Genomic DNA, 57,671 nt, shown 5'->3' with positions numbered 1-57,671 from the left:
GCTTATAAAGGTATTTACGATTTAATCAATGATGAACTTGAAGAACATGAAACAGAAGAATATTTAAAACAATTTGATTTAGATATAAACCCTGTTATTGATACAGAGTTTTTGGCTTAAATTATACTATTATAAAATGAAATATAATTTATTTTATTAAAATAAATTATTAAGAAAAATATAAAAAATTAGTTTGTTTTACAAACATCCACTTTGTTATCTAAGCTTTTTTCTTTTCTTCTTGTCAGTTTGTTGATCATCGAGAGAACTATAGGTAGCTTGTAAGGAATTGTACTTAAAGCCTCGAAAAAAGTGCCAACAGCCCCATTATTAGGCTGTGATTCAACAACAAATAGTTTTTGTTCTATAGTATTTTTTGAGATATCTTCTGTGCGATAAGTTATATTCTTGTTTCGCTTTTCATCATCTTCTAATAAGTTTAATAAATCTTTAGTTTTAAGTTTGATTTCTGAAGCAGAATAGGTATATTCTGTATGAATATCTTTAAATAAAAGTCCATAAATAGCATCTAAATTATCTCTGGTTTGAGTTCCTTTAGTGATTAAATGAATGCCTTTTTTCTTAAGACTTGTTGCTAAAGTACTTGTTTTTAATAGGTGATTGCTGAATTTTTAATTTCTGATTTTCATAAATCATTTTACAATTCGTAAATTTGTCAAACAAACAAGCGTAAGCTATCGTATTGGTTAACTGAAATTGCGACCTTCATTTGACAACCAATTTATGATAGACTTACGCCCGTGCCTTATACGGGCGTGGGCTAAGTCTTTCTGGTTGTCAGGCCGTCGCAAGCCTCAGTTAAGATTGATCTTTAGTTTCACGCCTTTTTTTAACTTCAAATAAGGCACAATGAAAAAGTTAACACTGCTATATTCTTGTAAAATCATTAAACCACATAAATAATGGAAATCAAAGAATTTTACAAACCAATTACATCATTAGTCAATCTAATTCTAACAGGGGAGAAAGAAATTACTGTAAATAATGATCCAATCATTGTTATTCAAGAATTTGTAGATGCCATCTCTGAGTATAATAGAGATACTTATAATTTATATTTTTTAAATAGGATTGAAAGTTTTCTAGAAACTTGTAATAATGATGATCGATTTGATTTACTCAAATTTTATCAGGAAAACGATGTATTACTAATTGGAGCATCAATCTTGAATGAACAACTTGCTGATTCGGCAAAATTAGAGGGAAAGGATTTCTCAGAGATACTAAATTCTATGTTTTCTGATTATATTGTCAATAAAGAAGCGCATCCAATACTTTGTTTTGCAATATATTTTTATGTAGAAAATTTATCCAAAATTAATATTGTTAATGGAATGCTATCAAGAAAAGAATATCAGAAAGCAATAAAATTCAATTCGATTGAAAGAGATATTAAAGATGTTTATGCTATTTAAAACCCTTACGCATCTAATTAAATTCTCAATTATAATTTTATACTTTTATAAAATGAAATATAATTTATTTTATAAAAGTATATTTTATTAAAATAAATTAGTAATAAAAATATAAAATATTAGTTTTATACAAACATCCCCTTTGTTATCTAAGCTTTTTTCTTTTCTTCTTCTTGTCGTCAGTTTGTTGATCATCGAGAGAACTATAGGTGCTTGTAAGGATTGTACTTAAAGCCTCGAAAAAAGAGCTAATAGCCCCATTGTTAGGCTGTGATTCAACAACAAATAGTTTTTGTTCTATAGTGTTTTTTGAGATATCTTCTGTGTGATAAGTTATATTCTTGTTTCGCTTTTCATCATCTTCTAATAAGTTTAATAAATCTCTAGTTTTAAGTTTGATTTCTGAAGCAGAATAGGTCTGTTTTGTATGAATATCTTTAAATAAAAGTCCATAAATAGCATCTAAATTCTCTCCGGTTTGAGTTCTTTTAGTGATCAATTCAATGCCTTTTTTCTTAAGATTTGTTGCTAAAATACTTGTTTTAATAGGTGATTGCTGGTCAAGAATTGGATTTAAAACAGAATAAATTTTTCCCATAATTCCATTTTTTAATTGCTCTTTACCTTTTTTGTTTAACATTAATTGAATTTGAATTGATTCATAGCTATAATTGGGGTCAAGAGCGATTCCTTCAATACCTTTTGATTTTTTAAAAGGGCTTGCTTCATTGAGATATTCTAATGGATATAAATCGAAATAATGCCCTTTAGCATTTTGATTTTTATCTAATGATACAAATCGTTTCACTTGATAGCTTTCTAGTAACTTATCAAATTCATTTTCGGATGTTGGTTTGGAATCCAAAACGGTATATAATACCTCATTCAATATCCCTGTTAAACTATGCTTACCATGCTCTAAATGTTCATAAATAGCTTTATGGATATTATTTTCTTCAAGTACTCCTCTTTTACAAGTAGCCTTGGTAATATTGTATTTCTCTTCAAGCTTTCTTGTTAAAGCCTGGCTTCTGTAATAAATATTTGAGTCATTGATTTTTTTTCCTTCAGAATTAATCATAGAGCTTACAATATGGATATGGGGATGCTCTCTGTCAAAATGTCGATACACAGCATAAGGCTGATCTTCAAAACCCATTTGAGCCATATAATCATTTCCTATTTCAATAATTTTTTCATTATCAAGTAAATCATCCTTATAAAAGTTTAAACTGATGTGGATATTGGGTTTTGTTACCCTTTTGTTTTTACTATTGTAATCCTGAATAGTAGAAACAATAGATTCAAAGCTTGGTGTAATTATATTTTTTGTTCCAATTAATTCAGCATCTTTTTCGCTTGTTTTAGAACTCTTAGTTTTATCATGATTATATCTTACCATTCCTACGGTGTAACTCCCCGTGCTTATCTTTGCTATCATTCTTTAATTGTTTTTTGAATTCGCTCATAAATAATCTTGATATCATTTAGAAGCTTTAGTAGTGCTAAAATTTCTTCTTTTGTAAAATGATCCAGTTTTTTTTCATTGAAATGTTTAATTAATTGATTGAAGTTGTTTCCAATTCTCCTGGTTTGTTCAATCAAAATATTTTTTTGAATTCGACTATCAGAATCCAGACTGATAACTTGGTATTTTTTATTGATTACGATATCTCTAATTAGTTCGTTATAACTTTGATATTCTCCCTCGGTTAAAAGAGTAGTTAGAATTTTATTTTCGGATTCTGTAAACCAAATTGTTTTTCCAATTTTTCTTTTATCTTCTACTTTGGGTCTTCCTCCTTTATTTTGATTTTTCATAAAATATAATTTTGTTTTTTTTTTAGAAATACGACTTCGGAGTATTTCATTCCCGGTAGGGCAAGGAGGTTTTGTGAATAATAAACTTACCAAAGTTTAAAGATTCACTAAACACACCTTGCTATGTAGCTTCCGAAAAAAAAATTTATTACCCTTTTGTTTATTTTTCTTTCTATTTTAAACAAAAGGGAATAAAAAACCAGTCATTTCTTGAATCTTCTCTTTATGATAAGTAATTATCTATAGCTCTTTAATACAAAATCACTTCCTACCCTTCCGACACTTCCTACTCTACTAATTATCAATAACATAAAAAATAAAAAAGGCTAAAAAGCGTAGGTTTGCGTAGGAAGGTGTCGGAAGCCATTTTTTCATTTCCTACACCTTCCTACTACTTCCTACTATGTTTCCTACTACTTTAAGCCATTAAACAACTGATAATTAATAATTTAAATAAGTGTAGGAGAGGTAGGAAACCAATATCGTATTAAAGGAGATGTTATTGTTCACAAATCTGCCATTCAATGGCATTGATTATTTCATCTTGAATTAGCAACTTAGAGACATCTACCTGATAACCAGAGGTGTTTCTTGCGTTTTTACCCTTTTCATATTTAATACTGCTTACTTCTTTTTGAAAGCAAGCATCTTTTTTGATGAAATCTTGTAGAACAACTTTGCTGGGAGCGGTTTCCCTATATTGCAACATCCACTGTCGTTGTATTTTGTTGTAGCAAGAAGTAAATTGAAATGAAAGTCTATTACCGTCCAAACGCAAGTCCCTAAAAACGACAATTCTATCGTCTTTATTACCACGCATTGAAGCTAGAAAACAGTCCCAGAATTTAGTTCCAATACTAGATGAATTTAATTTTCGAGTTTGGTTATCAGTGCACTTTTCAAAATGCTTAATCATTTCATTATAAGTAAATGGAAATGAAATTACATCTTTAAAAATAGCATATGTTGCTCCTAAAACAGCTAGATTACTAATTACACGAGTATGCTTAACTTCAAATTGGTTAATAAAATTTTCTTTGGTATGTCTGAATTTACTTTTAAAATTTGTTTCAATAAGTTTGCGATGGATTAATAGCGAGTCCGTAAGATAGCTGACTCCTTTTTTGGTGTAGTCTTTTAGTATATCGTACTTTTTCGTCTCTTCAAGCGTAAAAGTTTTCGATTGAAACTCTAGCCAGAGCAAACGTGAAATTAACGCCTCAGACTCGGGATATTCATTTCCAGTTAATAATGTAGAAGACAAAATAGGGACGGTATCTGTACTTACTTTGCTTTCAATAGTTCCGAATTCATAACCTCTTCGATCCCAAAACCCCTTGATGGTTCCATCCAACTTACTATCCCCTCTTTTATATTCCGAAAGATGACAAATGATATTGGTAAATTGAGCAAATTTCCTTATTTGCCCTTTTAATGTAGAAGCACCTCCTTCAAGATTTATTGCAGATTGTGGTATTCCAAAAAAACTTTGACAGCATTCTGCCAACTGATCTTTTCCACTAGATCCTGGACCGTATAAAAACAGAATTGGAAAGTTTCCTATTTCATTGACAATGATGTCCTGAAACAAACTACTTATGGTAAATAAAATAGCTGAGATTGCATAGTCCTTATGCACTTCCATCATCATCTGTAAATACATATCCATAGTCACATCAGACTTAATAGATATCATTTTCTTTTGACTCAAATAAGCAGACATATTGTTAATGTAGATTTTATTAGCTGACGGCACATAAAACGACTTGCCACCATGTGTAAATATGCCGTTTTCATCTATTGCTAAGCTACCACCATCTAAAAGGTTGACTTTATTATTCCAAAGCCAAAACTGGAACCCTATTTGATATCCTAAACTATCAATCTTGTGACCATGTCCCATTTTATCGAACAAGTAAGCCTTTAACATCTTAAAGTCTAAAGCACTACCCATAAATAAGTAGTTTCCTTGTCGAGCAATGCTATTTTCGAAACTAGATAGAGTATTAAATAAATCTGATGGAATATCAAAAATCTTTTCAAGATTAGAAACATTCTTAATCTTCAATAATTTGATAGGGAATTTTTCATCCTGAATATGCTGTAAAATCTTAATTTCAAAATTCGAAATTTGCTGAAAATAGAAAGACTCATCACCATCTTTTTCTTTCTTTCTTCGAATAAAGATTTTGTTATCAGACATGAAAATCTTGTACTTTCGAATATCACTTTCAATATCTTTAGGATGCGCTGTTATATTATTTGGTAAATTATCATAAATAGATTCATCCTCTTCTTTTTTCTGTTTTTTATTTGAAGAGTGAGCATGCAAGCTCGTAGACACGTCATTGTCGATTGCAATTTTCATTATACAATAAAGATTTTATTGTATCTTTGCGGGATACATTAGATTAGTAAATAAAAAGACAAGCTTAGAAGTTCCAGTTTCTATGCTTGTCTTTTATATTTCAGGGATTTTACTTCATCTAATGAATTAAATAATTCATGATGCTTTATTAAATAATTTCCGTTTTTACCTTTACGAGAAGCCTTGATAAAACCAGAATTAATACGATTTTTTATAGTTTGTCGAGAACAGCGTTGTATTTTAGCTGCTTCATTTATCGTATACATCTTTTGTGATAAATCATCTTTTGGTTCTAGCAATTGGGTAACCAAAACCTTAATCTCTTTTAATTCGGATTGAATTGATTCAAATGGATTTTGCATAATTTTAATTTTTAAATGTTATGCAAGATTACCACTGCTATTAGGCAATATTAGTCAATATTGACTGCAAAATATGCTATTTTATATAATCATGTATATATTCATACTTTCGGAGAATGTTTTTTGTATAGTTTGATAAAGGTGTTTTATAATTATTCTCGTTTTCAACTTCTTTCTTCATTTTTGAGAACTTTCCCTCGTCAATTTTTTCACCACAAAAGAAACTTAAAGCATCACATAATTTATTTTGATTTCTATTTATCTGTATATAATTATATTTGTACAATAGACAAAAAATTGCAATTATATCCTGTCTTAGAATTTGGGGTAATAATTTAAAATTATCATCTATGACTTCATTATCGATTAAACATTTTAAAAGCTTTTCGTAATTCTCTTTTTTCTTGAAAAAAGACTCCAATTCTGGTACTTTAATGTTTTCATTTTTTTTATCAATTTCTAGACTTAACTTTAAGGTTTCTAATTCAATTATAAAATCATGATAATCAGTAATTATTTTTTGCTTTTCATCAATATATGTTCCTTTTTCTCTTTCGCCATTTCTTTCGTCTAAGTATATATTATCTAAATAATCACTTATTTCCTTAGAGATTAAGTCCTGCTCTTTAAAACAAGGTTCATTAAAAGAAAAATAAATATTTTTTATATTAACAAAAAAACGATATTCAGTAGTAAATTTCTCTATTTGTTCAAGATTAGTAGTTAATTTACGCTCATCAAATTTAAAATCTGTATTTAAAAATTCTATTGCTTCTCTATATTTATTTTTAAATAATAACTTTTGATTTTGATGTATTTGATTTTGAAATTTTTCTACCAACTGTTTAACTTTGTTAATCATATTTTAAACGATTAAAAATTTTATATAATTTTTTTCAACGGAATACTTAGATTAAATACTTCATCCATTGCTTCTCTTTTCTCCGGCTCACTAATCTGATAATACTGATTAAGAGTTTTCATATCATTATGACCAGTTATGGATGCAATTAATTTGTCACTTTTACCTTGACGTTTCATCATTGTAATAAAAGTTCTACGTGCTGTATGAGTGCTTATTCTATCATAAAAGAACATTTCTTCTTTAATATTTTCTTTCCCTTTTGTAGTAACTTTTTGAACTTTATTATTGTATTCCATTTCTTGAAATACTTCTTTTATATATTTATTCTGTTTTTGATTAGCAATTAATGGCAGCCTATAATCATATTTTAATAAAATGTATCTAGAAATATTAGTCAAAGGAATTTCTCTAGTTTCTTTGGTTTCATCCTTTTCTTCTTTAAGTAATATAAATTCATTATTTACATTACTTCTTCTTATTAAAGATAATTCTCCAAATCTCATTCCAGTAACACATGCAAAAACAAAAACATCACGTACTCTTTCGTGTTTCACATTTTTAAACTCATGTTGCATCAACTTATTCAAATCTTCTATTGTTAATGCAATTTGATTGGTTATTACTCTCTCAACTTTTTTAAACTGAACAAATGTATCATTATATGTAAACTTATTTTTTCTAGCCCAAAACATAAAAGTTTTGAAAAGTCCTAAATTTCTAGCATAAGTATTATTTATATGCTTTAAATCATCCATGCAATAGGAAGTAAATTCACGATGGAATACTTCATCAATCTTACTGAATGTTAATTTGAATTTCTTAGTTGTTTCAAAATTTTCTAGAATATTCCTGATATTTTTATACCTCTTAATTGTTGACACTGACCATTCTTTACCCTTTTGCTTTTCGGAAGTAAATTCATCGTATGCGTCAAAAAAGATATTCTTTCCAGACGGAGCTTTTTTAAACTCTTCATCGAAAACCTTTTTTAGATTCTTTGAAGTAAAAGGCTCATTTATTCTTTTGTACAAACTTTCCGTTTCTAAGAATAAATCGGAATAACGATTCAACTGAAGTTTTATACTTTGAACAAATTTTGATTTCTTTTTGCCATTTAGATATGGAAATCTGTTTTCGAAATCCCAATTTTCAGGAAGAATTTTTTCTCCCGTTGAAAAGACAAATTTTTTATTTTCATTCTTAAAATAGCATGAAAATAAAATCAAGGTTTCTTTATCACTCTTTGGCTCTTTAAGATTAAAAGTATATTTCATTCAGTTGACAATTTAGTTGACAATAATGTTATATATCACTATATATTTGAAAAACAAAAATATATAAAATAGCCTATAAATCAAAACAAAAATGGTATAAATACACAAAACAAAAACAGCAACAAACAAAAGATTCAATAACCGGCGACTCCACAGAAAAGCCTGTAAACTCAAGATTTACAGGCTTTCTTTTATCTAGAAAATTAAGTAATATTAAGTCCAAAACAGGTATCGTTGTACTCATAAAACAAAAGCCTGCAGTGGTTGCAGACTTTTGGACTATAATTTACACTTTAGTTTTTAACATTAAATTCTCGATAGTGTATTATGAAATCCCTTGTGATTGATTTTCTGAATATAAGCTTTTATCCAGGACTGTAATCGAATTGAGGACGATAATTTTTTTTGACGAATACTTTACTAAAACTTTTATTTACTTTTAGGTTCTTTAAGCATCATGAATTTTCTGATTTCAACATCTGAAATCTTAGGGTTTGCACCTTCCTGCCCTGCAACTAAAGCACCTACTGCACATGCATAGTTTAATGCTTTTTGAGGTGATTTCCCTTTGAGTAATTTCATGGTTAATGACGCTAAAAAAGAATCTCCGGCACCTACTGTATCTACAACTTTTATAAAGTAACCACTGTTATAATAGAACTTTTCATCATAATACAATACCGCTCCAAATTCTCCTTTGGTCACACAAATGTGTTTAGCCTTTGTTTTCTTGGCAAGGAATTTAATATTTTGCTCAAAAGAATTGTATGGAGAATCTAATTCACGACTTATTTCTCGTAATTCTTCATCATTCAATTTGATAAAATCAGATTTTGACATTAATTCAACAAGCACTTCGGTGGTATAATATGGAGCTCTTAGATTGGCATCCAGAATTTTATATTTTGCAATATCCAAAAGAGCGTACAAGGTTGTTCTTGACACTTCGTCTCTACAAATCAAACTCCCAAAAACAAATGCATCTGCTTTTGAAACTAATTCCTTCATTTCATCAGTCAGTTGAATTTTATCCCAAGCTGAAGGATACATAATGTCATAAGAGGCATTACCTTTTTCGTTAATCATGACATTAACCACGCCGGTTTTATAATTGTCTCCTTCCTGAATAAAATCAATATCATTATTTTGTTCTGCAATAAATTCTTTGATATCCGAACCGTTTTCATCAAGTCCTACCTTGCTTATGATGGTGGTTTGAATTCCAAAAGAATTTAATCGAAGCGCCACATTTAATGGCGCTCCTCCTATCTTCTTATGAGTTGGAAAAACATCCCATAATACTTCACCAAAACAAACTGCCTTAAGTTTTTTTCCGTTTTCCATTGTAATCTTTTCTTGTAATGTTATTCGGGTTGAGTTACTTGAAGATTAGTTACTGTACTATTTTGTCCTTCTGAAATAAGTCCCCATTTATACTTATCTCTTCCGTAAACACGATTAGTCAAAGCTACTTTTCCATTAATATAAAGCGCCACCACACTGCCTTCGACAATTATTTCAACATCGTATTTTGTGTTTGCCTGCAATCCAAATGGCATTCTCGTTGTTTCCTGTGAAGCTGAATTATATCCAATAATAGCATTTTTTGTAGCATCTAAAACAACTTTATAATAACTTCCAGTATTATTTGTATGAAAAACAAATCCAGTACTACCACTTGTATTCGTTAAAGTAAGCTCAGCATTTATTTTTACTCTTTTACCAACAGGCTTAAAATTTACCATAGCTTTATCGGTAGTGCTACTCAAATTATAACTACCATTATTTACAGTAACAGCTCCTAAAGTAGCATCGACCTCAACATTAGTGTTTTTAGAAAAGAAGCTTTTTACTGCTTGGGGTGACTGAGTTCCTAAAGTTCCATCTGAATTTTGTGTTAATTCATGAATTACCATATTTCCAGCCCAATCTTTATTGCCTAAATCCGTTTCAGGTGTTTTTCTTGCATTCCAACCAAAAACATATCTTTTGTTTCCATCTGAAGCTGTCTTTCCAGCATAAAAATATTCTCCATCAATTCTGTCATTTTGTGGCGTTGTCCAAGGTCCATTTATAGAGGTTGCCATTTTGTAATGTGTTCCTTTTGTAGCACTCCAATTTTCAGAAAACATTAAATACCAATAATTACCCATTTTAAAAACATCAGCACATTCCATCATTAAATAATTCTCCTGAGGAGTTGTTGTATAGATTGGCGTTTGAACATCCCATTTTCCTGAAGCCGGATCAGCACTTGTAAAATGTAATAAAACTGCTTTTCTTCCAGGATCTGTCTGCGTACTAACCAGCATTGAATATTTTTTCAATTCATCATTATAAAACACATGCGGATCTCTAAAATCAAAATCGTAATAACCTGCCGGCGCTGTAATTTTAAAAGAAGGTATTTTTGTCCAGGTTTTTAAATCTGGACTTGTGGCACATAATACACTTTCTCTAGGGTTTGATTGTAAAAAAGCAGCAATTCCATTATGACCTGTATAATAAAAGTAGTAAAGATTACCAACTTTAACAACAGAACCTGTACCTACTCCAAAATCTGCTTCAGTAGTTGTTCCATAAGGAATCACTTGTCCTTCGTAGCTGAAATGAGCTAAATCAGTACTTTGAAATTCATGAATATCATGAAATCCTTTTCCTGCTGGTTTATTTATGGCATCATGGAGAAAGTAAATATGAAATTTTCCATTATCGAAAAACGGCATAATATCACCGGTATAACCCGCACTGTAATACGGCTCAGTTCCTCCTCCAATCCATAGTGATGGCGGTACTGGAAAAATATTGGCTATTTCCGATTCTCCACCCGAAATAGAACCTCCAACGTAATTATCATCTTGACTACAAGACAATAACGAAAAGAAAATGGAAGCTATTGTAATTATATTTCTATAGTTCATTTTGTTGATTTTAAAAGAGTTAATTTCCAGCTAAATAATTGATGCTGTTTTGAGTCAAAAGCTTAATATTACCTAGGAATTCATTGGCTTGACTTGGTACTCCACTGCTATTGGCTTCATTATACCAATCATAAGCTCCCATCGAGATTACTATTACGTTTTTATTGGTTCCTGTGTTTGGAAATTCAGCAATTGTTACTCTTCCGTCAAGGTTATTATCCCAAGATTCACTAGCTAAATTGGTTCCACCAGTTTGGTTTCTCCAACCTTCTCCGTTACCGTAGCCTCCCCATTCTGGTAAAAACCACCATGCAGTATGATTTAATCTAAAAGTACCGCCTTGTAATAAATTAGCTTTTCCAGTTTCATAAGTAACCAAGCCTTGAAAAACAGGATGATTTTCGTGTCCCACAAATGACATTCCCCATGAATTTCCATCTACCCAGCCGTTTGGCAAGAAATCTCCAAAAACATTATTAGGTCCTTTTCCTGAAGGTACAATTCCTAAAGCATCTACATATTGTGAGGCAAAAGAAGTCAGTAATAAGTTCCCTCCATTAGTTCTAAAGTTTTTAAGAGCTGTAGTCACTGCTGGATTGTAAGCCACAGTAGGTAAATTTGCAGCAGAATCAAAATGCCACCAAATTACATCCACATTACTTAAATCAGCACCATTTAAAATACTGTCGAAAGAAATATATTTAGCTCCATTGAAATTAGCAAAAAGCCAGTTTACAGTTGCAATTTCATCCATATTGGTAATTTCTGCTCTTGTTGCGGCAGTTCCTAAAAAGGCTACTGTTAAACCACTAACAGGAACCCCAACATTAGCAGTATAGTTTACCGTTTTACCATTGGCAGTAATTACAAAAGTTACAGCATTAGTAAAATTAATAGTATTTCCTGATGTTGGCGAAATAGAAACCCCTTCAGTCAATTCTATAACAGGTTGCAATGCCGTTAAATTAGTATTCTCAGGCAATACCATAGTTATGGTTTTACTAACATCATTGATTGTTGCTGCAACATTATTAATTTTAAAACTCTTTATTGGACTCAAAACCTTAACATTTACAGTATAATCTTTGTATAAATTGCCATTTACAACTCTAAATTTTAATGGAGTTGTAAAATTAATAGCCGAGTTTAAATTCAAATTAGATGTTGCTCCTTCTTCTAAAATAATTTCAGGATTTACCGCTGTAATATCGGTACCATAAGGCAATGTTACTGCAATTGTTGCTGTTTTTTGATCGATAGTTCCAGTAACTCCCTTTATTTCAAAGGAAGTTACATTAGATGGTGAATCGACAGCAAGACCATTATTATCGAAACTATCTTCGCAGGCAGAAACCATAAAAATCAATGCCAGTATCAAAGACCATTTTGTCCAGTTCTTATATATAAAATTTTTCATATTCGTTTTTGTAATAGATTAATAATCCAGATTTTGTTTGTATAATCCTTGACTGAAATTAATTTGCTTCAACGGAATTGGGCAATATTCTTCCTTATTGGCGTCAAAAAAAGCATCTTGATAATAGCTACGTTTTGTTTTTTCTTCTGTGTAAAATGCATTCATTACCTCATCAGTAACACCCCAACGAACTAAGTCAAAAAAGCGACTTCCTTCCATTGCTAGTTCTAAACGACGTTCCCAACGCAATGCTTTTCGAGCAAAAGTTTGTGTCCAATTACAATTCACACCATCTACATAAGTATTGATTTTAAAGTTATTCACATACGGAAGTCTTCCTGTACTTTGTGCTGCTCTTTCTCTAATTTCGTTGATTAATGGCAAAGCTTCTGCCTGTCTTCCTAACTCAATTAAGGCCTCAGCACGCATCAAAATCACATCGGCATAACGAATTTGGATTCTGTTTTTCGAATTTCCATAAAAAGGATCAATATTGACTACACAGCTACAATTTGGCGCTACATTTTCTTTTAACGAAGCATAGTAACCGTAAGTTCCAGGAGAACGTACCCAAGCCTCAACATATAAAAACTCAGGATCATATTTATATGGTAATCCTGGCATTGCTACTGTATGATACAATCTAGGATCAACCGTAGTAGCATTTATATCTTTATAATTAAAATCGGCATCATTATAAGTATCAAACTCAGGCAAACCATTAGCTCCGGTTTTAAAAGCATTTACTAAGTTTTGACTTGGTTTGTGAAAATCACAACAACCTAAACCTTGAGGAGTCGATAATACATCAGAGAAATTTAATCGTCCGTATAAGGTACCGTCATTATCTGAAAACTGAATAGAAAAAATAGATTCTGCTCCGTTTTCAAAAGTTCCAGGCAAAAAGTTATTCGCAAAATCAGGCTCTAAACTTGCTTTACCAATTACTTTATCTGTAGCTGCAATTACTTCTTCTAAATGTTGGGTATTTGTTCCTGTAACAGTATAGGTTTCATCTTGTGTATAGGCTTGATACAAACGTGTTTTTGCTAAATAAGCATAAGCAGCTTTTTGTGTAGCACGTCCTAATTGTGTTTGCGTTTCAGGTAAATCATTGGCTGCAGCCTCAAAATCTTCAGCTATTTTATTCCAAAGTTCCTCATTTGAAAATTCTTTGTTCGAAATAGTTTTGTAATCTTCAACAGGAATATCTTCTGTTATGTAAGGCACACTTCGGAACATAATTTTTAACATAAAATAAAAATGTCCTCTTAAAAAACGCATTTCAGCCATACGTGTTTTTTTCAATGGATAATCTGCTTCCGAAATTTGCTCCAATGCTTTCAAAGCTTTATTAGCTCTTGAAACCCCAACATAACTGATGTACCAGAAATTGTCTAATTCGCCAAAATCAGGTCGGATATTATTAGATACTTCAAAAAAGTGAAAAGTTTGAATATCGTTAGTTCCGCTACCTCCTTTATAAGCATCGTCAGAACGAACATTCCCAAAAGGCCACAAACTATAAGGCGAATCATAGTGATCATTACCTAATTGTGCATAAGCCGCATTCATAAAACCTTCTACAGATTCTGGTGTTACAATATCAGCTTCTGACAATACACCACGAGGGTCATTTTCAAGAAAATCCGAGCAGGAAGCAAATACTCCCAACACTAAAAATCCTATTATATATACTATCTTTTTCATGTTTTTCGATTCTTTTGTATTAAAATGTAAAATTAAGACCCGCTGTAAAAGTGGTAGGTTGTGGATATCCAAATCCGGCATTCTCAGGGTCTACACCTGTGAAATTTTTAGCATCAAGGATTAATAAATTTTGTCCACTGATATAAAATCTAAAAGTTTCTAAACTTAATTTTTCCAGTAAATCTTTTGGAAAACTATATCCAACCTGTAAAACACGAAGTTTAACGTAACTTCCGTTCTCTACAAAATAAGTAGAGAATCTCGATTCGGCATTTCTATCTACAGTTGTTAATGCCGGAATAGTAGAATTTGGATTATCTAAAGACCAGGCATTCAATAAACGGGTTCCTTTGTTTGAACCAACATCATCTACACTCCAAAAATCAGTTTGATATTTGGTGTTATTAATCACATCAACATTCGCTGTTCCTTCCCAAAAAGTAGAAAAATCGAAATTTTTATAACCCAATCCTAAATTAAATCCATAAATCAAACCTGGATTTGGATTTCCTATCCAAGTACGATCCTTATCTGTAATCACTCCGTCTCCGTTTAAATCTGCGTAACGAATACGCCCAAGACCTTTACCTTCCTGATCAGCCCAAATATCAACTTCATCCTGACTTTTAAATAAACCATCAGCAACATAACCGTACATAGAATTTATTGGACGACCTAAAATATTGTCTTCTAATCCGTCTCCTCCGTAATTATTTTTTACTTCAGTTGGTAATTGTGTGATTTTATTTTTATTACCTGAAATATTAGCAGAAATGTCATATTTCAATCCAAATGAGGTTTCATCATTATATCCTAAAGAAACTTCCCATCCTTTATTTTCCATCGATGCTCCGTTTACCCAACGATTTCCTCCTTCGCCAATTACTCCTAAATAAGGTGGCAGAACCAAAATATCTTCTGTTTTTTTGATGTAATAATCAACTGAACCACTTAATTTTTGATTAAATAATCCAAAATCTAAACCAATGTTAGTTTGCGTAGTCGTTTCCCATTTTAAATCGTCATTTCCAGATTGAGTTGCAATAAAACCCGAAGGAAGCAATCCATTTCCGTTTCCGGCAATATCATAAGCTGTACCAAAAGAAGTATTCCATGTAGGACTTCCACCAGCATAACTAGCCAAATAAAGAGAGTAAACAGCGGTATTACTAATTTCCTGATTTCCTGTTTGTCCCCATCCTGCTCTTAATTTTAAATCAGAGATAAAGGAAGCATTGTCTTTTATGAAATTCTCATTACTTATTCTCCAACCTGCGGAAACAGCTGGAAACACTCCAAATTGATTGTTTTTTCCAAAACGAGAAGAACCATCACGACGAATTGTAGCAGAAAGTAAATAACGATTATCGAACTCATAATCTGCTTTTCCGAAATAAGACAATAGTGAATAAGCTGTTGAAGTTCCACTGGTAAAAGATTCTCCTGTTCCGGCATCAGGGTACATATAATCAGGAGTTTCAATTAAAAAATCGTTTTTACGCAAACCTATATTGTCAAAAGTTTCTTTGTACATCTCAGTTCCTGCCATCAAATTCAAATTGCTTTTTCCAAAATTCAAACTATAAATAGCGGTATTTGTCCAAGTCCATTTATCACTAACAGATTGATCTATACTCACCGAAGTTTGATCGTTTTGCAAATAACCCGATTGATAACTTCTTTGTAAACTACGCTTTTTGAAAAAACCATAATCAATACCAAAACTAGTCTTGATATGTAGGTTTCTGATTAATTCTAAATCAGCATACGCATTTCCAAAAAGACGTAAATAATCATATTTATTGTCTTTATTATATTCTAAAAGCCGAACCGGATTCTGTCTGTCATTCATTCCTCCTACTGGTCCACCCCAGCCTTTTCCATCAACAGTACGCACTGGAATTATAGGCAAAGCACGAAGAGCAGGATCTAGAACACCCGGATCAGTTACTTCATTAGTCCGATTAAAACTGAAGTTTTCTCCAATAACCAATTTCCCGTCAAAATATTTATAAGAACCGTTCATTCTTGCAGTAATTCTTTCAAAATCGGTAGTTTTAACAACACCCTGGTTGCCATAATATCCTAAAGAAAAAACATAACTCCCTTTGTCTGATGCGTTTGAAACCGATAAATCATAAGAATTGGCTATACCAGTTTGTGAAACTTCATCATACCAATTTGTATTAGATGCTTTTATTGTTTGATTTGCATCTAAATATTCTGGAACCAAAACATTATTCAACTGTGGTTTATTATCTACTACAGACCAATCAAACTGATAACGCAAATTGTTATTGTTTGGGTTTAATCCATCATTAATATTGGCTTGCCATAAGGCTTGTCCAAATTGATTCGAATTCAAAACATTCAGCTTTCTGGAATAATCAGAAAAAGAAGCATAAGCGTTAAAATTAATTCTCATTTTACCCGCTTTTCCTTTTTTGGTAGTAATGATAATTACTCCATTTGAAGCTCGAGACCCATAAATACTCGCTGATGAAGCATCTTTTAAAACCTGAATATTTTCAATATCATTCGGATTCAATTCGTGCATTCCTGATTTTGTGGGCACTCCATCAATTACATAAAGAGGATCGGTATTATTCAGGGTTCCTACTCCACGAATAACCACTCTGGTATTTCCTCCGCTTGGAGAACCGTCCGATGAAACTTTAACCCCGGCAATTCTTCCTTGTAAAGCTTTAATCGGGTTAGGTTCCGGTTGTTTCATAACCTCTTTCATATCTACAACAGCTACTGCTCCTGTAATATCGGCCTTCCTTTGTTTTGAGTATCCGGTAACCACAACTTCATTAAGTTTATTGTCATCTGTTTTTAAACTTACATTGATTACTTTTTGACCTTTTACCGCCATAGATTGTGGAGCAAATCCGATAAAAGAAATTACAATAGTAGCATCCGGATTTATTTTTTGGAAAGAAAAATTCCCGTCTAAGTCAGTAACTGTACTGCTGGTAGTCCCTGAAATAAGGACAGTTGCTCCTGGTAATGGCATTCCGTCATCAGACGAAATTACCGTTCCTTTGATCCCGCCTTCCTGAGCCGATAATAACAGCACTGGAAAGAAGAAAAACAGAAAATAAATAATTTTACTTTTCATAAGTTAATAGTTTTGGTTTTTAGTTTATATTTAATTGGTTAATTACAAGATTATTCAATTCTGTTTCCTGATTTAAAGAAACAGAAAGTTCTGTGAACGGTTGATTCGAGAAAAAGATTTCGGTTATTACTTTTTCGCCATTGTTATAAAAAATTTCAATGGATGTTTTATCCAAAATAATTTTAAAAGCCGCTTCTTTTTGGTTTCCTTCTAATGGTGCTTTGGTAATTTTGGGTGCAAATTTTTCAGAGAAATCAGTTTTTCCCGATTTTGTTCTATCTAAAAACAAATAATGATCTGAATTATTAATTCCGAAATCCAAAGATTCACCAGCAGCATTAGAAAGCGTAAAAGTGTAGGTTTCTTGTTTTAAATTCTTTAAATTGAAATTGATAATTGCTTGGGTTAAATCAATTTTTCCTGCTTCGGGAATCGAAAGTTTTCCTTTTCCTTTAATATTTTTTACTTTGATGGTTTTAGAAACGTATTTGTTGATTTCTTTTACCGGATTATTAACCAAAGTATAATCATTTCCTTTTTTTACTAACTGAATTTCACGCGGAATAGTAGCACTTCCTCTCCAGGCGGATGTAGGAACTTTGTCTGCGTAATCCCAATTAGACATCCATCCGATAATGACTCTTTTATTATCCGGAACATTGTCAAAAGAAACACTTGCATAATTATCTCGCCCCCAATCCAGCCATGCAACCTTTTCTTTTTGGAGCTGTTTTGTAAAAACATCATCCATTTTGAAAGTTTTTCCATCAAAATCACCCACAAAATATTGTGCCGCAGAACCGCCATTGGGACCACCCGGATTGATGTTCACAATAAGTACCCATTTTTCTTCATTAGTTCCCTCTACTTTTATTGGAAAAAGATCCGGACATTCCCAAACTCCACCGTGTCCTCCAACATCTTTACCAAATTCTGAAAGAAACGTCCAGTCTTTGAGGTTTTTAGAGCCATAAAAATGTTGTCTGTCCTGTGCTGCCAATCCCATTACCCATTGTTTTCTTTTAGCATCCCAAAAGACTTTAGGATCTCGAAAATCTTTTATTCCCGGATTTTTCAATACAGGGTTGTTGCTATACTTGGTCCAGGTTTTTCCGTTATCCAATGAATAAGCTATTGCCTGAGACTGTGCATCAATTTCTCCAGCTTTCTCCTTCTTCATATCGTTATAGGTAAAAATGGCTACCACCGGCACATTCTTTCCATCGCCAAAACCTGATGTATTATCGGTATCCACAACAGCACTCCCTGAGAATATTGCACCTTTCTCATCATAAGCAATTGCCGGAGTTAGTTCTTCCCATTTTACAAGATCTTTACTTATGGCGTGACCCCAATGCATTTTACCAAAATCCGGCACACTTTGAAATGGCGTATGCTGGAAAAATAAGTGATAAGTTCCATTGAGATAAAACAAGCCATTAGGATCATTCATCCAGCCTTTTTGAGGTGAAAAATGAAAATTAGGGCGGTACATTTGTTCCTCTGAAGATGGATTTGCACTAGTAGTTTGTACATTGACTGAAGTGGGCTTACATCCCACTATTAGAAAAAACAGGACACTACTAAATAGTAACGGGAGGTGTTTCTTTAATTTCATTTTGATATTTTTATTTGTTAATTTTTTACTTAATTCTTCTAAAGAAACACCCTTGGTTTCTGGCATCATAAATAGCACAAACAGCAATTGAAATACCATCATAATTGCAAAAAACAAAAACACGACAGCTGCACCTATAGTTGAAAACAAAATTGGTACTAAAGAAGGCACTACAGCTGCTAACACCCAATGCACAGAACTACCAAATGATTGTCCTGAACCTCGTAAGTGGTTGGGGAAAATTTCTGAAATAAATACCCATATTACAGTACCTTGTCCAATAGCATGGGCAGCAATAAACATAAAGAGAAAAACAGGCATAAAACTTCCTTCCCAACTAAAAAAGAAGGCAGCGGAAACCAAACTCAAAGAGATTATGTAACCATAAGAACAGATTAACATTAATTGTTTTCTGCCTAATCGATCTATTAAAATTACACCTAATAATGTAAAGAGCATATTAGTTACCCCTATTCCAATACTGCTTAACAAAGCAGTACTCTCTCCAAGACCTGCTTCTTCAAAAATTCTAGGGGCATAATATAATAATGCATTAATACCTGATAGTTGATTAAAAAAAGCAATACAAAATGCTAGAATTAGTGGGAACCTATATTTCTTAAGAAAAATATTTTCGTTAGGTACTGTGTTTTCCATTTCATCCTTTATCTCTAACATGAGTTTTTCAGGATCTTGATCTGGACTGATTTTCTGAAGTACCTTTATTGCTTCATCTTTTCTAAATTTTGTCAGTAACCAACGGGGACTTTTAGGGATGGTAAATGCAAATAAAGTATAAATTGCTGCAGGTAAGGCCTCTATTCCAATCATCCAACGCCAAGCATTCTCTCCTATATTATTTAATAGGTAGTTTGACAAAAAAGCTATTAAAATTCCAAAAACAATATTAAATTGATAAAGACCTACTAGCTTTCCTCTATCCTTAGCAGGAGCGATTTCAGAAATATAAGCAGGTGCTGCTATTGTAGATGCTCCTACACCTAGCCCCCCTATAAATCTAAAAATTGCAAAAGTCCAAGGGTCGTTCGCTAATCCTGAACCCATTGCTGATATAGTGTATAAAACACCAATCCATATTAAGGTATTTTTTCGTCCTATCTTATTAGTAGGAATACCTCCAAAAAAAGCACCAATTACAGTACCCCAAAGTGCCATACCTATAACAACAATACCATGGAAGATATCCGAAGTACCCCATAATAATTGTAACTTTCTTTCAGCCCCTGATATTACAACAGTATCGAAACCAAACAAGAAACCCGCTAAAGCTGCAGTAATAGACCAAATTAATATTTTATTCATTGTATCTGTATTAAAAACTTTTGACAAGTTATTCGTAAAAAAAACAACTTATTTTTAATGATGTTACAATTTAATTTGGTTATTATTATTTTTTTGACATATAAAGGCTAAGCCCTTTATTAGTAAGGACTTTAAAAAATAGATTTTTAATTACGAATACCTTGTAGATTCGAAATTGTTACTTGAAGTTCGAAATTGTTACTTAAAAAGCTTTGTTTAAAAAGCGTAACTACATAGATAATTGGAATTTCTTAGGTGAAACGCCAAATTTATTCTTAAAAGCTGTAGAAAAATAGTTTGGAGAAGAGAACCCAAGGGAATAGGCAATCTCCGAAATATTCATTTCGTTGCTCTTTAAAAGCTCTGCTGCTTTCTCTAATTTTACATTATTAATATGATCGCTAATATTAATTCCTATAATTCCTTTTACTTTTCGATACAATTGAACCCTAGAAACATTCATTTTTTTAGCCAAATCTTCAACCGAAAATTTAGGATTTTCTACATTCATTTTGATGATATCATTCATTTTTGTAATGAAAGATTGTTCTTGATTTCCAAATGCAGATTCGGGTTCAATACGATAAATATTATTAGTATAGTAATAACGGAGTTTTTCTCTGTTGAAAAGTAAGCTTGAAATGGATTGTTTTAAAATAGAAAGACTAAATGGCTTTGTAATATATTGATCGACGCCAATCTGTAAGCCTTTCAAAACGGATTCTTTATTGCTTTGTGCTGTTAAAATAATAATTGGAATATGAGAGGAACGTAAATCTTTTTTCAATGCGGAACTAATTTCGAAGCCATCCTTGTCTACCAAATTGATATCACAAATGATCATATCCGGAACTATTTCTGTCGCTTTTTCGATAGCATCACTACCGTCAGAGGTATGAATAATATATTTATTTGATAATTTTGAACTTAAAAAAGTAGCCAAATCATTATTGTCTTCTATAATTAAAACAGAAAGTTTCTCTGATTCAGAACTGGAGTTTACTTCAATGAAATCAGATTCAATATCTAAATTATCGATTATTAAACTGGAACTTAACTCTTGATTTTCTTCGGTTTTGATAATTTCAGAAGATTCCAAATGACTATTTCCCTTCAATAAAGTGATTATAAATTCACTACCGTGTTTTGTTTTTAGTTCTATTTTTCCATGATGCAAATGCACAAATTCTTGAGATAGATGCAGTCCAATACCCGAACTGTTTTTGTTATTATTAGAAGCTCTAAAAAATGGATTAAAAACTTTGGACAATTCATTTTCGGGTATTCCTATGCCTGAGTCTTTGAAGCTAACTTTAACCGTATTGTCCTGATTTTCTACTATTGAAATGTTTATTTTTCCATTGTCAGGGGTGAATTTAAAAGCATTAGAAAGCAAATTGAAATAAACCTTATCCATTAAGCTTCTATCAATAAACAACTCGAGGTTTTTGTTTTTACAACTAAGTTCAAATTCAATATTTCGGCGTGTAGCTTCTCCTCTAAAATTAGTCATCACTTCGTTAGTAAAATCAAAAATTTTGGTGTTCGAAGCTCTTAACACAAATTTTTGTTCCTCCATTTTTCTAAAATCTAACAACTGATTCATTAATCGCAATAAGCGATAGGAATTTTTGTGAATCAATTTAATCTCATCTATAAGTTTTGTCCCTTTAATGGCATCAGCTTCAATTAAAGATTCGGTATAACTCATAATCAATGTTAAAGGCGTTTTGAACTCATGTGAGAGTCCCATAAAAAAATTAAGCCGAATTTCATTGCTTTGTTTTAATTCTTCAGCAAATTTTTCTATTTTATTTCTTTGGCTAATTACTTTCTCATTCGTTTTTTCAAGTTCTTTCTTTTTTCTACTTATTATTATACGCGAATAGATGCTATGCATCGCAAACAAAAATAGTAGAATACTCAAAGTAATTGAAATCTTTAAAAGATTTCTCTGACTACTATATCTTTCTAATTGATCCTGAATAAAATTTTGCTGGTTTTCAATATCGTATTGCTGTAGTGATATTTTGTCAAATTGACTACTCATAATTTCTGCATTTAGAGTATCAATCAATGTCGTATTTAGCTTATTATTTTTAGGAACTATTTCTTTATTGTGTATTCTTAATGCTAACTTAATAGCTTCAGCTCCACCTGTTGGGTATAATATTGTACCTGCAAAAACACCATCTTTAACAAACTGTAAACCTCCATTTGTACCATTAAGTCCATCAACACCAATAAATTTAATTTTATTGTTAGGCTTTTTCTTTTTAGAAATTTTCCAGGCATTATAGGCTATAAGATCATTAAATGCAAATACGTAATCTATATTAGGCAAACTATCTAAAACTTTAACATACTTACTATTTGCTGAATTAAAATCATCAGCATCAATACTAATTTTATGTATACCAGGAAACTGATCTATAATTTGTTTAAAACCCAAACTTCTTTCAGTACCCGGAGAAGTCACGGATTCACTTCTTATTTCAACAACAGTAGCACGACCTTTGGATAATGAAACGATTTGCTTGCCAGCAATCTTTCCTACTTCAACATTATCAGCTCCTAAAAAGGCAGTATAATTTAAGGTATTTACTTTTCTATCTACAATAATAACAGGGATTCCTTTCCGAGTGGCTTTTTCAATTACAGGAATAATTGAGTCTGATTCATAAGGTGCAATTATAATTACATCCATATTTTGCTCAATCATTTTGTCAATATCTTCTATCTGCTTTTTTACTTTTCGATCAGCATTATAAATTGTTAACTTAACATCTGGATGTAATGCTGCTTCAACTTTCATAGCATGATCCATTGATGTCCTCCACATATCATTATTTATAATTTGAGAAAAACCAATAGTTATTGAATCTTCATCTTTATTAGCAGAATCACATGAATTTAGGAAGTACCCTAAAATTAGTATTATAGTGATAATATATATTCTTGACATAAAATTTAAATTATTTTAAAGAGAGATAACATATAATAGAATTGATTTTAGAGAATTATCTAAATGTATTTCAATTGGAATTACGTAATAAATATGAAATCTATAATAATGTGAATTAAGTAATTGAATCTTGTAGTGTGGTTATATTTTAATTCAAAAATCATCATTAATGAATTCTAATGATGATCACAAATATAAGGAAAATACAGATTATTAATCTATTTGATACTTCTAATTCAAATTTCTGATATTTTTACTAATAGAAATTAATATTTTTTCCATTAATAATCTTTTTCTGTTCATCAATAACAATCGATAATCATCCTTATTTTCAAATAGTGTCCTGATAACTGTTGTTTAAGCTTGTTGTAAATTTGCGGTTTTAAAATTTAACAGCAAAATAACTTAGTCATTTTACACGAAACTTCAAATATTTGTAATGCCTCAATAAAAAAGTCTTTAACTTCTCCTATCTTTATTTTTACATCTAGGATAAAAAATGTGTTCGATAGTCGAACATCTTGAGTTGTTTTTAAGTTTATGCTTTTCGATTAAAAAAATCTGTTTTTTGGAAAACTATGAAAAAACAAACTTACTATTGCCATTAAAAAACATTTTTAAAAAAGCAATCATTTTAAATAATCCTAACAAGTCAAAGGCTTTACGTGCTATTTATTTAAACGATTCATGAACATTAATATTGGGATAAGGTGTTCGATTGTAATCCCATTCTCTCCACAAAATCCGAAAATCGTTGATTTTCGGATTTTTTTTATGTAAAAAGGTATCACCTTAATGAAGTATCCCACTTTATGCAGTAACCTCTTTTAATTATTCTGCGTAAATAAAAACAAAGGAAATAAATAAGATAAACTTCCTAAATCTTTAAACTTTTACCCATAGTTAACCAATTTCAAAATAATTCTAATTGAAATTGAAAGTCTGTTTTCATATTCCAATCTAACTTCGCTTTATCAAAACATTGAAAATAAACAAACTATAAACGTAAAGGATTAATACTATGAAAAAAAACTTTAGCTTATTTTTAGCTATCTCGACCCTTACTATTAGCTCGTTTGCCCAAACCAATCAAAATGACGAATCGTTTAAATGGTTTAAAAAAACGTCTGAAGTAATTAGCTATCAATTAAACAAAGCAGCACAAACATACAAACCCGGTAAAAATCCGCGTTCGATAAATCCTGACGGAACAGTGAGACTGGCTGGCCTGACCGATTGGACTACCGGATTTTTCCCGGGAAGTCTGTGGTACGGATACGAACTTACAGCTGATAAAAAATTAGCTCAGGAAGCTAAAAGATTTACACTTGCACTGGATTCCATCCGAAACATTAAAAACACACATGACCTGGGTTTTATGCTGTATTGCTCTTACGGAAATGGGTACAGAATTACAAATGATAAAATCTATCTTCCTGCATTAAAAGATGGCGCTTCAAATCTTGCGGCACGATTTGACCCAAAAATTGGCGTTATCAAATCCTGGGATTTTTCATGGTGGCACTTTCCGGTGATTATAGACAACATGATGAATCTGGAGTATTTATACTGGGCAGCTCAGGAATTTAACAAACCTGATTATGCTATTGCAGCCAATACTCACGCATTAACCACAATGAAAAATCACTTTAGAAAAGACCACAGCTCTTACCATGTGGTTGATTATGATCCTAAAACGGGTAAAGTATTACGCAAAGCTACTCATCAAGGTTTAACCGATGATTCCTCCTGGGCTCGTGGACAAGGATGGGGATTATATGGATATACTTTATGCTATAAAAACAGTAAAAATCCAAAGTTTTTAAAACAAGCTGAAAACATTGCCCGCTTTATTATGAATCATCCCCGAATGCCAAAAGACAAAGTACCGGTTTGGGATTTTGATGTACACAATGCCATGGACACTGAGGAGCGCGCGCCAAGAGATGCTTCGGCTGCTGCGGTTATCGCTTCTGCTTTATTGGACTTAAGCACTCAGGTAAAAGACGGGAAAAAATATGCCGATTATGCTGAAGAAATATTAAAATCCTTATCATCAGATGCTTATTTAGCTAAACCAGGAGAGAATAGCTATTTTCTGTTAAAACATAGTGTGGGTGCTTTTCTTTACAACTCAGAAATTGATACTCCATTAGATTATGCTGACTATTATTATCTGGAAGCATTAAACAGGTATGCTGCAATTAAAAAAATTAATTCTTCCATTACCATCCGATGATAATTGCAAATACACATTCATTCTAAAAAACTAATATGCCATTTTCTTGGGCAGGCAAATACACTCCTGCTCAAAAAAATGACAACTCACTAACTCAACCAAAAAACTGTAAATATCCTGATTTATACAAATGATAAACCACCATTTAAAGTAAACCATCATTAGTGAAGCTAATGTATTCAGGACAATAACGGCTTAATTGCGTAGAATAAACATGAAATACAATTCTAATAATTACTCCTTATTAAAAAACCCTAAAACCAATAACCATGAAAAAAAGTTTACTTGTTTTAATTTTTGTACTTGCTTTGTTAGAAGTAAAAGCACAAGATTCCAATTGGATGTATGACTTTGGTAGTGCTTCGTCCACACCCTACACATCAACAACTTATAGTACTACTTATTTGCCTGCACCAAATACTGGTGGAGGTAATGCCGGGGTAAGAGCTTCATCGGCTACCGAAGGCTCTATTGAATTAACAACTGCCGGAATAGCAGGCGGTACGGGAGCCGAACTAAAAATGACCGGAGGTACAACTACATCGGGTGCCAAATTTGGTCTGGCTCCTTTTTCGGGGACTACTGTTGCCTCTTTCCAATGCAAAATTAATATCAGCTCAGGAACTAATGGAAGATTCTTATTGTATTTTGGAAATGGTACTAATTTTACCAGCGGTAGCAACATCAGTGTTCCACAAACTTTCGCTTCATTGCGTTTCTCTCCTACTACAACAGCTGTCAATCTCGATTGGCTTTCATCATCCACAAGTCCAAATTATACAACAACCGGACTTTCCCAAACTACAATAAACAAAAATCAGGTTTACACACTGAAATTTTACATGAACAACAGTAATAGTGCAGCATCTTACATTACTGGTAGTGAAACAAATCCAACTACACATAATTTGGTTGCGGGAACTTTTGATATCTGGATTGACGATGTAAAAGTACTTACCAATGCTGATCCCGGAACAGGTTTGTTGCCACAAGGAACTACTATTAACGGAATGAATTTATTAAATGTCGGAGCAGGATCATCAGCCCCAGTAATTAATATTGATGATATTACTTATTCTAATTTTTTAATAGCGACACCTCCTCCTCCTCCTTCAACTGTTACAAATACTCTTGTTACTATTGACTACGAGAGTGGCACAGTAAACTCAGGTATTCCAAATTTAAACACAACAAATGCCACTGCTGCTGATGCAGAATATCTTGTAACTCCAGGTCGTACTGGTAATTATGCCATAGCACATCGTGTAACCATTGGTGACTCAGGTTATTTTTCTGACAACCATTGGCGAAGCGAAGCTGCTACTGCTCAAATGTTTGATACCGGAAAGTATTATCCCGGAGATGAACGTCGTTTTGAAACGAGTCTGTTGCTGAAAGATTGGGAGCCTTATACTGCGGGTATGGCTCAAAATGGTGATATTATTTTTCAAGGTAAACAAAGTGGAGGCGAAAATCCTGCCTGGTATCTGAGTGCCAAACGCAATAGCATTACTTTTCGAATTCCCAATGATAATATTGAACCAGCTATTATAGAAGACTACAGACCCTATATCAATCAATGGATCGATTTTAGGGTTGATGCTAAAATGACAACGGATGCCACTGGATATTACAAAGTTTATTACAGATTACCGGGTCAAACTGAATACACCTTAGGATATGAGATTAGTAATTTCAGAACTTTCAATCAGGATATTCCGGAGGAAAATCCTTCAGGATATCTAAAATGGGGATTGTACCGGCCGGGACAATCTATTACTACCGACCCACCCAATGTAGCAACTCGTATTATTTACCATGATGATATTCGAATTTTTGAACTTAATAATAACAGCGCACCAGTACAAATATGGGGCAATACTTTAAACGGTACTATTGACTTTAGTTCGCCTGTTATCGCAGGAAATGTCTCCAATTCTAATATTATAAATAATGAAAGTACAACTCCTAGTTTTTTTTATGGTACTGAAGGCGGACTTAACGCAGCCGGAACACTAATTAACAGAGTTTTAGTAAACGGATGGACCAATAAAGTATTAGCTTCAGATCCCGCTACTCCTTTTAATCCTAATCAATATTTTGAATTCAAATTACAAGCAGCAAATGGCTACAAAATAGATTTTTCTAATCTTAAATTCACCGCCAGAAAAGCAAATACAGCTGATCCTAGTACCTTTGTAATGAGATCTAGCATAGACGGTTTTACAACTGATATTACAGCACCACAAAGCTTTCTTGGAACGTCTGCCACACCACTAACCTATGATTTATCCCCTTTATCTAATGTTCAGAGTCCTATTACACTTCGTTTATATTGGTATGGATCCAATAGAACCGGTGGAACTCCATTAATAGGTATCGATGATTTTTCATTCAACGGTCAAGTTAAGGAAACTATTAAAATAACTTCAAAGTCAGATAATATCAAAAACACTAATATAGGCTTATGCACCTATATAGCCCAGAATACTGAGTTTGACGTATTAGCAACAAACAACTGTAACACTATAACTTACAGCTATATACTTACCGGAGCTACAACAGCTAGCGGAACAAGCTCCTTAGCAAATAAAGTTTTTAATAAAGGAGAGACCACTGTTAGCTGGACAGCAACCGATGGATGCAACAGTGCGACAAATTCTTTTACTATACAAGTTAATGATACAGAAAAACCAATCTTCACTGAACCAGTAGCAATAAACCTAAACAATGATACAAATCAATGTGGTGCATCAGTAACATTAACACAACCAACTGCAACTGATAATTGTGCTGTGGCAAATATAACTAACGATGCTCCAACTTTATTTCCTATTGGTACAACAACCGTAACATGGACAGCTACCGATGAAAATGGAAATATAGCTACAGCAACACAAATAGTTACAGTTATTGATACTGAAGTTCCTACGGTAAACTCAAATCCTTCAGTTAATCTTTGTTATGAAGCAAGCGGAAATTATAGTATCCCAGCAGCAACTGCTACGGATAATTGCAATGTATACTCAGTAACTTATCAAATTACAGGTGCTACTGCCAGAAACGGAAACGGATTGGATGCCAGTGGAAATTTTAATGTGGGAACTTCAACCATTACATGGACGGTTACTGACAATACAGGAAATAGCAGCACGACTGCAACTACCGTTACGATTAACAGTGAAATCTCTGCAAGTATTGCCGATGCTTATGCAGTAAGCCCCGGAGGTCAAGCCAATACTATCTATTTAGGTTATGGTCCTTCTTCACTCACACTGACTGCAACAGTTTTAAACGGTACTGCACCTTACAGCTATACATGGAGCAACGGTGCTACAACTTCCAGTACTATGGTAAGTCCGTCAACGCCGGGAGTACACAGCTACACAGTAACAATTACCGATGCTCTGGGATGTTCAGTTTCAGTTGCAAAACAAATAACAGTAATCGATATTCTTTGTGCAGACGGAAAAGTAAAAATATGCCACAGTAGTAATCCTAATCATGACAAGAGCCTTTGCATCTCAGCCAGCGGTGTTTCAGATCATCTGGCACATGGTTGTTATCTGGGTAATTGCAGTACTTTAAGCAGTAAAAGCAGTATTGAAATTCCCTTGGAAGAAACAAATGAATTTACAGTAACCGTTGCTCCAAATCCATCGAAAACAGAATTCCAGATAAATGTAGCAGGCAACGCTGTAGAGACTATTTTTGTTAGTGTATTTGATATGTCAGGAAGAAGAATAAATCTTTTGGAAACTAATCCTAATGAAATGATAACAATTGGGAGCAAATTAGCATCAGGAATATACCTTGCTGAGATAATGCAAGGCAACAATAAAAAAACTGTTAAGCTAATCAAACAATAATTGCTTTTTTGGTTAACTTAAAAGAATAATAAAGCTATAAGAAGCTGTTTTGAAAAACACAAATTAACTTAGGCAGCTTCTTATTTATCTTAGAAAAGATATAATTTATTTAATAACTATTTGATGAAAAACATAAAAAAAATAAACCTTAGCATTTTGATTTTAATAATCGCTGGACAATTCCTTTTTGCGCAAAACAAGACACAATCATTATCGCAAGATGCTAAAATGGAATGGTGGCGAGATGCCCGTTTTGGTATGTTTATTCATTTTGGAGTGTACGCACAATTTGCTGGAAAATATAACGGTATAGAACAACGTGTAGCAGATGGAGCCTGGCTTTTAAATAGAATGAAAGTTCCTGTTCAAGTATATAAAGACACCGCACGAAATTTCAATCCCATAAAATACAATTCAGACGAATGGGTACAAGTAGCTAAAAAAGCGGGAATGAAATACATTGTAATTACTGCTAAACATCATGATGGCTTTGCTTTGTTTGACAGCAAAGCTAGTGATTGGGATGTTGTAGATGCTACAAAATATGGCAAGGACATATTAAAACCTTTAGCTGAAGCCTGTAAAAAACAAGGACTTAAATTAGGTTTTTACTATTCGCAAGAGCAAGATTGGGGAAACCCTGGTGGTGCAGCACATCGCAGACCAATGAAACAGGGATGGGACAATCCTGATAGTACAAAAATTGACAACTATACTTTAGCACATAAAGGGCATTGGGATCCTGTCCAAGATATCAAAACCTTTGATGAATATATCAATCAAGTAGCAATACCACAAGTAAAAGAACTACTAGCCAACTATGGCGACGTAGCTGTAATTTGGTGGGATACTCCGGCTTACATCACTAATGAGCAAGCACAAAAATTAAAAGATGTACTAAAACCTTATCCTAATGTAATTACCAATGATAGATTAAGTAAAAAATCAAATTTTCAAGGCGATTATAAAACTCCAGAACAAAAAATCCCAAATCTAGCAGAACTTGATGGTAAAGACTGGGAAAACTGCATGACTATGAACAATAGCTGGGGTTTTCGTTCTAATGATAACAAATGGAAATCATCAACTATGTTAATTCAAAATTTAATCGATATTGCTTCAAAAGGTGGTAATTATTTATTAAATGTTGGACCAAAGGCCGATGGAACTTTTCCACAAGAAAGTGTTAACCGCTTAAATGATATAGGCAATTGGATGAAAAAATACAGTGTAGCAATTTATGGTACTCATGCTAACCCAATCGAAAATATAGATTATGGACGTATTACTGCTAAAGATGACGAAAATAGTACTACTCTATATTTGTCAGTTTTTAACTGGCCTGTCAATGGTAAACTTGAAATAAAAGGCTTATCTGCTAAAGCAGTTAGTGCTACTTTGATTGGAGAGAAAAAAAAATTAATACTAAAACAAGATCTTGATGGCAATCTACAAATAACAGATTTACCAACCATTGCACCAGACAAATCTGCAAGTGTAATTTCCATAAAACTCAATAAAATTATTGTTAAGAAAATTTTCAATCCAACAAAAAAAATGAAATCAGAAGCTTTAGACTAGTCAAATATAAAATAACATCTAAAAAACAGAAATAAAATGAAAAAATTAAAAAGTATGCTTGGTATTTTTGTGTTTAGCCTATTGCTACTGACAAAAGTTCAAGCACAAGAAAAATCGATTACCAAATCCAGTTTTAATAATATCAATCTGGCTTATCCGGGTTTAGAAAAAGTGAATAGTTTATACACAGCAGCTAAATATGAAGAAGCTGCTAAAGAACTACTCTCCTATTACCGCAATCGAAAAAACATCAAACATCCTGATTTTAATGTTGGCGATGAAGCCCGTTTTAGAGGAAAAGACATTGGAAAAGCCAATCAGCTAAAAGCAGATAATGCCTTAGAACACAAGTTTCAGCCTCAAAAAGGCTATGGTTATTATGATTATGGCAAAGACATTAACTGGGAATATTGGCCTGTAAAAGATAATGAAGTCCGCTGGCAACTACACCGTGTTACGTGGTGGCAACCTATGGGAATGGCATATCGCAGCAGTGGCGATGAAAAATATGCCAAAGAATGGATTTTCCAATTCAGAGATTGGGCTAAAAAAAATGCTTTGGGCTTATCTAAAGAAAATGACCGTTATGCTTGGCGTCCTTTAGAAGTTTCTGATCGTACACAAAGTTTGCCCGGAACCTTCAATTTATTTGTAAACTCACCTAATTTCACTCCCAACTTTTTACTGGAGTTTTTAACACTTTTTACCCAACAGGCCGATTATATTACTGCACATTACAGCGAAGAAGGAAATCATTTATTATTTGAAGCACAAAGGGTTTTAGGCGCTGGTAGTATTTTCCCGGAACTTAAAAATGCCGAAGCTTGGCGCAAAAGTGGTATCGAAATCCTGAATCGAGAAATTAAATTACAGGTTTTAGCTGATGGAATGCAATGGGAACTTTCACCAACGTATCATGTAGCCAGTATCGAAATTTTTCTCAAAGCTTACAACTCTGCTAAAATGGCTGGTGTTGCAAAGGAATTCCCTGAAAGCTATGTCAAAACCATCGAAAATATGGCGGTAGCAACAGCTAAAATTTCCTTTCCGGATTATAACAATCCTATGTTTGGCGACTCTTGGTTAAACGAAAAAACGGGACGCATGAAACAATTTGAATCCTGGGCTAAACTATTTCCTGATAACAAATTACTGAAATACTTTGCTACAAATGGTCAGGAAGGAGTTACAGACTTTTTATCATCGGCACTGGAAAATGCCGGTTTTTACACTTTCAGAAACGGCTGGAACAACCAATCGACTGTAATGATTGTTAAGGCTGGCCCTGAAGGAAAATTTCATGCACAACCTGATAATGGAACTTTTGAACTTTGGGTAAAAGGACGCAATTTTACCCCAGATGCAGGTTGTTACATCTACAGTGGTGATGCCGAAATTACTAAAATGAGAAATTGGTACCGCCAAACCAGAGTACACTCAACCCTTACACTGGACAACGAAAATATGGTGATTACTAAAGCCCAACAAAACAAATGGGAAACCAGTAAAAATCTGGATATCTTAACTTATACCAACCCAAGTTATGCTGATTTAAATCACCAACGTACTATTCTTTTTATCGATCAAAAGTATTTTTTAATTATCGATAAAGCCATTGGTAAAGCCACAGGAAATTTAGGGGTTCACTTTCAATTAAAAGAAGACAGCACACCTGTTTTCGATAAAACAAAAAACAAGGTTTACACTACTTATGCTGACGGAAATAACCTCATGATACAATCATTAAACACGGATAAACTATCTCTTAATGAAGAAGAAGGAAAAGTGTCTTATGCTTACGCCAAAGAAATAACGAGACCTGCTTTTGTTTTCGAAAAGATGAAAAACAACGACAAAACAGAACAATTCATAACTGTAGTCTATCCTTATGATGGTAATAAAGCTCCTCAAATTAGCCTCAAAGAAAACAAAGGCAACGATTTTGAAAAAGGAAACATCAATGTTTTACTCGATATCAACGGAAAGAAAACCAATTTAAAAACAAAAATACAATAACCAAAACTTTCATCCTTATTTTCAAAATAACAATGTCTTTTTTTATCCAATTAATCAATTTTAAAATTCCTTTTGTAAAATAATTAAATTCAAATAATCCCTTATTTTACTGAAGTTTTTATTAATTTTTAAGAAATTAAAAATAGTATTCAACAAATTCAATAGCATTTTAGACATTTTTAAAACTATACAATACAACTGATTTATAACTTTACAAATGTTAATTAACCGGATTGAATTAAAAATTAATCAATAATCGATTAATCTATTTTAAAAACATTGCAACTAAACAAACCCTAAAACAAACTTTATGACAAAATCAATTTTAGAGTATTCATAAACTCTACAAACTAAAATGATATTTTTTTAAATTTTACTCGAGAAAAAGAAAAACGGATATCAAACTATAATTATAACTAAATCATTACCAATTTAGGAATTGAGTTCATTTCTATTCCTCTTTAATAACAAAATTATGAAAAGGACTATATTTTTATTTTTGTTGCTTACCACTTGCAGACTTGTTTATGCACAAGATAATGTTACCGTAAATGGTATGGTAAGCGATGCGCTGAATATGCCAATGCCCGGTGCTACTGTTTTAGAAAAAGGAACAAAAAACAGTACGGTAACCTCAATAGATGGTTTCTACCAAATCAAAGTAAAAGCAAACGCAACATTAGTTTTCTCTTTTATAGGTACAAAAACTACTGAAGAAAAATTGAATGGCAGAACAACTATCAATACTAAATTACTGGACGAAGCTAACAGTCTAAATGAAGTAGTAGTAATTGGGTACGGTACTAAATCAAGAAAAGATCTTACGGGAGCTATTTCTTCTGTTAAAGGAGAAGAACTGGCTAAAGTGCCGGTACAAAACGTGGCGCAGGCTTTACAAGGTCGTATTGCGGGTATGCAAGTCAATATGACCGATGGTACACCGGGTTCTGACCCTTCCATTAAAATACGTGGAGGAATGTCCATTACTCAAAGTAATGAACCATTATATGTCATTGACGGTGTTCCGCAAACCGGTGGATTAGGCTTTTTAGATCCTATGGATATTGAATCGATAGATGTGTTAAAAGATGCTTCATCAACCTCTATATATGGTGCTCAGGGAGCAAATGGAGTTATTTTAGTTACTACTAAACAAGTAAAATCAGGCAGAGTAAGCGTTAATTATGATGCGTATGCGGGAATAAAACAAGTTACTTCAGAAATTGCGGTAATGAATCCGTATCAATATGCACAATTGCTGTATGAGAATGCTGCTGGTGATGATGTAAAAATGGAATCCTTTACCAATAACTACGGTGCTTTTGACCAATTAGAATCACTTTATGCAAACAGACCAGGTAAGAATTGGCAGAAAGAGGTTTTTGGAAAACCCGTAGTAAGCCAATATCATAAATTAAGTATTAGCGGAGGCGAAAACAACACTAAATTCAATCTTTTTTATTCTGTTAATGATGATCAGGGTATCATGCTAGGAAGTGCTTCCCGAAAAGATATTGCTAAACTGGCTGTAAATCATAATGTAAGTAAAAAGTTTTCAGTAAACGCCATTGTTAATTATTCTAAACAAAAAATAACCGGATTAGGAACAACTGAAGGTGGAAATGCCCGCTTGAGTATGTTGCAAAACATCTTAAGATATCGTCCTATGAACGGGCTACTAGGAGCAGATGATGATCTTTCTGAATTAATTGTAGATCCATTAGACAATCCTAGTTCCCCTGTATTCCAAAGTCCTCTGATTACTATAGAAAACCAACAAAGAGAATCTGTCAGAAGAGCCATCAATGCAAGTGTACAACTACAATATAATATTAGTCCTAAATTAATATATAAAGGATTAGCGAGTTTTACTGACAATGCCATTACCAGAAAATTTTTTAATGGTAATTTAGGAATCCAGGCCATTAGAAGTGGTGGACCAAATGGTGGAATTAGCGATAATCTTTCAACTCGTTTTAATTATAACAACACCCTTACTTACAGTAACACTTTTAACAAAAAACACAAGTTTGATATAACAGCTGGTCAGGAATACATCTATAATCATTCCGAAGGACTTTCTGTTACTGCTTCTGCCTTTCCTGATGTGAATTCCGGCTGGGATAAATTAGAATTAGGAACCATTCCCGGAATCCCATCTTCATTTGCCGAAGAAGACAAAATGATGTCCTTTTTCGCCAGATCTAATTATAGCTTTAATAATAAATATTTACTATCTGCAAGTATAAGAACTGATGGTTCATCTAAATTTGGAAGCGAAAACCGATGGGGTTATTTCCCGGCTGTATCTGCTGCATGGAGAGTAATCAATGAAGATTTTATGAAAAATGCAACTGCTTTTTCTGATTTAAAACTTCGTTTGAGTTATGGTGAAGCAGGAAATAACCGAATTGCTAATTATGCAGCTTTAGGGGTTTTCAATACAGGCTCCTACCCTCTTAACAATCAAGTGGTTGTTTCTGCTTTTCAAAATAACTTACCCAATCCCATTTTAAAATGGGAAGCTACTAAATCTTCTAATATAGGTTTAGATTTAGGTTTATTTAACCAAAGAATTACTCTTACTACCGAATGGTACGAAAATCGCTCTAAAGATTTACTGTTTAATACCCGTATTCCTGTCAGTTCAGGTTTTCAAAGACAGTTTCAAAATATTGGATCTACCTCTAGTCGTGGTTTAGAATTTACTTTAAGTACTGTAAATGTTAAAAGAGGAGATTTTACCTGGAATACCAATTTTAATATTGCCTTTAACAAAACCAAAGTACTTAGTTTAAGTCAAGGTGAAACTTCGTTAATTACTAATAGTTATACCACTTCAAACGATTATATATTAGAAGTAGGAAAACCGGTTGGTATCATGTACGGTTACATCAATGATGGTTTGTATCAGGTAAGTGATTTTGATTATAATGCCACCAATGGAACTTATACACTAAAATCAGATGTAGTTCAAGACAACATTGCAGTACAACCGGGATTTATTAAATTTAAGGATATTAATGGTCCTGATGGAGTACCTGATGGGAAAATTAATGACTTAGACAGAACAGCGATTGGTAATGCTAATCCAAAATTTACTGGTGGTATAAACAATAGCTTTAGCTACAAAGGATTAGATTTAAGTGTTTTTCTTGATTTTACAGTGGGTAATGATATTTATAATGCTAACGTACTCAACAATGCAAGATTAAACCAGGATAACATCAATTCATTAGCTCAATTTGCTGACAGATGGACAACTATTAATGCAGCAGGACAACGAGTAACCGATCCTGTTGAGTTAGCAACACTGAACGAAGGAAAAACAAATCCTGTATACAACGGAAATGCTACTGGTCGTTTGTATAGTGATATAATTGAAGATGGCTCCTTTTTACGTATCAATAATGTAAGTTTAGGTTATACTTTACCTAAAAGGTGGTTAAATAATACTAAAATCTCTAACATGAGATTCTATTTAACTCTTTATAACTTACATGTATTTACTAAATATTCAGGTTATGATCCTGAAGTAAGTGTAATTAATAATGCCTTGACTCCCGGAGTTGATTTTAGTGCTTATCCCAGATCAAAATCATTTATTACAGGTTTAAACATTTCACTATAATCTAAAATTTAAAGAAAATGAAAAATAAAATATTTTCCCTAAAAGCAATTTTAGTTGCTGGTGTAGCTTCACTATTGCTTCCACTTAGCTCCTGTGATAATCAACTGGAGGTAACACCTTATTCTTACTTTACTTCTGCGAATTTTTTCTCGAATGTAGACGAAGCTTATATGGCTACTTTAGGTGTATATGAAACCATGTCCTCCAGAGAAACTTACGGTTGGAATCTTTCAATGGTTTTTGATGCCGATACTGACATTATGCAAATTAGTGGTACAGGTGCTGACGACTGGCGAACCATCCCTCATTATCAGGGAATTTCTCAAACCAATACTTTCTTCACTCCATGGAGTGAATTCTATATCGGCATTGACAGAGCCAATGTTGTGATTGAAAAAATACCGCAAATGGATTTATATTCTAATGGTAGTGAAAGTCAGAAAAACGAATTGAACCGCATGCTAGGCGAAGCCAAATTTTTACGTGGATTTTACTACTCTGAATTGGTACGCCTTTGGGGTGATGTTCCTTTTAAAACCAAAAGTTCTCAAACAGGAGACAATCTAAATGGAGGACTTGTGGATCGCTATGAAATCTACACTCAGATTATAAAAGACATGCAGGAAGCTGCTGCTGTATTACCTGAAGCTATGCCTACAGATGAACGCATCAATAAATGGGGAGCTAAAGCCATGCTGGCCAGAGTAGCACTTTTTGCCGGTGGTTATTCTTTAAGAGCAGATGGAACCATACAACGCCCGGATAATTATAGAGACTATTATGTTTTGGCACAGCAACAAATTAATGATATAATGGCCAATAATCCTTATAAGTTAAACCCATCTTATGCTCAGGTATTTAAAAACCAATGCCAACATGTATTAGAGCCTACTGAAAATATTTTTCAGGCTGCTTTTTACAATCCTGCAGGAACACAAGGTAATGCGTCTTGGGTGGGATATTTCAACGGACCACTTACTACAAATGGGTTCTATCCCACTTCCATTGGCAGATGTTTAGTACCAAAACCATTTTATACTAGTTTTAATGCAGCCGATCAACGAAGAGACCTTTCAATTGCAACCTATGCCATTGATGCCCTTGGAAATAAACTGGCTCGTGTAACTGCCAGACAAGATGAAGCCTGGACAGTAGCCAAATGGAGCAGAGAATTCCAAACTAATTCTACTCTTGAGAGATCTTACACACACATTAACTGGGTAATTATGCGTTATTCTGATTTGTTATTAATGCGTGCCGAAGTAGAAAATGAATTAAATGATGGTCCAAATACCATTGCTTATGATGCCATCAATCAGGTACGAAAAAGAGGTTTTGGTGCAGATGTACCAGGAAGCAGAATTGGCATTACATTAGGAAGCCAAGGTACAGGATATACATCAGCAGCTACGGTGGTAATTAATATCACAGGCGGTGGCGGTAGTGAAGCAGCCGCAGCCGCAGTAACAATGGCAAGCGGAGGTCGTATTAGTACCATTACAATGCTGCGTTCAGGTGATGGTTATACTTCTGCCCCAACAGTAACTATTACAAGTACAGACGGAAAAGGTACCGGAGCAACTGCTACAGCACAATTATTAGCTAAACCAACAGCTGCTGCAATCAATCTTCCAAGCGGTTTAAACAAACAAGATTTTCTTAAAGCAATACAGCAAGAAAGAGCCTGGGAACTTTCGGGAGAAGGAATGCGCAGAGCCGATTTAATTCGTTGGGGAATTTTAGCCGACAAAATCACAGAAACAAATACCGCCGTAAAAGCAATTCGTTCTAATTACTTCTATCCTTCATTTAGCAATTTTGTAAGTGGAAAACACGAATTATATCCTTTCCCTACGAATGAAACCGATGTAAACAAAAGCATTACAAGACAAAATCCTCAATACTAATTTTTTATTCTAATGCTAAAAAAAACAATCCTATTTATCATTGTATGTCTTCCTTTATTTGTAAAGGCTCAGGTAGATGTTCATGAGGCATCAACAGAATATGAGTATCCAACAGACCCATTAGTTCGCGAAAAACTGGATAAATGGCAGGATTTAAAATTTGGTGTGATTTTACACTGGGGACTTTACAGCGTAAAAGCCATGAATGAATCCTGGCCATTGGTTAATGAACTTTGGAAACGAAGAGATACTACAATGACTTACGAAGAATATAAAAAATGGTATTGGGATCAATCCAAAACATTCAATCCCGTAAAGTTTAATCCTGAAAAATGGGCCGAAATTTCGAAAAATGCAGGGATGAAATATCTGGTATTTACCACTAAACATCACGAAGGTTTTTCGATGTTCGATACCAAAGAGAATGACTTTAAAATTACCAATGGCCCATTTGCCAGTAACCCAAAAGCGGATGTAACCAAATATATTTTTGATGCTTACCGCAAACAAGGTATGATGATTGGTGCTTATTTCTCTAAACCGGATTGGCATTCAGAATATTTTTGGTGGCCGCGTTTTGCAACAGTAAATCGCAATGTAAATTATAACACTAACGAATTCCCAAAGCAATGGCAAAAATTCAAAGATTTCACCTATAATCAAATCGGCGAGATTTTAGGCAACTATGGTAAAGTAGACATTTTATGGTTAGACGGAGGCTGGATACGTAATCCTCATCCCGGAGAAATGGAAAAAGCCTATGTGCAAAGCAACAAGTCTTATTATCCACCTTACCCACAGGATGTAGATATGCCACGAATAGCCAAAATGGCGAGAGAAAAACAACCAGGAATTTTAGTGGTGGACAGAACTGTACATGGAGCTTATGAAAACTACCGCACACCAGAGCTAAGGATCCCTAAAACCCAATTGAAAGATCCTTGGGAAACCTGTCTTACTCTGGCTAAAGGTTGGGGACATACTAAAAAGATCCCAGTAAAATCGGGAACCTGGATAATCCATACTTTAGCTGAAGTAGTAGCTAAAGGGGGCAACTTACTTTTAGGTTGGGGACCAACAGCTGAAGGTGAATTTCCGGAATATGTTGATAAACCACTACAAGAAATTGGCGCCTGGTTAAAAGTAAATGGAGAAGCCATTTATGGCACCCGAATTACCGAAAACTATAACGATGGCTCCACTTGGTTTACCCAGTCAAAAGACGGAAAAAAGAAATATGCCATTTTTTGTATCCAAGAAGGAACATCCATACCGGCAACCATAAAATGGAAAGAAAACATACCAGCAAAAGGAAAAAAAATAAAATTGATTGCTACTGGTAAAAACCTAAACTGGAGACAAGAAGGCAATGCTGTTGTATTAGAAATACCAAAAGAATTGGTTGGAACTCAGAATGCTGCCCTGGCCTTTTCTTTTTAAAATTTACAAGACATGAAAAAAATAATATTATTCGGCATAATGCTAATTAGTACTGTTATGGTTGCCCAAAGCAAACCTAAAAGTATGAAAGATCGAAGAGACTCTATTTTTACAGTGATGAAACTGAGTGATGCCAACAGACAGAAAATGTATGAGTTAATTTCAGAAAATGGCAAAACCCAAAAAGCCATTAAAGAAGACGCAACGCTTACTGATGAACAGAGAAAAGAGAAATTGCAAGCCTGGAAAAAAGATATTACGGTAAAAGAAAAAACAATTCTAACTCCTGAAGAGTTCTTAATATGGAGGGATTTTGGAAAATCGCTAAGCAATAAACCAAAGCAATAAATTCATAATACAATTAAAAGTTAAATACTAAATGCAGAGCCTAAAAAGCTCTGCATTTTTTTTATAAATAACAATTTGACTCTCCGTTACTTGGACTAATTTAAAAAATAATTTCGGGATGAAACTCCTATTACCAATGATTAAATATTTTAATTTATTCTTGTCCTTTTAAAATTGATGAATAATCAATAGCTCGCTCCTCTGGAGCTTTATTTATAAAGAAATACATTTTTCTACAAACATATCGCTCCTAACGGAGCTGTTTTAGTCCCATCGGGACGTTCTGTTTGTAGAAAAAGAGAATCGCCAAAAACAAGCTCCAGAGGAGCGACCTATTCATTTGTACCATAAATATTAAGTTCAAAATTTTATTTATGTTTTTTATCTAACAACAATGATTCTAATTAAGAATAATTATAAAAATCCGTTTTGATCTGTTCAATCCGTCAAATCCGTGACCTATCCTTTTATTTAGTCCGCAAAGCAGACAGTCCTAAATAACAATTTAGAAAACTTACATAATCCCATTATTTTTATAAAAATTGGGTATAATCAACAAATAAACATCTTTAATTAGCTGTATAAATACGGAAAACCACAAGTAATTAAAGCTATAACCAAAGGTTTTAACTAAATTTAATATCATTTTGTACAAAATCAAAACCTTATTTAAACATTGATAACTAAATTCGTTTTGTGTTTTGTTAGTAAGTAAAAGCCATCCGATTAAAATTATTAAAGATTATGATATTCAAAAAAAACATAGTGTTTTTATGTCTGTTGGGATTAACCACTATTCCTTCTGTTAGTGTAGCTCAAACAGCTGAACGACCTAACATTCTCATCATCATGACCGACCAGCAAACGGCTGATGCGATGAGTATAGCCGGTAATAAAAATTTACATACCCCGGCAATGGACAAGTTGGCTCAAAACGGAGTTCGTTTTACCAAAGCCTATTGTGCACAACCTTTGTGTTCTCCATCCCGCACTGCAATTATGAGTGGAAAAATGCCTTATGAAACCGGTTTTATAGGCAATGCTCCTGAAAAAGACGGTCAATGGCCGGATGACTTATTGATGATGGGTAAAATTTTCCAAAACGGAGGTTATAAAACAGGCTATGTGGGTAAATGGCATCTACCTGTTCCCACTACCAAAAAAAGTCAACACGGATTTGAATACATAGAAAACACTAATTTTCTGGATTATAATGATGCGGCAACACCTTCATTCTGTGCCCGTTTTATTAAAGACAATAAAAGTAATCCATTTTTACTGGTAGCTTCCTTTTTAAATCCGCATGATATTTGCGAATGGGCTCGTGGCGAGGATTTAAAAATGGATGTTTTAGAAGATGCACCACCAGCTGATCAGTGTCCGCCATTGCCTGCCAACTGGGAAATTCCTGCACACGAACCAAAAATTGTTCGCGAGCAACAAGTAACAGTCGGATTACGCACTTATCCTTCTGTAAATTATACCCCTGAGAAATGGCGCCAATACCGCTGGGCTTATAATCGTTTGGTTGAAAAAGTGGATGGTTATATCGAAATGGTATTGGCATCACTCAAAAAATATGGTATCGAAAAAAACACCGTAATCATTTTCACCGCCGATCACGGGGATGGCAATGCCGGACACAGTTGGAATCAAAAGCAGATTTTATACGAAGAAGCAGCTAAAATTCCTTTTATCATTTCGAAAATGGACGGTTCTATAGCTCCCCGAACCGATGACATGTTAGTTTGTAACGGGATCGATATTATCCCAACCATCTGTGGTTTTACCGGAGTAGCAAAACCCGATTATTTAAAAGGAATTGATCTCAGTAAAAAAATAGCCAATCCTGAACTAAAATTAAGAGACACTTTAGTCATTGAAACTGATTTTGCAGATAACGAAGATCTTTTAGGTATTAGTGGTCGTGCTGTAATCACCAAAGATTTTAAATACATTGTTTACAACAAAGGAGAAATTAAAGAACAGCTTTTCGATTTAACTAAAGATCCTGGAGAGATAACTAATCTTGCGGTAAAGAAATCATATAAAAAGCAGCTCATTGCCATGCGTAACTATTTAAAGCAATGGTGCAAAAAGAACGGAGATACATTTGAATCAGGATTGTAAACCCCATTAAAAAAAGAAACATGATGATACTTAAAAAAATAATTACACTATCCTTGTCAATACTTGCAAGCAACGCTTTTGGTCAGCAAGAGTCTGCAACCATTCAATTAACAGCAGAAAAATTGCATTCCAGAGTACGTGAATGGCCTTATCCTGTAAATGGAATTACGGTGCCCACCAATGCTCCTGCCCTGCTTTGGCCTGGAACGAATGGCAAAGAAATGGTAAAACCAATGGAAAGCGGCAGTACTGTACCTGAAGATCCAAACATTGGGAATGTACGTTACAAAGTAATGCTGGCCCGCGATAAATATTTCAAAAAAGATTTGCTTAGCAGTTCAGAGCAGCGTTGGGCTGTTTATCCGTTACATCAGGCTTTAAAACCGGGAAAATGGTATTGGAAATATGGTTATGCTCTAAAAGGCAGCAATCAATGGACTTGGTCAGCGGTTTATGATTTTGTAGTGGATGCCAAATATGCCAATGAAAAAGTAGCTCCGCCAATTAGAGAAGTATTGAAACGAAATGAAGGTTCTCATCCTCTTTTGTGGGATATGAATCGCATTGGTGAAGATTTTTATCGCAATAATCTGGATAATCCGGAAGCTAAAAAATTTATCGTTTTCGCGGAAAAACTAATGCTGGCTCCTCTTCCTACTGAAAAGCCTCAAAGAATAATTGATACTACCGGAAAAACTCCATTGGAGAAAAAAATTATTGTCGAAAGAATGTATCACGGTTTTGGAGATGCTGTGGGGAATCCGGTTCGTAATTTATGTATTGCTTACCAGCTAACAAAGGACAAACGCTTTATTCTGGATGCCAAACGCAGAGCGTTAAACATTGCTAATATGAATCCGGATGGTTTGGCAACCGGAGATGATTTTACCAGTGGTGCTGTTCTGGAAGCATTGGGTTGGTTTTATGACGCAGGTTATGACTTTTTAACGCCACAGGAAAAAGAACAGTTCAAAAACATCATTACGCTTAGAGCAAAAAGAGTCTATAATCATTTGCCTAATCGTTTCGAATTGCATGTTAGTGATAACCACGTTTGGCAAATTACCTTGCGCAATCTTGCTATTGCAACAGTGGCTGTCATCAATGATGTTCCTGAAGCCAAAGAATGGCTTACGTATATGTATGAAGTTTGGTCGGCACGTTTTCCTGTACTGGGCACAACTGATGGTGGCTGGCATGAAGGAAATGGTTATTTCAGGGTCAATTTTAAATCTATTATTTACCTTTCTCAAATGTTTGGTGACTTTAGTGGAGTCGATTATTTTAAATTGCCCTGGATGCAAAATCTACCGTATTATATGTTGTACACCCATCCAAATGGTGCAGCTACAACCGCTATTGGCGATATGTGGGAAAACGTTCCCTACATTGTAAAAGCCGAAGCTTGGTTTGCTGATGCGCTTACTTACCGAATGAATAATCCGTTTTTAAACGATTATGTCAATGGAATTAAGAGAGATCATCCTAATTATTTTCATGGTACAGATGATTATCTTTTCTTTCGATTATTAAATTATAAACCCAACAGAAATTTACCTACTTCTTCTCCTGCTCTATTGCCTAAAACCAGAAAATTTGCTGATGTGGGTGTGGTAGCCATGCATGAAAATTTGGCGCAAGCCGATAAAAGTTTGAGCAGTTATTTATTCAGCAGTCCGTTTGGTTCTTCCGGACATGGTCATGCTTCGCAAAATGCATTTACAATTAATTTTAAAGGCAAAGTACTCTTTGGGGGAACAGGGTATTACAGTAATTTTAGTGACAAACACAATCTTTTGTTTTACCGAACTTCAAAGGCTTACAATACCATTTTAGCGGATAGTCTGAATCAAAAAATTGGTGAAGAAGGTTACGGATGGATTCCAAGAGCTATTTCGGGACAACACATTCAATATGCTTTGGGTGATGCCAGCAATGCTTATGGCGAAATTAAAAGCGATTTCTGGTTGGATCGATTTAAACAAATTAAGGTAGTTCCAAATAAAGAAAATGGTTATGGCGAAAGCGGTGTGACTTTATACCGCAGACACATGTTGCAATTAGATGGTGGTTATATTGTTTTGTACGATGAATTAGAAGCGAATAAAGCTGTAAAATGGACAACACAATTTCACTGTCCGTATTATACCATCGAAGGAGAAAATTCAGCGAATGCCAATCAACAAAATTTCACCGTAAAAACCGATTTAGGGAATGTAAATGCGAGTGTTTTTGCTAATACTCCATTAAAAATGAAGGTTCACAACAAATTCTTTGAACCTGCTGTTAACTGGAATAAGGTTACTGATGATGTGGGGCAAATCAAAGATTTTAAAGACCAATGGCATGCAGGAATTACCTCTGAAGCCAAACAAAAATTCAGATTCCTTACCATTATTCAAGTTAAGGATGGGAAAACCGAAGTGATCAAAACGATATCAAACGGTAATGGAATATCTCATTTACAAGTGGGAGATTGGGATATTCACGCACAATTAGATGGTGAAAAAACTGCTTCACTACAGGTTTTTGGGAAGGCAGCTCAATCCTTATTCAACTACGGTAATTTACCCATCATTTTTCAGGGAAAAACTCATAAAACTAAAATTACAGGAAGTTCCGTATTATTAGAAATGGAGGGAAATAAAGTCAACAAACAAGAGGTTATTGACGAATTACCGGATGTAGCCAAATATGACAGCAAATAAAACAGCATTGTCTTTTGTTACAAATTGACTAAATTGTTAAAGGAAAAATAAGCATAAAAAAACAAGTATAATTCAAACTGCTATGAGAAAAAAGATTGCTTTTATTGCACTATTTTGCATGGTTCTTTTTGCAAATCAGAGTCATGCTCAGATGCAGGATCGTTATTTCCGTAACATTTCGGTGGATAAAGGTTTATCACAAAGTACTGTTTTTGCTATTCAACAAGATGCTTTGGGTTTTATCTGGATTGGAACTCAGGATGGGTTAAACCGTTATGACAGTAAAGGTTTTAAAGTTTATCGTCCTGTGAAAAATGATAAAAACAGCTTGCAATCCTATTACATTCGAAGCTTATATACCGATCACAAAGGTCAATTATGGATTGGCGGAAATAAAGGTATTAGCGTTTATAATTATGATACCGATAGTTTTACAAATTACCCTCTTCCGCGCAACATTGGCGAATGGTATATCTCTTCAATAACAGAAGACAATGCACATCAAATTTGGGCAACGTCTATTGCCGGAGATGTTTTTATGCTTTCGCCAAAAGCGGAAAATTTTATCTCAATTAAATTCAATGCTTCATCACATGAAATTAAAAAAATTGCTTATATCGGACTTTGGCAACAACAAATAATTTTAGGTACTGATGTTGGTCTTTTTAAATTAAAACCTAAAACGCATCAATTGACAAAAATTAATCTAGGCGTTAAAAAAACCTATATTAATGATGTTTATATCGAAAATCAAAAATTATGGGTGGCAACTGAAGGCAACGGACTGATACAATATGATGCTAAAAAGGGACAGCTTAATTCGCTGCTTCACAATTCTTCCAAAAATAGTATTGCTGATAATAATATCAGATGCGTGGGTAAAGACACCGAAGGAAATCTTTGGATAGGAACTTTCAAAGGGCTTTCTATTTTTAGTCTAAAGGAAAATTCTTTTACCAATTATTACCATCAAATAGCACAACCTTATACTATCAGTCAAAATTCAGTACGTTGTTTTTTTAAAGACAAACAAAACGGAATTTGGTTAGGAACGTATTATGGCGGAATTAACTATTATCATAAAAACGATATCAAGTTTAATTTACTCAGCCAAAATTCAGGAAAACCTTCCTTAAACGATGAGGTTATTGGCGTAATCAAACAAGATGCGAAAGGAGATTTCTGGATTGGAAGCAATGATAAAGGAGTTAATTATTGGAATAAAAACACCAATACGATTAGCTATTATTCAAATAATGAAAACAATACGAACAGCCTAAGTTCGAATAATATCAAAGCCATTGATTTTGACGACAATGGAAATGTACTGATTGGAACTCATAACGGAGGGCTCAATTTACTCAATCCTAACAGCGGTTCTGTACAACGTTTTCTTCATGATGATAACAATCCTGGTTCTATTGCTGGGAATTTGGTTTACGCCATTCTAAAAGATTCTAAAAGTCGCATTTGGGTAGGTACTAGATCAGGATTAGATCAGTTTCATCCGGAAACCCAATCCTTTACACACCTTCATTTAGATAAGGCAGGAAAACGTCCGTCATCGGATGATATTACCTATCTTTTTGAAGACAGTAAACACCGCATCTGGATTGGAACAACCAATGGAGTAACCCTATTTTACCCAGATAATGTTTTATTTGGAAATATTGGACACGGAAAACGAAGTGACGATATTGTCAATTGCATTACAGAAGATAAAAAACACCGCATTTGGATTGGAACCCGAGAAGGATTACGACTCTATGATGAAGCGCAGGAAACCTTCATCAGTTTTAAAGGAACGATAGATTTCGTTAAAGAAACTATTTACGGCATCATTCCTGATGAAGACGGAAACCTATGGATTTCTACCAATAGTGGTTTGATAAAATTCAATCCCGACAAAGGATCGGTTCAAACTTTTGACGAAAGTGACGGACTGCAAAACAAACAGTTTAACGAATATTCTTTTTATAAGGCTAAAGATGGTATGCTGCTTTTTGGCGGAATCAAAGGACTCTCCTACTTCTATCCATCAATGGTAAAACAACGGGCACTCCCTTTAAAACTTAATTTTACAGCACTCGAAGCGTTAAACAAAACCGTTGCTGTAGGTGATGAAACTGACATTCTGGAAGAGCATATTGATCAGGCAGAATCCATTGAAATTGGTCCTGAATACAAACAATTCAGCATCTTTTTTAATACGTTCAATTATATTTCGTCAAACCGCACCCATTATTATTACAAACTCGACGGAATTGACAAAGATTGGCAACGTACTGACGAGTTAAAAATTAGTTATAGCAATTTGCCTATTGGGAACTACAATTTGCAAATAAAAGCAATGGGACCTAATGGAGAAATGAGTCCTATTAGAACCTTAGAAATTAAAATCCTGCCACCCTGGTATAAAACCACATGGTTTATTTTATTACTATTAATTGTAATTGGTACCGCAACTTATATTGGTTTCCGAATGATTACAGAACGAATTAAAGCCTTACAACAATTAAAACAGGAACGAATCGACAAGGAAAGAGTACGCGATATCAATCAGGTAAAAATGGATTTTTTTACCAATGTATCCCATGAACTTCGAACTCCGTTAACATTAATCTTAGCGCCTTTAGAAGAATTATTGAAACTGCCATTTCCAGATAAAGCAACCAAGAAGAAACACGAACTGATGTTTCTAAATGCTAAAAGACTGTACAATCTGGTTGACCAGTTATTTGAGTTTAGAAAAACCGAAATGGGAACGCAACAACTCAAAGTAGATAAAAATGATATTGTACGTTTTGTACATGATGTTTACGAATCTTTCAAGCCGCTTTCTGAAAAGAAACAAATTCATTTTACAAACCATTCTTCGGAAACGGCACTTTCATTTTATTTCGATAAAGATGCCATGGAAAAAATTCTATTTAATCTTTTATCGAATGCTTTTAAATACACCGAAGCAGGACATAATATAAGCATAGAATTACTGAAAAAAGAAGATGAAATAGTAATAAAAGTTGCTGATACCGGTGTGGGAATCAGCGAAGAGGATTTAGCAAAAGTTTTTGATCGTTTTTACCAGGTAAATAGTAAAGAAATGAATTTGGGTTCTGGCGTTGGTTTGGCATTTACAAAACGTTTAGTCGAATTACATCATGGTACAATTACTGCCGAAAGCACCAAAGAAGAAGGAAGTATTTTTACGGTAATTCTTCCTATTTCTGATGAAGTTTATAAAAATGACTTCCATCAGGAACATCCTAAGCAGGAAGTAGCTGTTGTAACTGATAAAGAAACTGAAAAAGAAAATTATTTGGAATTAGAGGAAAATGAAGAAATAATCAATGAAATTACCGAAGGAGTCCAAGCTATCAAACTGCTCATTGTGGATGATAACAAAGAAATTCTAGCCTATTTACAGGATTATTTCTCTAAAATGTATGAAGTAACTGTTGCTTATGATGGTCAGATGGCATTAGATTTATTGGAAGTACAACCTTTTGATATTATCATTAGCGATGTCATGATGCCGGAACTGGACGGATTGCATTTTTGCAAACGAGTAAAACAAAATATCAATACTTCCCATATTCCCTTTATGCTTTTAACTGCCAAAACGGAAACGAGTCAGCAAATAAAAGGATTGGAAATGGGTGCTGACGATTATATCACCAAACCTTTTTCAACGCAATTGTTAGCAGTAAAAATTTCAAATCTCTTACGTTCCCGTAAACGTTTGAAAGAATATTATTCGGCAGCAAAGGAAATGGTTCCCGAAAATATTGCTTTTAATGTTTTGGATGAAGAATTTCTAAAACAAGCCATTAGTATTGTCGAAGAACATTTAGCCGATTCTGAATTTTCTGTAGATGTTTTTAGCAAACAAATAGGAATGAGCAGATCTAATCTTTATCTAAAATTGAAAGCCATCACAGGTGAATCAGCAATGGATTTTATAAAGAGAATACGCTTTAAAAAAGCGGTTGAACTGATGCAAAGTAAGCGTTACACCATTGCACAAATTACGTATATGTGTGGTTTTAACTCGCCTTCTTATTTTTCGACAGCATTCAAACAACACTATGGCTGTATGCCAAGCGAATATTTAGACAAGATAGATGATGCAAAAGAAGAATCGTAACCTTAATTTTAAAAAAGACTAAAAAAACAACTCAACATGAAATTTATAAAATTATTTTTTGGAATCGCTTTTATATTCCCTTTGGCTCTTTTAGCACAATCAAGAGCATCTGTAAATATTCAAAACAATGCTACTTTAGATCGAAAAGAAGCTGTAGTTGCAATAAAATGGAACGCTGTTTTATCGAAATATCCTCAAATAGACACGGCTAATTTTGTAGTGATTAATTCTGTTACCAAAAAACAAGTTCCTTACCAATTGGAACATATTGGACAAAAAGCTGTTCAAAATTTATTAGTACAAGTGGATGTCAAAGCTACATCGACACTTTCTCTTTCGATACAAAAAGGAAAACCAGAAACTTTTGTTACCAAAACATACGCCCGTTATGTACCGGAACGCAAAGATGATTTTGCCTGGGAAAATGATAAAATTGCCTTTCGCGCTTATGGAAAAGCCCTCGAAAAAGAAAAAGACAATGCTTATGGTTTTGACGTTTGGGTAAAACGAACAGACCGAATGATTCTTAACGAACGCTATAAACTGGCAGATTATCATACAGACCATGGCGATGGTTTAGACTATTATCATGTTGGTTTTACATTGGGAGCCGGTAATATGGCTCCTTTTGTAAAGGATACTATTCGTTACTCAGGAAATTATCAGCAATGGAAAATTCTGGATAACGGTCCTTTACGCACTACTTTTCAATTGAGTTTTGACAGCTGGAATGCAGGCGAAATAAAAGTAAGTGCCACAAAAACCATTTCGATAGATGCCGGTTCACAACTCAATCGCATTGAAAACGTATATACTTTCGAAGATACAAAACCAATGCCTGTTGTAGTAGGAATAATCAGAAGACCTGAAACCGGAGTACTATCATTGAACGAACAACAAGGTATTATGGGGTATTGGGAGCCCACTCTTGGCAACAATGGTACCACAGCAGTAGGATCTATATTAACAACGCCAGTAACAAATATGTCGGTTGATGCTACTCAAATAATAGCTAAAACTACTGTAGAAAATAACAAACCTATTGTTTATTACACCGGAGCGGCTTGGGATAAAGCTGGAAAAATCACCAACTCAAAACAATGGTTTGATTATCTGAATAATTTTAATCAGCAAATAAAAAATCCTTTAGTAGTAAGCATAAAATAACTCTTATTCCATTTCATTAAAAGGCGATTAAATCAAAAAGATTTAGTCGCCTTTTTTAATTATAATAAGCTGCTGTTTTATCATTGTTCTCCGATAAAAAACTTACATAAATATTTATAAATCAATATTTACATTCCTTACTGTTAGGTCACTCCTCTGGAGCTTCTTTTGGGAATTCACTTTTTTCTACAAACAGTACGTCCCGATGGGACTAAAACTAACTCCGTTAGGAGTGAACTGTTTGTAGAAAAAAGTATTTTTTTTAAATGAAGCTCCAGAGGAGCGATCTGTTGATTATTGATACCATTTAATCGGATAATGATTACCTAATAAAAAGAGTCAAATATTCTACTTGAAGATTTTTAGAATTAATTACAAAACAACTAATTAAATAAATCATTATATAAACCTAGCATCCATCGATTTATCGCTATAAAACAAGCTGTTTACACAAATTCGAAAGTTAAATGGTAAATATTGAAATAGCTTTTTTGATTTCAAATATAACTTCGCAATATCAAAACTGATAAAAGCCAAAATAAATACTAACTAAAACAATTAAAAGAATGTCAATTAACTTATTTGATTTAACCGGGAAAACAGCTTTAATAACTGGAGGAGTTCATGGTTTAGGAATGGCAATGGCCAAAGGACTGGGACATGCAGGAGCAAAAATTGTAGTCAATGATCTTTCGCAAGAGGCATTAGACAATGCAATTGCTGAATACAAATCGGTGGGAATTGAGGCTTACGGCTATGTATTTGACGTAACTGATGAAACTGCTGTAATTGCAAGTATCAACAAGATTGAGTCAGAAGTAGCACCAATCGACATTTTAATCAATAATGCGGGAATCATCAAAAGAACGCCCATTATTGAAATGGAAGTAGAAGATTTCACAGCAGTAATCAATGTCGATTTAATTAGTCCGTTTATTGTTTCTAAAAATGTAGCCAAAGGAATGATTCATCGCGGTGGTGGAAAAATCATCAACATCTGTTCTATGATGAGTGAATTAGGCAGAGATTCGGTAAGTGCTTATGCTGCTGCAAAAGGAGGATTGAAAATGTTGACTAAAAACATGGCGACGGAATGGGCAAAATTCAATATTCAAACTAACGGAATAGGTCCCGGTTATTTTGCAACAAGCCAAACTGCTCCAATCCGAGTAGACGGACATCCGTTTAATGAGTTTATCATTAGCAGAACACCGGCTAATCGTTGGGGAGATCCGGAAGATTTACAGGGTGCTGCCATATTTTTATCTTCAAAAGCAAGTGATTTTGTAAACGGACACATTCTTTATGTTGATGGAGGAATATTGGCAACTATTGGGAAGCCCTCAAATGAATAAATTACACAACCCCTTATTTAAAAACTATGTCAACAATTGAATGTACAATAAATCAAAATCAGCGAAGCAGTGCCTTAATCCCAATGCTTATTTTAACCAGTTTGTTTTTTATTCTGGGATTTGTAACCTGGCTTAACGGACCGTTAATTCCTTTCTTCGAATTGGCTTGCGAATTATCATCTTCACAGGCTTATTTTGTGACATTTGCTTTTTATATCGCTTATTTTGTAATGGCTATTCCATCCTCTAAGGTAATTGAAAATATTGGCTATAAAAACGGAATTTCTTTTGGTTTAATAACCATTGCTTTTGGTGCATTTATGTTTTATCCCGCGGCAGAAACCCGTACTTTCTATCTATTCCTTATCGCTTTATTTATAATGGGAACTGGTTTGGCAATTTTACAAACAGCAGCAAATCCTTATGTAGTGGTTATTGGTCCCAGAGAAAGTGCCGCTGCCAGAATCAGTGTATTAGGAATTGCTAATAAACTAGCTGGTTTCATAGCTCCTTTAGTACTAACAGCTTTAGTATTATCAAACATGCAGGATTACACTGCCGAAAAAATAGCAGCTCTTGATAGCGTAGCTAAATCGGCAGCATTAGATACACTGGCTTTACAATTACAAACTCCTTACATCTATATGGGAGCTGTAATTCTTGTTTTGGCGCTATTAGTTAAATTTTCTCCTTTACCGGAAATTGATTTGGACGAAGGTGGAAATGTTGCCCACATGAGTATTTTTAAGCAAATTCAAAATGCTTTTCAATTTCCCCAACTCGTTTTAGGAGTAATTACCTTAATGCTCTATCTTTCTGCCGAGGTTTTAGCAGGAGATTCTATTGGCGGATTAGGTAAACAATTAGGTGTTTACGGCGAAGATGGTAATTTTTATCTGAAATTAACTTCATTTACTATGACTGCAATGGTAATAGGCTATATTTTAGGAATTACTCTTATTCCAAAATATGTTTCTCAGGTTCAGGCATTAAAAGTTTCCGGAATTTTAGGTTTGATTCTCGTGCTTTTAATTGTAACTATCTCTCCTGCCCTACTCGTTCAATTACCAGGAATTCCTGCATTACCACTAGTAATTATATTAGTAGCTCTTATGGGACTTTCTAATGCACTTTGCTGGCCTGCGATTTGGCCAATGGCTCTTCAGGATTTGGGAGGATATACTAAAATAGGGAGTGCGATATTGATTATGGGAATCATTGGAGGAGCCATTTTTCCATTGATTTATGGTGCATTAGTCGAAAATATAAATGCTGCTAATCTGGCAAATAATGCGGCATCTACAGCCAAAAGCGGGAATCAAATAGCCTATTTGATATTGATACCTACCTACTTAATGATCATTTTTTATGCCTTCAAAGGACATAAATATAGAAGTTGGTCAAGAAAATAATTCAAATAAAAATATAATTCATAAAACGATGAAAAGTACAATAGACAAAGCGACTGGATTTGAAAAACGATTTGAAAACATCAACACTGTAGTTTTCCAAAATTCAACTGAAGCTTCTAAAGCCGTGGCTCAGGAAATTGCAGCACTTATCAAATCAAAACAAGAAAAAAACGAATCTTGTATTTTAGGACTTGCTACAGGATCTTCACCTAAAGGATTGTATGCTGAATTGGTTCGTCTGCATAAAGAAGAAGGATTGAGTTTTAAAAATGTAATTACCTTTAATTTGGATGAATATTACCCAATGCAACCTGATTCAATCAACAGCTATGTGCGATTTATGAAAGAATTGCTGCTGGATCAGGTGGATATTTTGCCCCAAAACTATTATATTCCAGACGGAACTTTAACCAAAGAACAAATTGCCGACTACTGTGCCGATTATGAAGCTAAAATTGAGGCTTTAGGTGGTATTGATTTGCAGATTCTCGGAATTGGTGGAAACGGTCATATTGGATTTAACGAATCCGGTTCTTTACAGAATTCTAAAACCCGATTAGTGGCCTTAGATCACATTACCAGAGTTGCCGCAAGTGGCGATTTCTCCGGATTGAGCAATACGCCAAGAACAGCTATCACCTTAGGAGTAAAAAAAATAATGGAAGCCAAACAAGTAATTTTGATGGCTTGGGGCGAAGGAAAATCAAACATTATTCAAAAATCGGTTGAAGGTGAAGTGACTAATTTAATTCCTGCTTCTTTTTTGCAAGAGCACAACAATGCTGTTTTTGTTTTGGATAAAGAAGCTTCTTCTAAACTGACTCGTATTAACCGACCTTGGTTGGTCGAAAAAATTGAATGGACTGATAAATTAATTCGAAAAGCCGTTTTAGGATTGGCATTGGATTTGAAAAAACCAATTTTGATGCTTACCGATGCCGATTATATCGAAAACGGAATGAGCGATTTATTAGCCGATTCTGGTCCTGCTTACGATATTAATATCAAAATTTTCAATAAACTACAAAACACCATCACAGGATGGCCTGGTGGAAAACCCAATGCCGATGATAGCAACAGACCAGAAAGAGCGGAACCGGCAAGAAAAAGAGTCTTGCTTTTTAGTCCGCATCCGGATGATGATATTATTAGTATGGGAGGCACATTTATGCGTCTGCAGGAACAGGGTCATGAGGTTCATGTAGCGTATCAAACTTCGGGAAACATTGCCGTAGCTGATGATGAAGCCTTGCGTTTTGCCAGTTTTGTAGTGGATTACAATGAGAAATTTGGAATAAAAAATAGTGAAGCCGAAGACATTTATAAAAAAGCAACTGCCTTTTTAAAGAATAAAAAAGCCAGCGAAATTGATATTCCTGAGGTTCGCTACATTAAGGGTTTGATTCGAAAGGGAGAAGCACGTGCAACTAGTCATTTTGTGGGTTTGCCGGATAGCCAAATTCATTTTATGGAACTTCCTTTCTATGAAACAGGAGCAATTGAGAAAAAACCTTTAGGAAAAGAAGATATCCAAATTACGATGGATTTAATCGAAAAGGTAAAACCACACCAAATCTATGCTGCCGGAGATCTTGCCGATCCACACGGAACGCACAAAGTTTGCTTGGATGCTATTTTTGAAGCTGTAAAAAATCTAAAACCGAAAGATTTTATGAAAGACTGCTGGGTTTGGTTGTACCGAGGTGCCTGGCAGGAATGGGGAATTGACGAAATTGAAATGGCAGTGCCTATGAGTCCGGATCAGGTTTTATCAAAAAGGCACGGAATTTTCAAGCATCAGTCTCAAAAAGACGGCGTGGTATTTCAAGGATCTGACGCTAGAGAATTCTGGCAGAGAGCCGAAGACAGAAATGGGGAAACTGCTCAATTATACAATCAGCTTGGATTAGCGCATTATGCAGCAATGGAAGCATTTGTACGATGGGAATTTTAGATAGTTGATTTTGTTTTTAGTGAAAAATGAGGCTTTGCGGCCTCATTTTTTTTATGAATATATTTTAATTAAAAAATAATCTTTGAAATTGTATATATCGGGTTTCCACTTTTCCAGCTAACACGAAGGTGACGCATCGCGATAAAGCTCGTGGCTAGCTGCTGGATGACTGTTACATTGCTCTATTATCCCTTCAGTTCTCCATTTAAATCCGTAGTAAGTAATTCACTCATATAATCGAAAAAAGGTCTCATTGCTAAAAATGTTGCAATTACTTCTTTCTGAAAATCATCCGATAAAACTTCCTGGTCTGTAAATTTTCTCTTCACTACAAATTGTTTTTTCTTAATCAGATTAATTGCAGGATGATTTTTATCGAAGCCTTTTGGAGCAGTTTTTACTCCATCCTCTCCTTTAAGCTCTTCGAAATATTTTACGAAAGTATTGTCGGAAGTAATTTTTTCGATTTCTGTTGTATCCATTTCGAATTCTTTACGGATACGAAGTAAATCTGCACTATTTGGAGCCCAAAATCCTCCACCCACAAAACTGTTATTTGGCTCTAAATGAATATAATAACCACCTCTTAACATTGGTTTTGTACGGGAATATCCAACTCCAAAATTAGTTTTATAAGGAGATTTATCTTTAGAAAAACGAACATCTTTGTAAATTCTAAAAATATGGATTCCTTGTAAACTATCCTGTTTTTGAAGTTCGGAATAAATGTGTTCGAAAAAAACTTTATTTTCTTTCACAATCAAATCGTATGCTGGTTTGTGCGCAGTAAACCATTCCCGATTGTTATTTTCCGTTATCTGTTTAAGAAATTCAAATCCTCTTTTCATAATACGATACAGTTCAAAAGTCCGAATATTTTTCTCATTTGTTTCAAGTCTTAATTGTCTTTTCAGGTTGGAGCTTCTTAAAATTTTATTGCCTAATCTCGTTTTAATACAAGGTTTACTTTCTCAGTTCAAACGAGAAATAGCGCAGATTTGTAATCTGTGCCCGTTCCAATAGACAAATAAAACAATCAACAAAATTATTGCTTACTCTCCTTTGTGGGCACGGTTTACAACACCGCTATCCGTTGAAAGAGATATTTATTGTATATCCGAGCGATTAGGTTTTCATATTAAACCTAATTGCTTTGCAATGTCTTTTTTGTATTTTTCAAAAGGTTCATTTGTATCTTCTTTTGCAAAAATCATAGAGCCAAAAATATCTTTTTTTAAAGTTTCCTTATCTATTGAAATACCTTTATCAAAAAATAGCTTTTCAATTTCATTAATTTGAGAATCAGAATATTTTTTTCTTTTTTTAATCATATCAAAAGAAATATTTTGATGAAATTCATATCTTGCTTTTAAGGCAAACATATCTAGAAAAATATCAACTTCTTCCTCCAATTTAACATTTTTAAGTTCGACTTTAAAATCTTTAATTTCTTTAATTTTCAAAAGTCTATCTTCAAAGTCAATACTACTAATATCAAAATTAAGTTTAAATTCCAATAATTTATCTAATTCAAATGTTTTTGAAGAGGGAGAAATTTTATTCAAAAAATCTAGTTTTTCAAACTCTTTTTGACGTTTAAATTTTGAATTACAAGAATAACATGAAGGAATTAAATTAAATAAAGAAATTGATAAATATGGATACTTCGATTTAGGCAAAATATGATCTAATGTGAAATGATTTTTTGTGTTATTTTCAAAAATATTTACAAAATCGATATTACAATAATAACATGTTTTAATATTTAAATCCTCACTATGTTTCATGAAGAAATCTGAAATACATTCACATATAGTCCCATTTTCATAAAGTATGGTTTCGATCCCACAAAAAATAGAACAAATTTTTTTATTTATTTCTTTTGAAATTTTTTTCTTTTTATCCTCATCAATTTTAATTAAATTTTTATATTTTGTATTATTACGTGCTTTAAAAAAATCTTCTGCATATTGTCTTTCATTACCTTTATAATTGTTTAAAATTTGTGGTTTAATAATTACTTCTATATGAGTTTCAATACAAGTGATATAATATAGTAATCTTGAAAAATCTGCTAAGATAATATCCTTGAAACTAAATGATTTATTAATAGTCTTAAGAAAATTATCTATAGTTGACACTTTATTGTAAAGTAAAAATCTCTTATCTCTATCTTTAGTAATTTCTAAATAGTAGTTTTCAATATCTTCATTTTTAAGATTATAATTTATCCTTTTCATTTTTAGTTAGTTTTTTATCAATCTCTTCTATTTCCACTATTAATGCTTTTTTTCTTTCAAACAAGTCTTCTTTGGAAATTTCATTAATTATTTCAAAATGATTATACAATTGCTCCAAATGATTTTCTAAAATTTTCCTAATGTAATCTTCTCCAATAATTGAAATCAATTTTTCATAATAATCTTTCTTTTCATCTTCAAAAATCTTTTTATCATCATTATATTCTGAAGTACCTATTTTAAGATTACTTACTTTTTTGTAATAACTCAAAAACTCATTTATTTTTGAAATTGCAAATTCACCTTTTGTACTACCTAAAAAG

33 protein-coding genes and 1 pseudogene (2 of these 34 running past the window's edge) are annotated in these 57,671 nt (G+C 33.6%); 17 read left to right on the top strand and 17 right to left on the bottom strand.

Features of this window, described 5'->3' with window-relative positions:
* Together BUB89_RS12715 and BUB89_RS12710 are read left to right on the top strand one after the other, a co-directional pair.
* Nucleotides 1–120: the end of a hypothetical protein gene (locus tag BUB89_RS12715; RefSeq protein ID WP_141384457.1), read on the top strand. Its footprint begins 189 nt before the window's first position; 120 of the gene's 309 nt are visible here — the last part of the coding sequence; its start codon lies off the left edge, out of view; its stop codon occupies nt 118–120.
* A gap of 803 nt (nt 121–923) precedes the next feature.
* A complete protein-coding gene (locus tag BUB89_RS12710) occupies nt 924–1,436 on the top strand; it encodes a hypothetical protein (protein WP_073245655.1) in 513 nt (170 codons plus the stop codon).
* A 145-nt stretch (nt 1,437–1,581) separates the two neighbouring features.
* Here BUB89_RS12710 and BUB89_RS12705 read toward each other — a convergent pair whose 3' ends face one another.
* From BUB89_RS12705 to BUB89_RS12645, 14 genes and pseudogenes are all read right to left on the bottom strand, one after another.
* Nucleotides 1,582–2,877, bottom strand: coding sequence for a relaxase/mobilization nuclease domain-containing protein (locus BUB89_RS12705; RefSeq protein WP_073245654.1), 1,296 nt, complete (start codon nt 2,875–2,877; stop codon nt 1,582–1,584).
* Complete coding sequence (locus tag BUB89_RS12700; RefSeq protein ID WP_141384459.1) at nt 2,874–3,257, bottom strand: plasmid mobilization protein; 384 nt, start codon at nt 3,255–3,257, stop codon at nt 2,874–2,876. Before BUB89_RS12700 ends, BUB89_RS12705 begins: the two co-directional genes overlap by 4 nt.
* A 499-nt stretch (nt 3,258–3,756) precedes the next feature.
* On the bottom strand, nt 3,757–5,625 hold the full coding sequence (locus BUB89_RS12695) for a CDK-activating kinase assembly factor MAT1 (RefSeq protein ID WP_073245650.1): 1,869 nt from the start codon (nt 5,623–5,625) through the stop codon (nt 3,757–3,759).
* Nucleotides 5,626–5,705: 80 nt separating this feature from the next.
* Nucleotides 5,706–5,987 carry a helix-turn-helix domain-containing protein gene (locus BUB89_RS12690; RefSeq protein ID WP_073245648.1) on the bottom strand — a complete coding sequence of 94 codons (282 nt, stop codon included), beginning with the start codon at nt 5,985–5,987 and terminating at the stop codon, nt 5,706–5,708.
* A gap of 76 nt (nt 5,988–6,063) precedes the next feature.
* Nucleotides 6,064–6,849, bottom strand: a complete 786-nt coding sequence (locus tag BUB89_RS12685) for a hypothetical protein (protein ID WP_073245646.1) — start codon at nt 6,847–6,849, stop codon at nt 6,064–6,066.
* Nucleotides 6,850–6,869: 20 nt separating this feature from the next.
* A complete protein-coding gene (locus BUB89_RS12680; RefSeq protein ID WP_073245644.1) occupies nt 6,870–8,126 on the bottom strand; it encodes a tyrosine-type recombinase/integrase in 1,257 nt (418 codons plus the stop codon).
* A gap of 429 nt (nt 8,127–8,555) precedes the next feature.
* Nucleotides 8,556–9,470: a carbohydrate kinase family protein gene (locus BUB89_RS12675; RefSeq protein WP_073245642.1), complete on the bottom strand. Its 915-nt coding sequence runs from the start codon at nt 9,468–9,470 to the stop codon at nt 8,556–8,558.
* Nucleotides 9,471–9,490: 20 nt separating this feature from the next.
* Nucleotides 9,491–11,047 (bottom strand): glycoside hydrolase family 32 protein, encoded by a 1,557-nt coding sequence (locus BUB89_RS12670; RefSeq protein ID WP_083552772.1) that lies wholly within the window; start codon nt 11,045–11,047, stop codon nt 9,491–9,493.
* Between the two features lie 19 nt (nt 11,048–11,066).
* On the bottom strand, nt 11,067–12,464 hold the full coding sequence (locus BUB89_RS12665) for a DUF4960 domain-containing protein (RefSeq protein ID WP_083552770.1): 1,398 nt from the start codon (nt 12,462–12,464) through the stop codon (nt 11,067–11,069).
* Nucleotides 12,465–12,482: 18 nt separating this feature from the next.
* Nucleotides 12,483–14,174 (bottom strand): RagB/SusD family nutrient uptake outer membrane protein, encoded by a 1,692-nt coding sequence (locus tag BUB89_RS12660; protein WP_073245637.1) that lies wholly within the window; start codon nt 14,172–14,174, stop codon nt 12,483–12,485.
* A gap of 19 nt (nt 14,175–14,193) precedes the next feature.
* Nucleotides 14,194–17,298, bottom strand: coding sequence for a SusC/RagA family TonB-linked outer membrane protein (locus BUB89_RS12655; protein ID WP_073245636.1), 3,105 nt, complete (start codon nt 17,296–17,298; stop codon nt 14,194–14,196).
* Between the two features lie 19 nt (nt 17,299–17,317).
* Nucleotides 17,318–18,793 carry a glycoside hydrolase family 32 protein gene (locus tag BUB89_RS18265; RefSeq protein WP_255312584.1) on the bottom strand — a complete coding sequence of 492 codons (1,476 nt, stop codon included), beginning with the start codon at nt 18,791–18,793 and terminating at the stop codon, nt 17,318–17,320.
* Between the two features lie 75 nt (nt 18,794–18,868).
* Nucleotides 18,869–20,239 (bottom strand): annotated as a pseudogene (locus tag BUB89_RS18260) (sugar porter family MFS transporter); the annotation flags it as partial.
* A gap of 229 nt (nt 20,240–20,468) precedes the next feature.
* Complete coding sequence (locus BUB89_RS12645) at nt 20,469–23,204, bottom strand: substrate-binding domain-containing protein (RefSeq protein ID WP_073245633.1); 2,736 nt, start codon at nt 23,202–23,204, stop codon at nt 20,469–20,471.
* A gap of 1,021 nt (nt 23,205–24,225) precedes the next feature.
* Between BUB89_RS12645 and BUB89_RS12635 the strand changes: the two genes are divergently transcribed.
* The 15 genes from BUB89_RS12635 to nagB all read left to right on the top strand — a co-directional run bounded on the left by BUB89_RS12635 (nt 24,226) and on the right by nagB (nt 55,108).
* Entirely contained in the window at nt 24,226–25,443 is a 1,218-nt protein-coding gene (locus BUB89_RS12635; RefSeq protein WP_073245629.1) for a glycoside hydrolase family 88 protein, read from the top strand.
* Between the two features lie 269 nt (nt 25,444–25,712).
* Nucleotides 25,713–29,312: a heparin lyase I family protein gene (locus BUB89_RS12630; protein WP_073245627.1), complete on the top strand. Its 3,600-nt coding sequence runs from the start codon at nt 25,713–25,715 to the stop codon at nt 29,310–29,312.
* 123 nt (nt 29,313–29,435) lie between these two features.
* Nucleotides 29,436–30,893 carry an alpha-L-fucosidase gene (locus BUB89_RS12625; protein ID WP_073245625.1) on the top strand — a complete coding sequence of 486 codons (1,458 nt, stop codon included), beginning with the start codon at nt 29,436–29,438 and terminating at the stop codon, nt 30,891–30,893.
* Nucleotides 30,894–30,929: 36 nt separating this feature from the next.
* Nucleotides 30,930–32,909, top strand: a complete 1,980-nt coding sequence (hepC, locus tag BUB89_RS12620; protein ID WP_073245623.1) for a heparin-sulfate lyase HepC — start codon at nt 30,930–30,932, stop codon at nt 32,907–32,909.
* Nucleotides 32,910–33,384: 475 nt separating this feature from the next.
* Nucleotides 33,385–36,540, top strand: a complete 3,156-nt coding sequence (locus tag BUB89_RS12615) for a SusC/RagA family TonB-linked outer membrane protein (RefSeq protein ID WP_073245621.1) — start codon at nt 33,385–33,387, stop codon at nt 36,538–36,540.
* A gap of 17 nt (nt 36,541–36,557) precedes the next feature.
* Complete coding sequence (locus tag BUB89_RS12610) at nt 36,558–38,447, top strand: RagB/SusD family nutrient uptake outer membrane protein (protein ID WP_073245620.1); 1,890 nt, start codon at nt 36,558–36,560, stop codon at nt 38,445–38,447.
* A 12-nt stretch (nt 38,448–38,459) separates the two neighbouring features.
* A complete protein-coding gene (locus BUB89_RS12605) occupies nt 38,460–39,887 on the top strand; it encodes an alpha-L-fucosidase (RefSeq protein WP_073245618.1) in 1,428 nt (475 codons plus the stop codon).
* A 12-nt stretch (nt 39,888–39,899) separates the two neighbouring features.
* A complete protein-coding gene (locus BUB89_RS12600; protein ID WP_073245611.1) occupies nt 39,900–40,235 on the top strand; it encodes a hypothetical protein in 336 nt (111 codons plus the stop codon).
* A gap of 744 nt (nt 40,236–40,979) precedes the next feature.
* Nucleotides 40,980–42,365 carry a sulfatase family protein gene (locus BUB89_RS12595; RefSeq protein ID WP_073245609.1) on the top strand — a complete coding sequence of 462 codons (1,386 nt, stop codon included), beginning with the start codon at nt 40,980–40,982 and terminating at the stop codon, nt 42,363–42,365.
* A gap of 20 nt (nt 42,366–42,385) precedes the next feature.
* Nucleotides 42,386–45,073: a DUF4962 domain-containing protein gene (locus tag BUB89_RS12590; protein WP_234982638.1), complete on the top strand. Its 2,688-nt coding sequence runs from the start codon at nt 42,386–42,388 to the stop codon at nt 45,071–45,073.
* A gap of 82 nt (nt 45,074–45,155) precedes the next feature.
* On the top strand, nt 45,156–49,220 hold the full coding sequence (locus BUB89_RS12585) for a hybrid sensor histidine kinase/response regulator transcription factor (protein WP_073245607.1): 4,065 nt from the start codon (nt 45,156–45,158) through the stop codon (nt 49,218–49,220).
* A 36-nt stretch (nt 49,221–49,256) separates the two neighbouring features.
* The gene (locus BUB89_RS12580) at nt 49,257–50,387 is read left to right on the top strand and encodes a DUF4861 family protein (RefSeq protein WP_234982637.1); all 1,131 of its coding nucleotides are present in this window, start codon (nt 49,257–49,259) and stop codon (nt 50,385–50,387) included.
* A 566-nt stretch (nt 50,388–50,953) separates the two neighbouring features.
* Complete coding sequence (locus tag BUB89_RS12575; RefSeq protein WP_073245605.1) at nt 50,954–51,742, top strand: gluconate 5-dehydrogenase; 789 nt, start codon at nt 50,954–50,956, stop codon at nt 51,740–51,742.
* A gap of 26 nt (nt 51,743–51,768) precedes the next feature.
* Nucleotides 51,769–53,154 carry a sugar MFS transporter gene (locus BUB89_RS12570; protein ID WP_073245603.1) on the top strand — a complete coding sequence of 462 codons (1,386 nt, stop codon included), beginning with the start codon at nt 51,769–51,771 and terminating at the stop codon, nt 53,152–53,154.
* Nucleotides 53,155–53,182: 28 nt separating this feature from the next.
* Nucleotides 53,183–55,108 (top strand): glucosamine-6-phosphate deaminase, encoded by a 1,926-nt coding sequence (gene nagB, locus BUB89_RS12565; RefSeq protein WP_073245795.1) that lies wholly within the window; start codon nt 53,183–53,185, stop codon nt 55,106–55,108.
* Nucleotides 55,109–55,293: 185 nt separating this feature from the next.
* Here nagB and BUB89_RS12560 read toward each other — a convergent pair whose 3' ends face one another.
* The 3 genes from BUB89_RS12560 to BUB89_RS12550 all read right to left on the bottom strand — a co-directional run.
* A complete protein-coding gene (locus BUB89_RS12560) occupies nt 55,294–55,956 on the bottom strand; it encodes a DUF2461 domain-containing protein (protein ID WP_083552767.1) in 663 nt (220 codons plus the stop codon).
* A gap of 285 nt (nt 55,957–56,241) precedes the next feature.
* Nucleotides 56,242–57,348, bottom strand: a complete 1,107-nt coding sequence (locus BUB89_RS12555) for an HNH endonuclease (RefSeq protein ID WP_073245599.1) — start codon at nt 57,346–57,348, stop codon at nt 56,242–56,244.
* On the bottom strand, nt 57,329–57,671 hold the final stretch of the coding sequence (locus BUB89_RS12550) for a hypothetical protein (protein WP_073245597.1). 1,847 nt of this gene lie beyond the right edge of the window; the window shows 343 of its 2,190 coding nt (coding positions 1,848–2,190); its start codon lies beyond the right edge, outside the window — the gene reads right to left on this strand; the stop codon is at nt 57,329–57,331. Before BUB89_RS12550 ends, BUB89_RS12555 begins: the two co-directional genes overlap by 20 nt.

Source organism: Flavobacterium flevense (assembly GCF_900142775.1).
GTDB classification, from domain to species: domain Bacteria; phylum Bacteroidota; class Bacteroidia; order Flavobacteriales; family Flavobacteriaceae; genus Flavobacterium; species Flavobacterium flevense.
The sequence above is the reverse complement of the archived record's forward strand: the minus strand, read 5'-3'. Positions and strand labels throughout refer to the sequence as shown.

What these genes read in the sequence shown, in the direction of transcription:
- BUB89_RS12695 (WP_073245650.1), bottom strand. Translation starts at nt 5,625, where the DNA reads ATGAAAATTGCAATCGACAATGACGTGTCTACGAGCTTGCATGCTCAC.
- BUB89_RS12595 (WP_073245609.1), top strand. Translation starts at nt 40,980, where the DNA reads ATGATATTCAAAAAAAACATAGTGTTTTTATGTCTGTTGGGATTAACC.
- BUB89_RS12580 (WP_234982637.1), top strand. Translation starts at nt 49,257, where the DNA reads ATGAAATTTATAAAATTATTTTTTGGAATCGCTTTTATATTCCCTTTG.
- BUB89_RS12590 (WP_234982638.1), top strand. Translation starts at nt 42,386, where the DNA reads ATGATGATACTTAAAAAAATAATTACACTATCCTTGTCAATACTTGCA.
- BUB89_RS12600 (WP_073245611.1), top strand. Translation starts at nt 39,900, where the DNA reads ATGAAAAAAATAATATTATTCGGCATAATGCTAATTAGTACTGTTATG.
- BUB89_RS12560 (WP_083552767.1), bottom strand. Translation starts at nt 55,956, where the DNA reads ATGAAAAGAGGATTTGAATTTCTTAAACAGATAACGGAAAATAACAAT.
- BUB89_RS12610 (WP_073245620.1), top strand. Translation starts at nt 36,558, where the DNA reads ATGAAAAATAAAATATTTTCCCTAAAAGCAATTTTAGTTGCTGGTGTA.
- BUB89_RS12685 (WP_073245646.1), bottom strand. Translation starts at nt 6,849, where the DNA reads ATGATTAACAAAGTTAAACAGTTGGTAGAAAAATTTCAAAATCAAATA.
- BUB89_RS12710 (WP_073245655.1), top strand. Translation starts at nt 924, where the DNA reads ATGGAAATCAAAGAATTTTACAAACCAATTACATCATTAGTCAATCTA.
- BUB89_RS12635 (WP_073245629.1), top strand. Translation starts at nt 24,226, where the DNA reads ATGAAAAAAAACTTTAGCTTATTTTTAGCTATCTCGACCCTTACTATT.
- BUB89_RS12570 (WP_073245603.1), top strand. Translation starts at nt 51,769, where the DNA reads ATGTCAACAATTGAATGTACAATAAATCAAAATCAGCGAAGCAGTGCC.
- BUB89_RS12690 (WP_073245648.1), bottom strand. Translation starts at nt 5,987, where the DNA reads ATGCAAAATCCATTTGAATCAATTCAATCCGAATTAAAAGAGATTAAG.
- BUB89_RS12680 (WP_073245644.1), bottom strand. Translation starts at nt 8,126, where the DNA reads ATGAAATATACTTTTAATCTTAAAGAGCCAAAGAGTGATAAAGAAACC.
- BUB89_RS12585 (WP_073245607.1), top strand. Translation starts at nt 45,156, where the DNA reads ATGAGAAAAAAGATTGCTTTTATTGCACTATTTTGCATGGTTCTTTTT.
- BUB89_RS12670 (WP_083552772.1), bottom strand. Translation starts at nt 11,047, where the DNA reads ATGAACTATAGAAATATAATTACAATAGCTTCCATTTTCTTTTCGTTA.
- BUB89_RS12555 (WP_073245599.1), bottom strand. Translation starts at nt 57,348, where the DNA reads ATGAAAAGGATAAATTATAATCTTAAAAATGAAGATATTGAAAACTAC.
- BUB89_RS12605 (WP_073245618.1), top strand. Translation starts at nt 38,460, where the DNA reads ATGCTAAAAAAAACAATCCTATTTATCATTGTATGTCTTCCTTTATTT.
- nagB (WP_073245795.1), top strand. Translation starts at nt 53,183, where the DNA reads ATGAAAAGTACAATAGACAAAGCGACTGGATTTGAAAAACGATTTGAA.
- BUB89_RS12665 (WP_083552770.1), bottom strand. Translation starts at nt 12,464, where the DNA reads ATGAAAAATTTTATATATAAGAACTGGACAAAATGGTCTTTGATACTG.
- BUB89_RS12660 (WP_073245637.1), bottom strand. Translation starts at nt 14,174, where the DNA reads ATGAAAAAGATAGTATATATAATAGGATTTTTAGTGTTGGGAGTATTT.
- BUB89_RS12630 (WP_073245627.1), top strand. Translation starts at nt 25,713, where the DNA reads ATGAAAAAAAGTTTACTTGTTTTAATTTTTGTACTTGCTTTGTTAGAA.
- BUB89_RS12645 (WP_073245633.1), bottom strand. Translation starts at nt 23,204, where the DNA reads ATGTCAAGAATATATATTATCACTATAATACTAATTTTAGGGTACTTC.
- BUB89_RS18265 (WP_255312584.1), bottom strand. Translation starts at nt 18,793, where the DNA reads ATGTACCGCCCTAATTTTCATTTTTCACCTCAAAAAGGCTGGATGAAT.
- BUB89_RS12575 (WP_073245605.1), top strand. Translation starts at nt 50,954, where the DNA reads ATGTCAATTAACTTATTTGATTTAACCGGGAAAACAGCTTTAATAACT.
- BUB89_RS12625 (WP_073245625.1), top strand. Translation starts at nt 29,436, where the DNA reads ATGAAAAACATAAAAAAAATAAACCTTAGCATTTTGATTTTAATAATC.
- hepC (WP_073245623.1), top strand. Translation starts at nt 30,930, where the DNA reads ATGAAAAAATTAAAAAGTATGCTTGGTATTTTTGTGTTTAGCCTATTG.
- BUB89_RS12655 (WP_073245636.1), bottom strand. Translation starts at nt 17,298, where the DNA reads ATGAAAAGTAAAATTATTTATTTTCTGTTTTTCTTCTTTCCAGTGCTG.
- BUB89_RS12615 (WP_073245621.1), top strand. Translation starts at nt 33,385, where the DNA reads ATGAAAAGGACTATATTTTTATTTTTGTTGCTTACCACTTGCAGACTT.
- BUB89_RS12675 (WP_073245642.1), bottom strand. Translation starts at nt 9,470, where the DNA reads ATGGAAAACGGAAAAAAACTTAAGGCAGTTTGTTTTGGTGAAGTATTA.
- BUB89_RS12705 (WP_073245654.1), bottom strand. Translation starts at nt 2,877, where the DNA reads ATGATAGCAAAGATAAGCACGGGGAGTTACACCGTAGGAATGGTAAGA.
- BUB89_RS12700 (WP_141384459.1), bottom strand. Translation starts at nt 3,257, where the DNA reads ATGAAAAATCAAAATAAAGGAGGAAGACCCAAAGTAGAAGATAAAAGA.